We start from the raw sequence: 57671 nt of genomic DNA on the forward strand, positions 1-57671 counted from the left end.
CGATCTGCAGTGATGGCGTCATAGACATCGACGATGCCGCTCATCCGGGTATAGAGGGAGAGCTGCTCCCCCTTCAGTCGCTGCGGGTAGCCGGAGCCATCGAGCCGCTCGTGGTGGTTGGCGGCCACCTCCAGCATGGTGGGGGTAATGCCAGGGGTATTGCTGAGGATCTCGTAACTGTGCACCACATGCTGGCGCATGATGGCGAACTCCTCATCGGTCAGCTTGCCCGGTTTGTGGAGCACCTCGTCCGGAGTCATGATCTTGCCCACGTCGTGCAGCAGGCCACCCAGGGTCAGCTCCTTGAGCACGCTGCGTTCCAGTCCCAGATAGCGGCCGAAGTTGGCCAGCAGAATGGCCACGTTCATGGAGTGCTCCATCAGGTAGGCATCCTTGGCGCGAATACGGGCCAGACAGAGCATGGCATCGCCGTGGGTGAACATGGTGTCCACCATCTCTTCGGCGACTTCCGCCAGCGGAGTGATGTCGATGGGCTCACCCGCTTTGAGGTGGCGAATGAACTTGCCTTGCAGCTCGCGCGCTTCCTGATAGAGGCGTCGGATTTTAAGCTCCCGTCCTTCGCCGTTGGCACTGGCCCGGCGCCCTACCTGGGCGCTGTTGGCATTGAGGTTGGGGGAGGTAACGGCGTCACTCTCGGCACTGCCCAGCTTGCTGCGGGCCAGATCGATGCGTACCGTGAGCACCCCCTGACGCACCAGATTGGCAATTTGCGCCACGTTAGTCACCAAGCCCATCTGGGCGATCTCCATCCCACCTGTCTGGCTGGCGATAGCAATGACATACATGCCGGGTTTCAGCTGGTTGACGGGAATGACGGGATAGGATGCTTGAGACTTCATGAAGGCTTCCTGACTCTTATTATTATGAGTATCGTTCGGATGGGTCACACCGGAGAAGTGTAACATCGGATGACCAGTTCGTCATAATTGGCAACCCCTTAACAGTGGCGTTGTCGCCCCCGCCCGATATAATGACGCCCCTTTACTTGTTGGACTCCGAGGTTGTGAATGCGGCTTGATAAATTTCTGTGCGATTGTTCCGATTTGACCCGCTCGCTGGCAGGCAAACTGATCCGTCAGGGTGAGGTCATGGTGGATGGCATTGTTGTCAAGCAGCCCGCCTTTCATATCAATGAGCAGAGCCAGATCGAGTTTGACGGCGTGCTGCTGACGCTGGAGCAGCGCAACCGCTATTTCATGCTGCACAAGCCGGAAGGTTACGTCTGCTCCAACGAGGATCCGGATCACCCGACCGTCTTCTTCCTGATGGATGAGCCGGCGATGGGCAAGCTGCACGTGGTGGGGCGCCTCGACCTCGATACCACGGGTCTGGTGCTGGTGACCGACGACGGCCAATGGTCCCACCGCATCACCTCGCCGCGCCACGAGTGTGCCAAGACCTATCACGTCTGGTTGGCCGATCCGGTGAGCCCGGATGCGATCGCGCTGTTCGCCGAAGGGGTCTACCTGCGTAACGAGACCGATAAAACCCGTCCGGCCCAGCTGGAAATTCTCGGCGAGTGCGAGGCCCGCCTGACCATCCACGAAGGCAAGTACCATCAGGTCAAGCGGATGTTTGCCTCCATCGGCAACAAGGTCGTTGGCTTGCATCGCGAGCGGGTGGGCGGTCTGACGCTGGATGAAGAGTTGGCACCCGGTGAATATCGTGAGCTGACCGCTGAGGAGATAGCCCTGTTCTGATCTGGGATGGTGCCGGGTGTCACTGAGTGCTGAAACCCAGCACCAGCGCCGTGCCCAGGGTGGCAATCAGTGCCCCCGCCCAGGCGGCAACGGATGGCCGCTCCCCCGAGTGCCACCACAACAGCGGCAGCAGCAGTACCGGCGTGGTGGAGGAGAGAATGGCCACCATGCCCACCTCTCCCTGCCGCAACGCCATCAGGATCAGCGTCATCCCCAGCCCCATCGCCAGAAAACCGTTGGTGGCAATCATGGCGAGGATATGGCGATTGACCGGTTTGAGCGGCATGGCCAGCGGCAAGCGCCCCAGCCGAAGGACGCAATGGGCCAGCAGGGCACTGCCCATCCGGATACCCGATGCACTCACCGCATCCACCTCACCACTCATCATCACCGGTTTGGCGATGATGGCTCCCACGCTCTGACACAGTGCCGCCGTCAGGCCAAGGCCAATTCCCAGCGCCAGATTGCCACGGATCTGCTCCCACTCGTTGCTGCTACTGCGTCTACCAAACAGGATCGCCAGCATCACGCCGGCAAAGACCAGCATGGCCCCCAGCAGTCGCCAGCCGGTCAGCTGTTCATTAAAGAGCCAGAGCCCAAGCAGGGCGGAAAACAGCGCATGGCAGGAAAAAAGCAGGGCACTGCGTCTTGGCCCCAGCCGGTTCATGCAGGCAAACAGCGCCGTGTCGCCGACGAAGATGCCGACCAGCCCCGAGATGGCGAGCAGGGGCAGGGCGCTTGCGGTGAGGGTTTGCCAGCCGCCAGTGAGCAGACTCATGGTGCCGAGCATCAGGCTGACCAGAAACATGCGCCAGCGGCTGTAAGCAAATGCGCCGAGATGACGGGCCGGTTTGACCGAAATTAGCGCTGCAACTGCCCATAAACTGGCCGACGCGAGGGCCAGCCACTCATAGCCCATAAAAACTCCTGAAAAAATTAACCCGAAAGACTCCATCTCCCGGGCAAGCCCGATACAATACGGGGCGTTTTCGGGGATAACAAGAGCGGCATCAGGCATTCATCAGGCGCGCCGTCGGCCTTCCCCTCCTGCAGTGGTGTTATTCGAGGTTTTGTCATGAGGTATGGTTTCTTCCCCAAGCTGGCACAACGCTGGCTCTCCCCGCTATTGCTTGCCGTGCTGGCTGGGCCCCTGGCCCATGCCACCACCGTTGAGCAGCAGCCTCTGCTTGCCGATCGGCAAACCCTGGTCAAGGGCAACGGTGCCGAGCCGGAGTCACTGGATCCGGCGCTGGTGCGATCCGGTTTTCCGGGGGAGGCGGTACTGGTCGATCTGTTTGAAGGGCTGGTCAGCGAAGATGGTCAGGGGCATATCGTCCCTGCTCAGGCACAGCGCTGGGAGGTGAGTGAAGATGGGCTGGAGTGGCGATTCTTCCTGCGCCCTCAACTGAAATGGTCCAATGGCGAGCCGCTGGTGGCCGCTGATTTCGTCTATGCCTGGCGCCGTCTGCTCGATCCGGCCATCAACTCCCCTTCTGCCGGATTGCTGCTGGCCACGGGGATCAACAATGCGCAATCCATCTATGCCGGTGCGCTGGAGCTCGGCAATCTTGGCATTGAAGCGCAAAGCGATCAGATTTTGAAAATCACCCTGGAGCGGCCGGCTCCCTATTTCCTGCAGCTCATCAGTCAGCGCCCCTTTGTGCCGGTCAATCAGAAGGCGATAGCTAAATTTGGCAAACAGTGGACCGAGCCCGGCAAGCTGGTGAGCAATGGTGCTTACCGGCTGACAAGTTGGACGCCAAACGAGCGGATAGAAGCCGAGCGCAATATCCACTACTGGGATGACCTTCACACCCGTATCGGACGGGTCACCTATCTGCCTATCACCTCGCAACATGCCGAACGGCTGCGCTATGAGGCTGGTGAAATACAGCTCACCAACAAGGTCTCCCTCGGCTATTACCAGAAGATGAAGCGCGAATCTCCGGAGCGGCTCTGGGGCTTGCCGCTGTTTGGCACCTATCTCTATGCGTTCAATCTGAAACGCCCCGAACTGCAGGATGTGCGGGTGCGTCAGGCGCTCTCCATGGCGGTTGATCGACAGCAGCTCATTGGATCGGTGAGCGGGCAGGATGAACAGGCGGCATGGTCGCTGTTGCCGGAGATGCCGGGTTACCCCCGGGTGATATTGCCTGTGGCGCTTGAAGATATGCCAACCCGCCAGGCCAAAGCGGCAGCGTTGTTGTCAGCGGCCGGGTATAACAGTGCCAATCCACTCAAGCTGAGCATTACCTACAACAGCGCAGAAACCCACAAGCAGATGGCGATGGCCATTGCCGCCATGTGGCAGAAGCTGGGGGTACAGGTCACCCTCAACAGTCTGGAGTGGGGCGCCTATCAGGTGGCCAAGGATAGCGGTGATTTCCAGGTAGCCAGAAGCTTCCTGTTTGGCGATTACGTGGAGCCGTCTGCCATGTTGGGCAGCTTCCGTTGTCAGGATCTGCGCAACGAGAGCGGCTACTGCAATCCCGACTTTGATCTGTTGCTGGAGCAGGCTGCCAATACGCTGGACAGCGCGAGCCGTGTTGAACTCTACCGGCATGCCGAACAGTTGCTGCTTGAGGAGGCGCCGATCCTCCCCGTGTATCATTACAATCAGATGAGACTGGTTGATCCCACCCTGCGGGGACTGCCCAGCCAGAATTTGAAAGGGACGATTGCCACCAAGGATCTCTATTTCAGCCCGCAGTGAGGAGCATTTCATGAAACTTGCCATCATTTCCGACATCCACGGCAGCATCATTGCGCTGGAGCGAGTGCTGACCCAACTTGAGCCCTGGCAGCCGGATCACTATCTGCTGCTCGGCGATCTGCTTAACCATGGCCCGCGCAATCCTCTGCCGGAGGGGTATAACCCGGCTGCGGTGGCCGATCGGCTCAACGAGTTGGCTCCGCAGATCATCGCGGTGCGGGGCAATTGTGATTCCGAAGTGGATCAGATGCTGTTGCGCTTTCCCATCACCGCCCCCTACAACCAGCTGCTGGTCGATGAGCGGCGCTGGTTTGTCAGCCACGGCCATCTTTATCGCCCGGACGAGGTACAACTGCCGGAGGGCAGTCTGTTCCTGAGCGGCCACACCCATGTGCCTGTGCTGGAGTGGCAGAGGGAGCGGGTATTGATGAACCCGGGGTCGATCTGTTTCCCGCGCGGCGAGTTGCCTGCCAGTTACGGGAGCTATGAGGACGGGGTACTGCGCGTCAATGCGTGTGAGGACGGGCGAGAGCTGTTGCGACTGGTGCTTTAAAACGGACAGCAAAAATGCGAGGCCTGATAAGAGATGTCAGGCCTTGATACCGTAGGAGCGGGTGCCAGAGCGAGTGTTGCCCTTGGCGTCATAGGTCAGGCTGTTGCGATCGCGCAGCTGACTCAGAAAGGTTGCCAGACGACGGTTGGAGACGATGCTCAATTCAAGCAATCGACCGTTGATATCATTTTGTGCCTGGCAGGCATCCAGTTTTGCACGAAGCTGCTCCATCTCGTCGGGATAGGCTGCCAGCTGCAGTGCCAGTTCCGGCATCTCTGCCAGTGTCTTGTCCAGAGTTTCTATCGCAGCAAGCAACTGCTGTTTGCGCTCGGTCAGTGCGGGCAGGGCCAGTGCCTGATGCTGTTCGAGCAAGCTGAACTCCTCTTCCAGAATGCCTTGCATCTGGCTGAGGTAATCATCTTGGGTGTGCAGTAACGAAGGTAAATCCATCATCCCAGAACTTTGTCCAGATTGGCCTCGAAACTGAACATCTTCTTGGCCACAGCGTCGCTGTTAACCTGATATTCGCCACTCGCGACGGCTTTTTTCAGCCGTTCGACCTTGCTCTCATTGCCGGTCGAGGCGGTATTGAGGTTTTGTTGCATCTTTTGCAATTGTTGCGCCTCACTGGTCAAGGAGACGGAGTCCAGCTTGACAGTAGCCGCTTTGTTTTCGGGCGATGAGGTGACTGACTTGCTGCCTGTCCCCTGGCTATTAGCGGTATTTTGCAACCGATTATTCGCCAAGTTGTTGATATTGTTGATGGCCATTTTAGTTACCTTCGTCTGCTTTAAGGTTTGCTTACCTGTTTATCGGTGCGGCAGATCAAAACTTTAGAAAAAAGTTGTCAAGGATCCGGATTTAAAAAGTGACCGATACGGCACCTACCGCACTGACTTTACCCTCAACGGTTTTGCCGGAGCGAATATTGACGAGTTTGATGATCTCTCCAAAGCTGCCATCTTGCAAGGCTCGGGCCATGGTTTTGATCTGGAAGTTGCTGTTTTCTGCCGTCAAGGTGACCTGATCCCCTTTGCACACGACACAAACCTGGCTCAAACGGATGGGTTGCCCCGGTTTTAGCTCCCGCTTGCTGCGTACACCGACAAGAGGGGCAGTGTCAGTCAGGTAGTCGCCACGGATCAGGGTCTGATCCTGATAGGCCAACACCAACTGGCTTTCACTCAGCAGGTCGCCCTTGGCGATGGGGTTGGTCACAGTGACATAGGGCTTTTGAATACTGACCCGCACCGGGAGATAGACGTCCCAGGGTTTGTCTTCCTCACACTTAAGGTAAACTGTTGTATTACGGCGAATTTCCATTTTTGCTGGTAAGCTGATAGTGAGCAGATCTTCGCAGCGGGTCAGTGGGAGCCGTTCATCCAGTGTGGCAGAGGTGACCTTGGCTCTGGCATCCAACGGAATATCCAGCTGGCTGTAAACGAACTCTTGTGCCTTTTCTTGCAGATAAGTAGTGACGTCCGAGGCGTAGCTGGAAGATATGCTGCCAAAAAAGAGGCTGATGAGTAAAAGTCGGTTAATCATTTTCGCTCGTTGGTCGATAAGTTGTTCACGCATATCACCATATTTAACTATGATTGCTTCAGAATCTGTTCGTTGTCACATCGATAGTCTGACGCAATCCATCACGCATGCATGATTAATGCCAAGCGTTTTTAGGGAGTGTTTATGGCCAGTATCCTGGACTCGGTCAACCAACGTACCCAGCTAGTGGGGCAAAACCGGCTGGAGTTGTTGTTGTTTCGTCTCAATGGACGTCAAAGATTTGGCATCAACGTATTCAAAGTGCGTGAAGTGTTGCAGTGTCCCCCCTTGACCGTGATGCCCAAATTGAACTCCTGCATCCGCGGGGTCGCACATATTCGTGGCCAGACTATCTCGGTCATCGACCTCAGCATGGCTGTTGGCAAACGCCCGATTGATGATCTGAGCAAATGCTTCATTATCATCTCCGAGTACAACCGCTCTATTCAGGGCTTTTTGGTGCATTCGGTCGAGCGCATTATCAATATGAACTGGGAATCCATCCTGCCTCCGCCCAAAGGTGCGGGTCGCATCAACTACATGACAGCCGTGACAGAAGTCGATGGCGAGTTGGTCGAAATCCTCGATGTTGAGCGGATATTGAACGAAATTTCGCCGGTTGCAACGGATGTGAGTGAGGAGTTGGTTCAGGCCAGCGTCGACCACCCGACTCTGGGGCGTCCTGTTCTTGTTGCGGATGACTCCTCAGTGGCACGCAAACAGGTACAACGTGCGCTTGAGGCTATCGGTGTCGAGTGCGTGTTGGCAAAAGATGGCCGCGAAGCATTGAACATGCTGCTGGAAATGACCAAAAATGGTCCTATCAAGGATCAGGTTGCGCTGGTTATTTCGGATATCGAAATGCCGGAAATGGATGGCTATACCTTCACTGCCGAGATCCGGAATAATCCCAATCTCAAGGATTTGCATGTTATTCTGCATACCTCGCTCAGTGGAGTATTCAACCAGGCAATGGTGCAGAAAGTTGGTGCGAACAATTTTATCGCCAAGTTCCAGCCTGATGAATTGGCCAAGGCCGTACAAAACGCACTCTAATAAAGAAGAACAGCTGCATGAAGACACTTTCGGACGACTTATACAAACAGTTCAGCAACTTTCTGGCGGTACAGAGCGGAATTGTGCTGGGGGATAACAAACAGTATCTGGTGAAGAGCCGTCTTTCACCTTTGATGGCTCAGTTTGGCATCGAGAGTCTGTCTGATCTGGTTACCCGTGCAATGAGTGTGCGAGAGCGTGACCTGAAAATGGCCGTGGTGGATGCCATGACGACCAACGAGACCCTCTGGTTTCGTGATACCTATCCGTTTCAGCTTCTTACCGACAAGATTTTCCCCGAGTTGGGGAAAAGTGGCCGCCCCATCAAGATCTGGTCAGCCGCATCCTCGTCAGGTCAGGAGCCCTATTCCATTGCCATGACGGCACTGGAGCAGCAGATGAAAAAGCCGGGTACCTTGCCTGGTGGCGTGCAAATTGTCGGGACGGATATTTCGACGACCATGCTCAATCAGTGTAAGGAAGGCGTTTACGATAGCCTTGCTCTGGCACGCGGTTTGTCACCGGAGCGCAAGAAGATGTTTTTTGAGCCTTACGGTGAAAACAAGATGCGGGTTGCCGAGCGAGTCAGAAAATTGACCACCTTCCGGCCACTCAACTTGCTGGAGAGTTATAGTCTGCTCGGCAAGTTTGACATTATCTTTTGCCGTAACGTGCTCATCTATTTTGCGCCGGAAGTGAAGTCGAAGATCCTCAACCAGTTTGCTGCCAGTCTCAATCCCGGTGGATATCTGATGCTGGGAGCGTCGGAGTCACTGGCAGGGTTGACCGACCGGTTCGAGATGATCCGCTGCAATCCGGGGATTGTCTACAAGGTCAAATAGGCCTGACCGCCTTGATATTCGGGGTTTTACCGGATATAGCCAGTTCATACAAAGAGGGAAGCAGCGAGCTTCCCTCTTTCTTTATCTACAGCTCAGTCTTTCTATTTACCTACCATATCTCGCCACTGCAAAAGTGGTTGAAGCCTTAAGGTGGCCAAATGATGCCGTCTGACTCAAGGCACGAGATGCTCCTGCCGTTTTCGGTCTGAAATGTGCTCATACCCAAACCATCGAACTGAGTGATTTGCTTATGGCACACCTCTTGCAAACAAAATATACCAAGCAGGAGGTGTGCTATGGCTCTTTCATTTGACAAGGCATTCGGTGTGCATCAACACACCATAAGCGTTCGCGCCAAGCGTGCTGAGGTGCTTTCCAGCAATATTGCCAACGCAGATACCCCAGGCTTCAAAGCCAGGGATATCAATTTTGCTCAGGCATTGCAGGAGGCTCAGTCGCATCAGGGTTTTGGTTTGGCAACGACCAGCGAAAAGCACTTTGCCTTGAATATGGACGCTCCGGGTACTGTGCAATATCGCAACCCGCTGCAACCGGATACCGGTGACGGCAATACAGTCGATGTGCAGCAGGAGCGCAGCGAATTTCTGCGTAATAGCCTCGAGTATCAAACCTCCCTTGAATTTATGAATAGCAAGATCAGTGGCCTGCTCAAGGCCCTGAAAGGAGAGCAGTGATGAGTTTGTTCAAGGTCTTTGACATAGCAGGCTCGGCTATGAGCGCACAGTCAGTGCGCCTCAACACGGTTGCCAGCAACATGGCCAATGCGGACAGCGTCAGCTCCAGTGTGGAAAATACTTACCACGCCAGGCGGCCAGTCTTTGCCGCCCAGCTCGATCAGGCGATGTCTGACAAGCAGGGCTCGGTCGGGGTTCAGGTGAAGGGGATTGTCGAGAGCAAGGCGCCACTGCTCAAGGAGTACAATCCCAACCACCCGATGGCGGATAAAGACGGTTTTATCTTCAAGCCAAACGTCAACATGGTTGAAGAGATGGCCGACATGATCAACGCCTCGCGCAGCTACCAGACCAACGTACAGGTTGCAGATTCGGCCAAGAAGATGCTGCAGCAGACGCTCCAGCTTGGCAAATCCTGATAGGAGGTATGCAGCATGGTCGATACAACCAATAATGTGAACGGCATCAGCCGTACCACGACCCAGACGACAGGCACCACTACAACGCCGAAGAAAGAGCTGGATCAGGCTTCATTTATGAAGCTGCTAACAATGCAATTGTCGTATCAAGACCCCTTCAAGCCTGTCGACAATGCCCAGATGCTTTCCCAAATGGCGTCCATGTCAACTTCGGAGGGGATCAGTAGTTTGTCTACCCAGATGGGGAAACTCAATGACCAGATGATTTCCAGCCAAGCCCTGCAAGCATCCTCTTTGGTAGGTCAAAATGTGCTACTGCCAAGCAATATAAGCTATTTAGACAAAGACGGGCCACTATCAGCAGTCGTAGCAGTTGGTACTACTAATAAATATGCGAATATCAAAATCACTATCGAAGACGAAAAAGGACAAGTTATCAAAGAGTTTCCTCTGGAAGGAGAGCAAAAAGGTAACGTTGAAGTTGCTTGGGATGGTACAGACAAGGCTGGTAACCGAGTTTCTGCAGGCAAATATGTCGTCAAAGCCAGCGGTACTCTTGATGGCAAGTCGGAAAATATAGCTGCATACGCTTATGCCAAAGTGGATAGCGTTGCCTTGGGTAATGCAACCAACCCTACTCGCCTCAACTTGAGAGGGCTGGGGAGTGAATATTTGAACAATATTCTGCAAATTTCAGGAACCAATTCAAATCCGACGGTTACACCGTCAAAAACCACGTCGACAGCATCGATCTAAGGAGCTGGATATGTCATTTAACAATGCCTTGAGCGGTGTCAACGCGGCACAAAAAGACTTGAACGTCACCGCCAACAACATTGCCAACGTTAATACCATGGGCTTTAAAGAGTCCCGAGCAGAGTTTGCGGATGTTTACGCCAACTCCATCTTTGTCAATGCCAAGACCCAGGTCGGTAATGGTGTAGCGACAGGCGCGGTTGCTCAGCAGTTTCACCAGGGGGCGCTGCAATTTACCAATAACGCACTGGATCTGGCTATTCAGGGTAACGGCTTCTTTGTGACCTCTGACGGTCTGACCAACCTGGATCGCACCTATACCCGTGCCGGCGCCTTCAAGCTCAATGAAAACAGCTATATGGTCAACAATCAGGGCCATTACTTGCAAGGCTATGAAATTAATCCTGATGGTACGCCCAAGGCAGTCAGTATTAATGCGACCAAGCCTATTCAAATACCTGATAGGGCTGGTGAGCCTAAAATGACTTCATTGGTGGAGGCAAGTTTTAACTTGAGTATAGATAGTAAAACAAAGCCTACTTTGCCCGCTAATTTTGACCGCACTAACTCGTCAACATATGCTCATTCAACATCTGTAACTATTTATGATTCGCTTGGTGCCCCCCATACAATCACCAAATATTTTGTCCGCCACGAGGATCCGGCTAATGCGGGGCAGCCTCTGAATCCGGGAACTTGGAGTATGTTCATGTATGAAGGGGACAAGCCTATAAATATTGATGGTGGTACGGCGAGTCCAGGTGCAGGTATTCCCACTGGTCTGCAGATGACATTTACTCCTTCGGGTAAGCTGGATACAACAATACCGGTTGCGCCTATCAAGACTGTTGCGTTGGGCAATGGCGCCGGTGGAGCAGGGATTATCAATAATGGTGCAGATCCGACCCAGACGTTGGAAATTCGTCTTGGGACTGTTACCCAATACAACTCACCTTTTGAAGTCAACAAATTGACTCAGGATGGTGCGACAGTGGGCCGTCTAACAAAGGTTGAAATTACGCCAGACGGTGTTGTTTCTGCCACGTACAGTAATGCTACGACGTTAAAAGTGGCTATGGTTGCGCTGGCCAAGTTTGCGAACTCGCAAGGATTGACTCAGGTTGGTGACACATCTTGGCGGCAGTCCCTGCTCTCAGGGGATGCATTGCCTGGTACTCCTAATTCAGGTACGTTTGGTAGCATAAAATCTTCAGCGCTGGAGCAGTCCAACGTGGATTTGACCTCGGAGCTGGTTGACCTGATCACGGCCCAGCGTAACTTCCAGGCCAACTCCCGTTCTCTGGAGGTCAACAGTTCGCTGCAGCAAACCATCCTGCAGATCCGTTAATCTCGCAATACATGATAATGAGAGGGGGCTTGGCCCCCTCTCTGTTTCTGTCGGATTTTCATCCTCCTTATCCCCCCATATTTCTGCTATTGGCACTCTAATTGCATTTCTCCTGTCAGAGTCATCTGTTTGACGGAGAATTCCATGGATCACCTGCTTTATATCGCCATGTCCGGGGCCAAAGAGACCATGAACAGCCTGGCTGTTCGGGGCAACAACCTCGCCAATGCCAATACCACCGGCTTCAAGTCCGATTTCGAGCAGGCCAGAAGCATGCAGGCGTTCGGAGAGGGCTTGCCAAGCCGGGTGTTTGCCATGGCTGAGCGCCCGGGTCAGAACCTGCAGCATGGCATGCTGATGACCACCGGACGGGATCTGGACGTGGCGGTGGATGGTCCAGGCTGGATTGCCGTGCAGGATCCCAAGGGCGGCGAGGCCTATACCCGCATGGGGAATTTGCAGGTCAATGCGACCGGCAACTTGCAGACCTCGACAGGCCTGAATGTGGTGGATGACGGCGGTCAGCCAATCGTGTTGCCGATGCCGATGGAGAAACTCGAGATCAATCGGGATGGCACCATCAGCGGTCGTCCGGAGGGGGCGGCCGCCAACTTGCCGGAAGATTTTCAGCGGATCAAGCTGGTCAACCCGGCCGCCGATGCGGTGGAGAAGGGGCAAGATGGTCTGTTTCGCCGCAAGGATGGCCAGAATGAACCCGCCTCTGCCAATGTCGGTCTGATTGCCGGCTCCCTTGAGGGGAGCAACGTCAATGTGGTGGATGAGATGACCAACCTGATCCGGCTGCAACGCCAGTTCGAAACTCAGGTCAAAATCATGAAGACGGCCGAAGAGAATGATGAAGCTCAAACCCAACTGCTGCGAATCAGCTAATCAAGGAGTTACCTATGAATCCCGCACTCTGGATCAGCAAGACCGGGTTGGATGCACAGCAGACCAATATTTCGGTTACCTCGAACAACCTGGCGAACGCCAGCACCGTGGGCTTTAAAAAGTCACGGGCCATCTTTGAAGATCTGCTGTATCAAAACATCAACCAGCCCGGTGGCCGCTCCTCTGCCGATACCGAGCTCCCCTCCGGCCTGATGCTGGGGGCGGGTGCCAAGGTGGTGGCGACCCAGAAAAACCACAGCCAGGGCAACGTACAAACCACTGACAACTCGCTCGACTTGATGATCAGTGGTCGTGGCTACTTTGAAATTCAGCTGCCGGATGGTAGTGCGGCCTATACCCGCAACGGTCAGTTCACCCTCAACGATGAAGGGACCATAGTGACCCCGGGTAATGGCTACCCGCTGCAACCGGAAATCCAGATCCCGGAGAACGCCCAGAGCGTTACGGTGGGTGAAGATGGCCAGGTCTCGGTGCAGCTCAAGGGCGATGGCGCTTCTCAGGTTGTCGGTCAGATCAACATCTCCGACTTCGTCAACGCCAGCGGCTTGCAGCCGATGGGGGAGAACATGTTTGTCGAGACCCAATCCAGTGGTGCTGCCGCGCAGGGGACTGCCGGTGCCGATGGCTTGGGGGTGATCAAGCAGGGGATGCTGGAGACTTCCAACGTCAACGTGACCGAAGAGCTGGTGAACCTCATTCAGGCTCAGCGGGTCTACGAGATGAACTCCAAGGTGCTCTCCGCCGTGGACGGCATGATGTCCTTCCTGATCCAGCGTACCTAATTAGGAGGTGCATGATGAAAGCCGTATGGATGCTGGGATTGTTGGTGCTGGGAGGGTGTAGCAGCACTCCCAATACGCCCAAGCCTGATGATCCCGAGTTTTCCCCCGTCTACGGGGAGTCGGAGCCGGTGTCGGTGCGACCGACAGGGGCGATTTTCCAGCCGGATCAGGTCAATGGCATCTATTCGGATATCAAGGCACACAAGGTAGGCGACATCATTACCATCGAGTTGTCGGAGTCGACCTCCGCCTCGAAAAAGGCCAATACCCAGAGTGGCAAGAATAACAAGTTCAATCTGGACCCGGTCAAGTTGGGTGGCGTGCCCGTGACCGCCAGCCCCTATGATCTCTCAGCCTCCATTGCTCAAGACAGCGCGTTCAAGGGCCAGGCCAAGGCGGATCAGAGCAACAGCCTGCAGGGCAATATTTCGGTCAGCGTGGCCAAGGTACTGCCCAACGGCAATCTGGTGGTGCGCGGAGAGAAGTGGATCATGCTCAACAATGGCAATGAATATATCCGGATCACCGGCCTTATTCGCCCGGAGGATGTGACGTCTGATAACAGTGTTTCGTCCCAGAAAGTGGCCAATGCCCGCATTTACTACGGTGGTACCGGCGATCTGGCCAATAGCCAGGAGCAAGGGTGGCTTACCAGCTTTTTCAATGGTCCCTGGTGGCCGCTCTAGGAGATGTTATGAAGTCACTCCGTCTTGTCACTCTGCTCTGCTGTCTGCTGCCCTTGGGTGTGGCCAATGCGGCCCGGATCAAGGACATCAGCTCGGTTGAAGGGGTGCGTAACAACCAGCTGATTGGTTACGGTCTGGTGGTAGGGTTGCCCGGCACTGGCGAGAAGAACAACGCCTTCACCGAGCAGACCTTCCGTACCATGCTTAACAACTTTGGCATCAAGGTGCCGGATAACATCAAGCCCAAGATCAAGGATGTGGCGCCGGTGGCGATCCATGCCGACCTGCCCCCCTTCTCCAAGCCGGGCCAGACCATCGACGTAACGGTGTCGGCCATTGGCGAGGCCAAGAGCCTGCGGGGCGGCACTCTGCTGCAAAGCTTCCTGAAAGGGCTCGATGGGCGGGTCTATGCGGTCGCCCAGGGCAGTCTGGTGGTCGGTGGTCTGGGGGCTGAGGGGGCTGATGGTTCCAAGGTAGTGATCAATACCCCGACCGTCGGGCGGATTGCCAACGGTGCGACCGTGGAGCGGGAGGTGCCCAACTCCTTCAGTCAGGGGGACACCATCACCTTCAACCTTAACCGACCCGACTTTACTACAGCGCGCCGTCTGGCCGATGTGGTCAACGATCTGGTGGGGCCCAATACCGCTCAGGCGCTCGATGCCACCTCGGTCAAGGTCTATGCCCCGCGAGATCCGGGTCAACGTGTCTCCTATCTCGCCACCATCGAGAATCTGGAGGTGGATCTGGCCAACGAGGCGGCCAAGATCATCGTCAACTCCCGCACCGGCACCATAGTGATCGGCAGTCAGGTCAAGCTCAAACCGGCGGCCATCAGCCATGGCGGATTGACGGTGACCATCGCCGAAAACCAGCAGGTCTCCCAGCCCAACCCGTTGGCGGGAGGAGAGACGACGGTGACAAACAACTCGACCATCAATGTCCAGCAGGAGCCGGGGCGGATGTTCAAGTTTGATACCGGTGCGACCCTGGACGATCTGGTCCGGGCGGTCAATCAGGTCGGGGTCGCCCCGGGTGATTTGATGGCCATCCTTGAGGCACTGCAGCAGGCAGGCGCCATCGAGGGGCAACTGGTCATATTGTAACAAGCGGCAAGTGGTTGCCACGGGTGGCAATGAGGTAAGCAAAATGGCGGAGTTTGACAGCAACAGCGGCATGAATCTCGGGATGGTACAGGACATCAAGAACCTGGATCGTCTGCGCCAGATGAGCCAAAGCAAAGAGGGACAGGCCGAAGCGCTCAAGAGTGCGTCACGCCAGTTCGAGTCAATCTTTACCCAGATGCTGTTTCAGAGCATGCGTCAGGCCAACGGGGTGTTGACTCAGGACAACCCGATGAACAGCAGCTATACCCAGTTCTATGAAGGGATGCTTGATGAGCAGCGGGTTGCCGACATGTCCAGCAAGGGGGGACTGGGATTGGCTGACATGGTGGCCAAGCAGCTCTCTCCCGAGACCTTTACCCATCAGGATGGACGGGTGCTCAAGATGCCGCAGCGTACCGAACGGACCTACAAACCCTATCAGCCACCCACGGCCGCTGCCGATGATTTGATCGCGGCATCAAAAGTTGGCAAAGATTTTGCTGAAAGAGAGATGACCGAGGGGGTCAAGGAGAGCCACGCACTCACTATGCCCCGTCGACCGCACCGCAGCATTCCGCCCATGGGACGCATGGCCAGCGAAGAGGGCAGTGCCACCGGTAGTGGGGGCAAAGAGTTCGATACACCGGAAGAGTTTGTTAATCGCCTGATGCCGCTGGCCAAGAAAGCGGCCGACAAGTTGGGGTTAAGCCCGGCGGTACTGGTCGCTCAGGCGGCACTGGAGAGCGGTTGGGGCAAGCGGGTGATCAAGGATGGCGAGGGGCAGGTGACCCATAACCTGTTTGGCATCAAGGCCGATCCGCGCTGGGAAGGGCCAAAGGCGGTGGTCAGCACGCTCGAGTATGAGCAAGGCGTCGCCTCCCGCCAGAAAGCGGCATTTCGCTCCTATGAGTCGTTTGAAGAGAGCTTCAACGACTATGTGGACTTCCTCACTTCCGGCTCTCGCTACAAGGGCGCCCTGGCGAAGGTGGATAGTCCTGATCGCTACTTCGAGGCGCTGCAACAGGCGGGTTATGCCACCGACCCGCACTACGCCAGAAAATTGAAACAGGTATTGCGCAGTGACGCCATTGCCCAATACAACGAGATGGAGCTGTAACGTATGGCAAGCGACCTGCTTGGGATTGGTTCATCGGGCGTGCTGGCACAGCAACGCCTGCTGCAGACCACCAGTAACAACATAGTGAACGTCAATAGCCAGGGCTATGTGCGTGAGCGTACGCTGGTGTATACCAATACCATCGGCCTGGGGACCGGTGACATCAAGACTCAGCGGGTAATCAACGACTATATGCAGGGGGAGGTGCGCCGTGATACCTCCGCCTATCATGCCTCCCTGACCCATTATGAACAGCTGGCTGGCGTTGACAGCTTGCTTGGGGATACCAGCAACAGCGTGGGGGCGGCCATCACCTCCTACTTCAAGTCATTTCACTCTGCCAATGAATCGCCTGCCGAGATCGGTGGGCGCAAGGTGGTGATGACGGAGTTGAGTGGCATGGTCAACCGTTTTCATACCCTCTCGGCGCAGCTCGACAAGCAGAGCGATACCCTCAACACCCGCATTGAAGATGAAACCAAGCAGGTCAACAGCCTGCTCACCAGCATCAATGATCTTAATCAGGCCATCATCCGCACCCAGGGGTCACCCGAAGAGAACCTGATGCTGTTTGATCAGCGGGATGAGGCGATCCGCCAGCTGTCGGAGAAGATGGATATTCGTACCGTAGCCCAACCCAACGGCAGCATGCTGGTCAATATGAGTACCGGCCATTCGCTGATCCTCGATGGGGGCGTCGCCCAGTTCAAGGTGATTGCAGGAGATCCTGACTCCCGGGATCAGGAGCTGCAGCTGACCCTGGGGGCGAACAAGGCAACCATCGACCACGATACGTTTGGTGGCGCCATGGGGGGGCTGTTCAAGGCGCGTACCGACCTTGAGCCGACCAAGCGCGAACTGGGGCAGCTGGCCGTGGCGATGGCGGATGCGATGAATCAGCAGAACCGCCTCGGGATGGATCTGGATAACGAGATCGGCGGCGATATTTTCACCATGCCTGCCAGCAAGGGCTTACCCTACGGCAATAACACGGGGACGGTCGGTGCGAATGTCAGCTTTGTGCCGGGCAAGGGGACATCAGTGACCCCGTTTGATTACGAAGTGCAATTTAGTAGTGCCACCGGTTATGAGGTGTTCTCGCTGGACAAGTCTGGCAATCGTACCTCTGTGAGTACGGGGACCATGCCGCCAGCGACCTTTGAGCTGCCTGGGCATGGGATCTCGATCGATCTCACCGGTACGCCGGCTGCTGGTGACAAACTGTTGCTGCAACCGACCAAAAGTGCGGCCGCCGGTCTGGGTCAGCTGATCACCCGACCGGAAGATTTGGCCCTGGCCTCTCCGCTTAAAGCGGAAAAGACCACCAACAATGGCGGCGGGGCTGATATCAAACTGGGTGGCGTATTCAATACAGGTGCGGGGTCAGGTTTTGGTACCAATAGTCTGAGCCCGACAGCGCCTCAGGTCGTCAAGATTGACGCCAACGGTAACTATCAGGTGTTTCAAGCCGATGGCACTACCTTGATTGGCACGGCCCCTGCGAGCAGCAAGGGGCAGAATTTAATGGCAGCCTTGCAACTGCCACCACCCACTGGTGGACCAGCTTATCCAAATCCGAAACAGGCCCCCGGCTACGAGTTCAGCATCACCGGAACGGTGGATGCCGGTGACAGCTTCAAGCTCAGTTACAACAGCAATGGCTTTGCCGATAACAGCAATGGCCTGGTTCTGGCCGAGCTGCAAAACAAGGATCTGGTGCGCAAGAGCACCAATGGTGGGACGACCAACGACAAGATGACCTTCAATCAGGCCTATTCCGGGTTGGTGATGGAAGTGGGCAACAATACCAGTCAGGCAAAAACGCTGCTCAAGGCCAATGAGTCCAAGCTTATCCAGAGTACCGGCATCTTTGAAAGCGTGTCTGGGGTCAATCTGGAGGAGGAGGCGGCCAATCTGATCCGCTTCCAGCAATCCTATGCGGCATCGGCGCAAATTGTCAGCACGGCCAAAACTATTTTCGATACACTGCTCTCTTCCGTGAGGTAACGTCATGCGCATCACCACCAACATGATCTACGACCGGAATATCTATTCCCTCAACAGTGCCAACGAGCGGTTGAATACTGCCTACCAACAGCTGCAAACCGGTAATAAATTTCAGACTGCCGGCGAAGATCCCGCGGGGATGAGCCAGAAGATGGCACTGACCAAGGAGATTGACCTGTTCAAGCAGTACAGTGTCAATGGCAGCTTGCTGGAAAACAGCCTGGGACATGAGGAGACGGTATTAACGTCGATTAATAATGCGATGCTTAGTGCCCAGACCCTGATCCAGAAGTCAAATAACGGCTCTATCAGTGACGATGATCGCAAGGCCATTGCCAGCGAGCTTGAAGGGTTGCAGCAGCAGATGTTTGACCTGATGAATAGCAAAAATTCCTCGGGTGAATTTATATTTGGCGGCAATCAGAGCAAGACCCAGCCATATATAAAAGACGCTAACGGAAAATATATTTATCAGGGGGACCCAGGTCAGCGAAATATTCAGGTCTCACCCACAGTACAAATCGCTGCCAATGATTCCGGGCAGGATCTGTTTGAAATCGTGGCGACCAGAAGAACCGCCAGTGCAACCACCGCAAATATCAAGGTCGGGATAGGCGATCAGGGTAACTTTGATAATTTCTATAAGTCCAATTATAACTCGGCACTGCCCAGCAACACTTATACCGTATCAACCACCATAGGTCCGCCTGATACCTATGATATCAAGGATGCCGGTGGCAATACGTTGCAAACGGGTAACTACACTGCTGGCACCAAGATCCCCTTTAATGGTCTGGAGTTGACCCTTGATTTGCCTGCAGGTGGTGCGGCTCAGCAGTTTGATCTTAATCCACCGAAGAATGACAACATATTGAATGGTATGTCGGATTTTATTACGGCTCTGCGAGATCCGGCTATTTCTGCCGAGACCTTCGAGCAGAAAATAGCCGATGCCACCGTTCATATGAAAAATGCCCGCCTGAATATCGATCATGGGTTGGGTGAGTTGGGCGGCCGGATGAACAGTCTGGAACAGGCCATGGGCTCCAATGAGGGATTGAGTACCCTCAACGCCGAGGCGAGAGCCAAGGTGTCGGAAGCGGATCTCTATGAAGTGATTTCCGCGCTGTCAAAAGAGGATGCGGCATTGAGTGCCTCGCAACTCTCTTTCAGCAAAATAAGCCGTTTGACACTGTTTGACTATATTCGCTAATTAAAGAAAGGCCCCTTTGGGGCCTTTCTTTAATCACGGTTTTGTAGTTTGGTTCAGTGTCATCTCCTGCCAATTGTAACAAGCTGTTGCCGTTGCCGATTTAATGGTGGTTGCGGGGTTGACCTCCCTGCGGGATTGGATAATCATGCCGCCCGCACAACAGAGGGTTGTGCGAATTATTTGCAGCATCTCGTTAGGCGAGGCTCCTGTATAAACACAGGCCACTGATCTCACGACGTCCAGAGACGCCCAAGATCAGGACAGTTTTCATCGGATTAAGGTGTAAACCCAAGTGGCTTCCGGCATGCCGGATACGTTATGCAGTGCTAAAGCTGGTACGTGGGGATGATGACACGCCGAACGGCGTCATTTCCTGCCTATTACTCGTCAATCAAATTGCTGTTTTCTTGTCGTTGCCTCCGGCTATTTCCGGAAGCATTCAGGTTCGCCTGAAATCACATGAGGATATCTGTGATGAAGAAAACACATACCATTCTTAACCGTCACCAACTGCTCGATCTGGCCGCCCTGCAAGGTTGGCTGGAACATAATCTGGATCCGGTGCAGCGCGCCGATCAACTGCTGACCCTGCGTCCGGAAGAGCTCAACTGCATCTTTGATACCCTGCCAATTCCGCAAGGTGCCGAACTGCTTGGTTCACTCTCTGCCGAGAGTGCCGGGCGCCTGTTGCAGCGGCTCCATGGTAGCATCGTCAGCGTGTTGCAGGAGGCCATTCCCCGTCGCGAGATGGTCGCCATCCTGCGCAAATTGGGTCGTCAGGATCGCACCATGTTGCTGGCTCGCTTCCCGACCCAGGCGCAGGCCATGTATTACTCCCTGCTGGATTGGCCCACCGAGTCGGTGGGGGCCAACATGCGCCACGAATATCTGGCGGTACGGGAGGAGGACACGGTCGGCCACGCCAAACAGCTGATCCACGATGCCTGGGACAATGCCCAGCTGTTTCGCCATATCTATGTGGTCAACGGGGATGGTCGTCTGCAAGGGAGCCTCTCCCTCAAGACCTTGCTGATCGCCGACCCGCTGGCCAGCGTTGCGACCCTGATGGATCGGGAGACGGTGCGGATCAACGCCCGGGCGGATCAGGAGTTGGCAGCGCGCCTGCTCATCGACCGCGACCTGTCGGTATTGCCGGTCGAGGATCAAGGACGACTGGTCGGAATTTTCCACGTCGATGATGCAGCGGATATTCTGGAGCTCGAATCCACCGAGGATGCCGAGATGCAGGGTGGCTCATCACCGCTCGATACCCCTTACTTGCAGGCGACGCCCTGGCAGCTGTGGCGCAAACGGGTGGGCTGGCTGCTTATCCTGTTTGTGGCGGAAGCTTACACCGGCACTGTTCTGCGGGCATTCGAGGAGCAGCTGGAAGCGGCTATCGCGCTGGCCTTCTTCATTCCGCTCCTGATCGGTACTGGCGGTAACAGCGGCACCCAGATCACCACCACCATAGTACGTGCCATGGCGGTCGGGGAGGTGAGCCTGCGCAATCTCGGCACCGTGCTGAAAAAGGAGCTCTCCACCGGTCTGCTCATCTCGGGTGCCATTGCCATGGCGGCCTGGGTACGGGCATGGAGTCTCGGCGTCGGTCCCCAGATTGGCATGGTGGTGACTTTTACCATCATCGCCATCGTGCTCTGGAGTGCCACGGTCGCATCCATTATTCCCATGGTGCTGCGTCGTTTCCGCATCGATCCGGCGGTGGTCTCTGCGCCATTCATCGCGACACTGGTGGATGGCACCGGCCTTATCATCTACTTCGAGATGGCCAAGTGGTTGTTGCCCGAGCTGCAGTAAGCCAGAACCTGAGAATGCAAAAGGCAGCCCACGGGCTGCCTTTTTTACATCTCTCTTTGCGGTTTAGCCGAGCTGGAACAACAGTGGCCAGCCCTGCTCCTGGCAATAACGATGCTCCTTCTCCAGATTCTGCATCAGGAGACGGTTCTCCTCGCACCAGTCGATCGGCAGGGTCACTACCAGCTGCTCCCCTTGCACCGCAACTTTCCACTCAGGCAGCAGGTTGTCCTGGCGCTTGTGGTGCGCGGCGACAGCGAGGCGCAAAATGCGGATGCAGCGAAGCACGGTTTGCATGTCGTGGTTGGGCAGGGGAGGCAGCTCGGCGAGTTTTAGCCCCTTGCGCTGGAAGCGTACCAGCGCGGCCAGCAATGCCTGATCGTCCTGGTTGAAGCCGGGCAGGTCGGTGTGTTGCAGGATATAGGCGGAGTGGCGATGAATGCCGCTGTAGTTGATGGCAAGGCCAATTTCGTGCAGCCGCGCCGCCCAGCCGAGGATGGCTCGATAGGGCTCTACTTCCATCTGCCAGGACTCTTGCAAGGCATCAAACAGCGTCAGCACGCTCTGCTCCACCCGGGCGGCTTGTTTGCGGTCCATCCGGTAGTGGGTGCCTAGCGCTTGTGCCGTGCGTTCGCGAATATCGTGGTGCTGCAAGCGCTCCTCGAATTCATAAAGCAACCCTTCACGCAGGGCACCGTCGGAGTAGTCGAGCCGCTCGATGGGCAGCGAGGTAAACAGCCCGAGCAGGATGGCGACCGCGGCGGCAAACACCTCCTGGCGCTCCTCGGTCAGCCCTGTCAGCTTGAGGTTATCGACTCGCTTGCGCTCAATCATCAGCGCCTTGAGCCGCTCCAGCCCCTCCAGCGTGATGCTGCCGTCAGTCAGCCCTTCCCCTTGCAGTACATCCCGTACCGTACGAATGGAGCCTGAGCTGCCAAGGCAGCTCTGCCAGCCCAGCTTGCGGTACTGGTTGACGATGGGGGCGAGCTGGTGCTGCGCCTCCAGCACGGCATTGGTGAAGTGCTTGTCGCTCAGCTTGCCGCTGGCGAAGAAGCTTTGGGTAAAGCTGACGCAGCCCATCTTGCGACTGGTGAGGGCCTTGTGTTCAAACCCTTCACCGATGATGAGCTCGGTGCTGCCGCCGCCGATATCGATCACCAGTACCTGGCCCTCTATATGCTGGGTATGGGCAACCCCCTGATAGATGAGCCGAGCTTCTTCCTGCCCGCTGATGATCTCGATGGGGTGGTTGAGCACCTTGGCTGCTTCACTCACAAATTCGCGGGCGTTGCTGGCACGGCGCAATGTGTAGGTACCTGCGATGCGGATCTGATCCGGTTTGATGTTGGTGAGCCGCTCGGCAAACAGCGACAGGCAGGCGAGACCGCGTTCCATCGCCTCCGGGCTCATCCGTTTTTGCTCATCCATCCCTTCCGCCAGCCGCACTCGCTCCTTGATGCGATCGACGATGCGAAAACGCCCTTCGCTCAGATGGGCGATCACCATATGAAAACTGTTGGAGCCGAGATCCACGGCGGCATAGAGACTATTGTCCATTGTTTGACTCGATACGTTTGAGATAGTCGTAAATCGCCACCTGAGAGCGGATCTTGCGGCGGTTGCCCCGCTTCACATATTCGTTCTGCTGGTCGGCATCAATGACCCGCGCCTTGCAGGTATCACTCAGTTGTAGTTCGAGAATGTCCATGATGCGCTGCTTGAGGCGCTCATCATAAATGGGGGTGCCCACCTCAATACGGCCGTCGATATTGCGGCTCATCCAGTCGGCGCTGGAGATATAGAGCTGGGGGTTGCCCTTGTTGTGGAACACCATCACCCGCGGGTGCTCGAGGAAGCGGTCGATGATGCTGATCACCTTGATATTGTCACTGAGGCCCGGCACACCCGGACGCAGGGCGCACATGCCACGGATGATCATCTGGATCGGCACCCCGGCCTGCCCGGCGGCATAGAGGCGGTTGATGAGATCCTTGTCCACCAGATTGTTGATCTTGAGGATGATGCCGCTCGGCTGGCCCGCCTTGGCGTTGGAGAGCTCGTTGTCGATGAGGCGATAGAGCTGACGGCGGCTGTTGATGGGGGAGACCAGCAGGTGGTTGAATTTGTAACGCTTATAGGGGTACTCGATGTATTCAAATACCCCTTCCACTTCGGCGGTGATGTCCGGATTGCGGGTCAGCAGCGAGAAGTCGGTGTAGATCTTGGCGGTCTTCTCGTTGAAGTTGCCTGTGCCGATATGGGCATAGCGCACCGCCTCGCCATTTTCGTGGCGGGTGATGAGGCAGAGCTTGGAGTGGATCTTGAGGCTCGGTACCCCGAACACCACCTTGACCCCGGCATCGGTAAGGATGTTGGCCCAGTCGATGTTGGCCGCCTCGTCGAAACGGGCGCGCAGCTCGACCACCACGGTTACCTTCTTGCCGTTGTTGGCGGCATCGATGAGGGAATGGATGATCCGCGACTTCTTGGCCACCCGATAAATGTTGATGCGAATGGCGCTGACCGCCGGATCGAACGCCGCCTGGCGCACCAGCTCGGTGAAGTGGTGGAACTTGTGATACGGGTAGTAGAGCAGAATATCCTGCTTGGTAATCGCATCGAAGGCGTTGACGAAACCGTCAAAATCGCGGCAATCGAGGGCCGGCAGCTTGGGGTTTTCCAGATAGTCACGGCCCACGTTGGGGAAGCCAATGAAATCCTTGAAGTTGTGATAGCGTCCGCCCGGCATGATGGCATCGTAGGAGCTGATCTGCAGCTTGAGCTTGAGGAAGCTTATCATGGCAGCGGGCATCTCCCGCTCGTAGACGAAGCGCACCGGCATGGCGGTGAGGCGCTGCTTCAAGCCATCACTCATCTTGTCCACCAGGCTCAAGTCCAGCTGGTCGGAGAGATCGTATTCTGCATCCCGGGTCAGCTTGACCGCATAGGCGGCAATCTCGTCGTAGTCGAAGAAGCCCTTGAAGATCTCGTCGAGGCAGAAGCGGATGACGTTATCCAGAATGATGATCTGCTTCTTGCGGCGGGTCCCTTCCGGCGGCAGCTGGAAGAAGCGGGGGAGGTCGTCGGTCGGCACTTCTACCAGGGCGTACTGGATCACCTGACCGTTCTTCTTCATCTCGATGGCCAGATAGGTGTACTCATCCTTGAGGAATTTGACCGGATTGACCTCTTTGTTGAGCAGGATCGGGATGATGTGACGCAGCACCTTCTCCTTGAAGAAGACCCGCAGCCACTTCTGAATGGCATCGGAGAGCTGGTTCTCGTTGACCAGAAAGATGTTGTGGCGGGCCAGCGCAATCAACAGCTCTTTATAGGTGTTGTCGAAAGCTTCACCGAGCGCCATCACTTTTTGCTGGATGGCGCGCAGCAGCACTTTTGCTTCATCGTCGCCACCATGTACTTCATTGATGAGGATGCGACGCTTGACGTCCGATACCCGTACCTTGAAGAACTCATCCTGGTTGGAGGAGAAGATCCCCAGAAAACGAACCCGCTCGATGAGGGGCACCGTCTTGTCCATTGCCTCTTGCAACACCCGTTCATTGAATGAGAGCCAGCTCAGCTCTTTCTCTTCATACTGCTTGTCGGTGCTCATCTTGTGCCTCTGTTTCAGGTCGCGTCTGCGCGGCAGTTATGGCGTTAATATATGACAAATAAATGACAGTATTGTTACTGCTCGCTGAACGCTTCGTCGATGTCGACCACCAGATCGTCGGAGAGGGATTCCAGCGCGGTGATAAGCGTATCCATCGCGAGCCCGTCGGGCAGGGCAACCAGCGCATGGGCATAGAAGAGCGGGGCGCCGGAGTGGGGAGCCGGTTCACAGCCGGTGGTGAGATCGGCCACGTTGATCTCGAGCTGGCGCAGGATGCTGGCTACTTCATGGACGATTCCGGGGCGGTCGTTGCCGGTCACTGTCATCATGACTTGATGAGCTGGCTCGGCGGTAGGTGTCCCTTCGGCAAAGCTGATGGTCAGACCCGGTAGCAGGGCCAGTGCTTCGCACAGGCTGCGATAGTGCTCATCGGGGACAGAGACATGGAGGATACCGGCAAACTGGCCCGCCAGTTCGCTCATGGCGCTGCCCAGCCAGTTGCCCTGCTCGCGGCTGATGACTGCTGCCAGACTCTCGACGATCCCGGGTTTGTCTGCACCGATCACGGTGACCACCAATTGCTTTTGCATCCTGCTCTCCTTGAAATGGGATTTCTTGCTCTATCCCTATTGTGCCTGCTGGGGCTGGTCATATGAACCCCCGCCTGCTGACAAATAGATAAAAAGACGGGACTTTTCACTTTCTATACACGGGTCTGCTGCCTTGCTCCGTGGCGGCTGTGGTAAAGTAATTCCCCTTTCGTGTCGTGAACTGGATCGTGCTCTCATGAATACCCTTGTCCTATCGGGATTGTTGTTGCTGGCGCTGCTTGTGCTGGCGATCTTCTGGAGCAGAGGCAGACAGCAAAAGCGCCTGCCCTATGATGTGCAGGAGACTCTGTTCAGTCCCGCTGAGCGCTCCTTCCTCGGGGTGCTGGATCTGGCGGTGGGTGACAAGGCCCGGGTCTTTGCCAAGGTGCGGGTGGCCGATGTGCTGACGCCGCAGGCCGGGCTCGGCAAAAGCAAATGGCAGCAGCACTTCAACAAGATCAGCGCCAAGCATTTCGACTATCTGCTTTGCCACCCCGCGGATCTCTCCTTTATCTGCGCCATCGAACTCGATGACAGCTCCCATCGTCACCAGAAGCGCAAGGCGCGCGACCTTTTTCTGAAAACCGCCTGCGATAGCGCCGGTCTGCCGTTGCTGCAGATCCCGGCAAGTGCCAGCTATCTTGTGGAAGAGCTGCGCGAACAGATCCTGCCGCTTCTGGTCAAAACCAGCGAACCATTGATCGACGATTTGCCGCACGGGGCACGCCGCGAGCCCACCTTCAACCCTCTGTTGCTGGACGGCGTGGATGTCGGTGCCGGGATGCGTGGCCGCACTCCCCATGCCGAGGCCATCTCGCCCTCGTCATTCCACGAGCCCGCCATCCAGCCCAAGGGGGTGATGGAGGCGCCACAGAGTGAGGGTGAGCTGATCGATAGCTTGTTCGCCGATGTGGAAGATGATGAAGAGCACGAGGTACACCACTGCCCTCGTTGTGATGCGCCGCTGGTGGAGCGGGAGGCGAAAAAAGGCCCCCACGCCGGTCGACTCTTTCTGGCTTGCAGCCGTTTCCCCGAGTGTCGTTACGCGGCGCCGCACCACCATAATCGTCACTGAATGCGCTTCACCGTGTCCCATGCTGCCCTCTGACGAGGGCGGTTTTCTTTCCGCTATTGGCGGCGTTTGTTAACGGCGCCAATGCAGAAAATTCCTCGGCAAAATTTATCTAATCTCCCGTTTCTGTCGATACACTTAGCCTGAATACGACAACTTTTGACAATGTGTCGGAATTTTGGCACTTTGTGTGCCTGCAAAAAGACAGTCGGTAGCTGTTTTATCATTAAATAAAACAATAAGTTAGTTCAGGACATCGCGAGGAATGGATATGGTGGAGATGGGCGTGTTGATTGTTGATGCCGATGCGCAGCGGCGCCAACAGTTGGGAACCGTGCTCTCGTTTATGGGGATCCCGTGGCAGGAGGTGGCACAAAGCGATCTGGATGTGGCCATCGAATCCTCCGATCCGCTGCAAGGGGTGCTGGTGGGTGAACTGACCGACCGTCCCTTGTCAGAGCTGCTTGCTGCCTTCCCTCGCACGCCATTCCTCTCGCTGGTTGAGGCCGACCTGCCCAACAGCAACTTTATCGGGGTGGCGCTCTCACCCTTTACCTATGAATCCCTCACCCGTCATCTGCACTTCTGTCAGGCATTCGTCTCCTTGCATCCCCGTCAGCAGACCCATGACAAGGGGCAGGCCCTGCTGCGCTTGCTGGTGGGTAAAGGGAAGGGGATCCAGGAGGTGCGTCGACTCATCAGCCAGGTGGCCGAGACCGATGCCAACGTGCTGATCCTCGGGGAGTCCGGCACTGGTAAAGAGGTGGTGGCTCGCGCCATCCACGAACTCTCTTCCCGCAGCAGTGGCCCCTTCGTGCCCATCAACTGCGGCGCCATTCCGGCCGAATTGCTGGAGAGCGAACTGTTCGGTCACGAGAAGGGGGCGTTTACCGGCGCCATCGCGGCTCGTCGCGGTCGCTTCGAGCTGGCGCAGGGGGGCACCCTGTTTCTCGACGAGATCGGCGATATGCCGATGCCGATGCAGGTCAAACTGTTGCGGGTATTGCAGGAACGGCTGTTCGACAGGGTCGGTGGCGGCAAGCCCATTCAGGCCGATGTGCGCATCATAGCGGCGACCCACCGGGATCTGGAGGCGATGATCCGCACTCAGGGTTTCCGCGAAGATCTCTACTACCGCCTCAACGTCTTCCCCATTGAGACGCCGCCGCTGCGGGATCGCATCGATGACATCCCGCTGCTGCTGCAGGAGCTGCTCAACCGCCATGCCGAGCAGCACCATGGCTTTATCCGGTTGACCCAGCGGGCGCTGGAGTCACTGATGCAGTACCCCTGGCCCGGCAACGTGCGCGAGCTCTCCAACCTGCTGGAGCGGCTGCTGATCCTCTACCCGCACCAGATCGTCGATGTGGCCGATCTGCCGAGCCGTTATCGTCTGCTGCCGAGCGAGCCGCGGGATGAGCGGCTGACCGAGATGGATGAACGGGATGCGCTGGCGGCGGTGTTCCAGGATCCGCCCGAGCTGGATCACGCCCTCGCCTCGGCCCGCACCATGCAGCTGCCGGAGGAGGGGGTCAACCTCAAAGAGATGCTGGCCGACCTCGAAGTGGAGCTGATCCGTCAGGCGCTGGAGTCTCAGGACGGGGTGGTGGCCCGCGCCGCCGATCTGCTCGGCATGCGCCGTACCACCCTGGTGGAGAAGATGAAAAAGTACGGGATGAGCAAGGACGTCTGAGGGTCAAAGCCTTGACGCTAACGCGCAATTCATTGTTTTAATTCATATAATTTAGTGGCATGGAAATTGAATAGCCTGACCCAATAGCCAGTTTGAGGTCAGGTTTATGACAATCCAGCAGCAGGACATGCCACTCCAGTCCCACGAAGTGAGCCAGCTCTATGCCATCTTCAAGGCGCTCCCCACCGGGGTGTTGCTGCTTGACGGGGCAGGGGTGGTCACCCGCGCGAATCCGGCGGCCATCTCCCTGCTGGGGGAGCCACTGGAAGGGGAGCTCTGGCGCCATATCATTGCCCGCTGCTTCGAGCCGCGCGAGGATGATGGCCACGAGATCTCCCTGCGCGACGGGCGCCGGGTGCAGCTCTCGACCCAACCGCTGCCGGATCAGCCCGGCCAGCTGGTCTTTATCAATGACCTGACCGAAACCCGTAAACTGCAAGACCGCATCAACCACATGAAGCGGCTGTCGGCGCTGGGCAATATGGCGGCCTCGCTCGCCCACCAGATCCGCACGCCGCTCTCCGCCGCCATGCTTTATGCCGCCAATCTGGCCAACCGCACCCTCAAGCCGGAATCTCGTACTCAGTTTCAGCAAAAGCTGATGGCCCGTTTGCAGGATCTGGAGAAGCAGATCAACGACATCCTGCTGTTCGCCCGCAATGGCGACAATCAGGTGGTCACCCCCATCTCAGTACAAGGGCTGCTGGCCGAAGTGCAGGCAGGAGCCGAGGCCTTCTGCCAGCAGCAGGGCTGCGAGCTGCACATGGAGGCGCCGGAGCCCGATCTCTGTCTGCTGGCCAACAGCAGTGCGCTGGCGGGTGCCATCAACAACCTGATTGCCAATGCCCAGCAGGCGGGGGCCACGTCACTCTTGGTCAGCGCGGTGCGCAGCGGTGCCCGGGTGGAGATGCGGGTCATCGATAATGGCAAGGGGATCCCTTCCCATCAGCTCGGTCAGGTATTCGAACCCTTCTTTACCACTCGCTCCCAGGGCACAGGTCTCGGGCTGGCGGTGGTGCAATCTGTAGTGCGTGCCCATCAGGGGAAGGTCGGTGTGGCCTCGGTTCCCGGTGAAGGCACCTGCTTTACTCTGTCGTTCCCCCTGCACCAGCAACCGGTGCAGCTTGGAGGTGTAGCATGACACAGGCCAGGATCCTGGTAGTTGAAGATGACAATGGCCTGCGCGAAGCGCTGGTGGATACCTTGTTGCTCGGCGGTTATGAGTGCCGTGAAGCGGACAGCGGCGAACGGGCTCTGCTGACCCTCTCCCGTCAGCCGTTTGACATGGTGATCTCCGATATCCAGATGGGGGGGGTGGACGGCCTCACCCTGCTGGCTACCATCCGCCAGCAATATCCGCAGATACCTGTGCTGCTGATGACCGCCTACGCCAATATCGACGGAGCGGTGCGCGCCATGCGCGAAGGGGCCATCGACTATCTGGCCAAGCCCTTTTCGCCGGAGGTGCTGCTCAATCAGGTCAGCCGTTATGTGCCGGCTCAGAAGGTGGAAAAACGTGCCGTGGTTTACGGGGACCCCAAAACTGCCGAGTTGTTCCAGCTGGCGACCCGGGTGGCCAGAAGCGAAGCGACCGTGATGGTGACCGGCCCGAGCGGGACGGGTAAAGAGGTGCTGGCCCGTTACATTCACGATAACTCCAACCGCGCCGAGCAGCCTTTCGTCGCCATCAACTGCGCCGCCATTCCGGAAAACATGCTGGAGGCGACCCTGTTTGGCTACGAGAAGGGGGCTTTCACCGGTGCGGTGCAGGGGTGCCCCGGCAAGTTCGAGCAGGCGCAGGGGGGCACTTTGTTGCTCGACGAGATCACCGAGATGGATCAGGGGCTGCAAGCCAAGTTGCTGCGGGTGTTGCAGGAGAAAGAGGTGGAGCGGCTCGGCAGTCGCAAGATGATCCCGCTGGATGTGCGAGTCATCGCCACCAGCAACCGGGATTTGAAAAAAGCGGTGCAGGATGGCCTGTTTCGCGAAGATCTTTACTATCGTCTCAACGTCTTTCCGCTGCGCTGGTCTGCCCTGAGTGAGCGGCCCGGGGATATTCTACCACTGGCGGAACATCTGCTGGCGCTTCATGCCAGTCAGCAGGGGTTGCCGACACCTCAGTTGACGGATGCCTCGCGGGAGCGGCTGCTGGCCCACCCCTGGCCCGGCAACGTGCGGGAGCTGGACAACGTGGTACAGCGCGCCCTGATCCTCAGCCCCGACGGCGTCATTGACTGTGATCACCTCATTCTGGAAGAGCTGGACGAGCAGGAGATGGAGTTTGTCAGCGTGGAGCGCAGCTATGGCGGCGATCGCCTCGGCAGCGAGCTCAAGCAGCAGGAGCACCAGATCATTCTCGACACCCTGCAAGATTGTAACGGCAGCCGCAAGGCGGTGGCCGACCGACTCGGCATCAGCCCGCGCACCCTGCGCTACAAGCTGGCCCAGATGCGGGATGCCGGCATAGACTTGCCTGCCTGAATCAGGCTGGTGCCTCAATAGAGGGAAGTATCACTGTGTGGGAACCGTCATGGTCTTGATGGCGGCTCTCGATTATCATAGGGCCCTTGGCGTTTTGAGCCGGGGCCTTGTTTTTATTGGTAAAACAGGGAATCGCGCCGTTATAAAGGGACCCTTATGATCTCTCATCGAAAATTGGAAACCGTACTCAACCACCTGCTTGAGCCCCACGCCATCAAGGATTACTGCCCCAATGGCCTGCAAGTGGAGGGGCGCGAGCGTATTCGCAAGGTGGTGACTGGCGTGACCGCCAGTCAGGCCCTCATAGATGCAGCCGTGGCTGCCGATGCCGATGCCATTCTGGTTCACCACGGCTACTTCTGGAGCGGTGAACCGGCCCAGATCACCGGTATGAAGCAGCGCCGCATCAAGACCCTCCTGGCCCACGATATCAACCTGTTTGCCTACCACCTGCCACTGGATGTCCATCCCGAGGTGGGCAATAACGCCCAGCTCGCCAAGCTGCTCGATATCAAGGTGCGTCGCGGTCTGGAGCCGTGGAACAGCAAGAGCGTCGCCATGGTGGGCAAGCTGGAAGAGCCGATGAGTGGCAGCGATTTTGCCAAGCTGATTGCCGAGCGTCTCGGTCGTGAGCCGCTCCACTGTGGCGACAGCGGCCCCGAGCTGATCCGTTCCGTGGCCTGGTGCACCGGCGGCGGTCAGAGTTACATCAATCTGGCGGCGGAGCAGGGCATCGATGCCTTTATCTCTGGCGAAGCCTCCGAGCAGACTATTCACACCGCCCGCGAGATGGGGATGCACTTCTACGCCGCGGGCCATCATGCCACCGAGCGTTACGGCGTCAAGGCGCTGGGGGAGTGGCTGGCGACTGTGCACGGGCTGGATGTGACCTTTATCGATATCGACAATCCGGTCTAGGGTCGCTTGGCCGCGTAGCGGCGTCATCGGACCTGACCTAAGCCATCGTGTGGTAGGTAGAAATGACAAGGGAGGCTTAAGCCTCCCTTGTTGTATCTGACATGCAGTTGTTGGCGGTTACTCGCAGGCGTAGCCAGCGGGGCCCAGCAGGGAGCCATCCAGTTGCACGGCGCCGTCTACCATTTGCAGCCTGCCTTCGCAGTACCAGCGTACCACCAGCGGGTAGATGCTGTGCTCCTGCGCCTGTACCCGTGCCGCTACCTCGTCCGCCGTGTCCCCTTCGAAGATGGGCACGCGGGCCTGCAGGATCACCGGGCCACCGTCCAGCTCTTCGGTGACGAAGTGGACGCTGGCGCCGTGTTCACTGTCACCGGCATCTATGGCGCGCTGGTGGGTGTGCAGGCCCTGATACTTGGGCAGCAGGGAGGGGTGGATATTGATCATTCTGCCAGCGAAATGGCGCACCAGATCGCCGCTCAATATCCGCATAAACCCGGCCAGCACCACCAGATCCGGCTGATAGTCTGCCATCAGCGCCAGCAGGGCGGCGTCATACTCCTCCCGGCTGGCAAACTGCTGCTGGGCCAGAATGGAGGTCGCCACGCCAGCTTCTTTGGCGCGAACCAGACCATAGGCATCGGCCTTGTTGCTGATGACGCCGACCACCTCACCGGCAATCTTGCCGCTGGCGCAGTGGTCGAGGATCGCCTGCAGGTTGCTGCCGCTGCCGGAGATTAGGACGAGGATCCGCATCATTTGATGACGACCTGCTCCTCACCGTCTGCTGCCTTGGCGATATGACCGATGTGCCATGCGTTCTCGCCTTCTGCCTTGAGCAGGGTCAGCGCTTTCTCCAGCTGGTTGGCGGGCAGGGCGATGATCATGCCGACACCGCAGTTGAAGGTGCGATACATCTCGTGACGGGTGACGTTGCCAGCCTGCTGCAGCCAGCTGAACACCGCCGGCCACTGCCAGCTCTGCTCGTCGATCACCGCTTGAGTGTTGGCAGGCAATACGCGGGGGATGTTCTCCCAGAAGCCACCGCCGGTGATGTGGGAGAGGGCGTGGATCTCACACTCCTTGATGAGCTTGAGCACAGGTTTCACATAGATTCGGGTCGGCTCCAGCAGGGCGTTGGCCAAGGTGGTGTCACCCAGCGGCTGATGCACGTCGGCTTTGGAGACTTCCAGAATTTTACGGATCAGGGAGAAGCCGTTGGAGTGAGGGCCGCTGGCAGCCAGCGCGATCAGGGCATCCCCTTCACCGACCTTGCTGCCGTCGATGATGTCGCTCTTCTCCACCACACCGACGCAGAAACCGGCGATGTCGTAGTCTTCCCCTTCATACATACCCGGCATCTCGGCGGTCTCGCCGCCCACCAGGGCACAGCCTGACTGCTCGCAACCGGCACCGATCCCGGTGACTACCGCGGCTGCGGTGTCCACGTCCAGCTTGCCGGTTGCATAGTAGTCGAGGAAGAACAGCGGCTCGGCGCCCTGTACGATCAGGTCATTGACGCACATGGCCACCAGATCGATGCCCACGGTGTCGTGCTTCTTCAGGTCGATGGCCAGCCGCAGCTTGGTGCCCACACCATCGGTACCGGAGACCAGTACCGGCTCCTTGTAGCCCGCAGGGATTTGACACAAGGCCCCAAAGCCGCCAAGACCACCAAGGACTTCAGGACGACGAGTGCGCTTTGACACGCCCTTGATACGTTCAACCAGTGCATTGCCGGCATCGATATCTACGCCAGCATCCTTGTAGCTCAGTGAGGTTTTGTCAGTCACGAGTATTCCCCGTCATGTAAAGAAGTGGAGGGTAAAATTCGGGGCGTATTCTAACAGTGGCGGTGAAAAACCAGAAAGGAAATCGTTTGCGCGTTTTTGCGCGGAAATGCTCTACAAGCAGTGGCTTTTGTTGTATGATTCCGCGATTTTTTTGCGGCAGGTTAGAGGAGATAATAATGAAAGTCGTTGAAGTCAAACACCCCCTGGTCAAACACAAGATCGGTCTGATGCGCGAAGGCGATATCAGCACCAAGCGTTTCCGTGAACTGGCCAAAGAAGTGGGCAGTTTGTTGACCTATGAAGCGACCTCTGACTTCGAAACCGAGAAGGTTATCATCGATGGCTGGAATGGGCCAGTAGAAGTTGACCAGATCAAAGGCAAGAAGGTAACCGTCGTACCCATCCTGCGTGCCGGCCTTGGCATGATGGATGGCGTGCTGGAGCACATGCCGAGCGCCCGCGTCAGCGTGGTCGGTATCTACCGTGATGAAGAGACCCTGCAACCGGTTCCCTATTTCGAAAAGATCGTCAGCAACATCGAAGAGCGTCTGGCGCTGGTCATCGATCCGATGCTGGCCACCGGAGGCTCCATGATCGCCACTATCGATCTGCTGAAGAAGAAAGGCTGCCAATCCATCAAGGTGCTGGTACTGGTTGCCGCGCCGGAAGGGATCAAGGCGTTGGAAGCCGCTCACCCTGATGTAGAGCTATACTGCGCTTCTGTCGACCAGGGGCTGAACGAGAAAGGCTACATCGTGCCGGGTCTGGGCGATGCAGGCGACAAGATCTTCGGTACCAAATAAGTTTATGCCTTGACCCGCTTCCCATGTGGAAGGGGTGATCGGAGCCGGCGCATCGCCGGCTCTGCTGTTTGTGGCCGCTTGTGCCAGCCTTGCCGCAGGATGCGCCTTGCCGCTACCATAAGCACACTCTCCCATTTCGAGACTCTGTTCATGTTCAAACGTGTTGTGACCGCCCTCTGCTGCGGCTTGTCATTCATGGCCTCGGCCGCTCAGGTGACCGACCTCTATCAGGGCAAGGCCCCGACCAGTGGTGACATGGTGGCCGCTCAAGGGCAGGCTCTCGGTCAGGTGCTGATCAAGGTGACCGGCAAGCGCGACATCCTCACCCAGCCGGTGGTGGTCAAGGCGCTGGCGGCGCCGGGCGACTATGTCAAAAGCTATGGCTATCAGGATCAGGACTCCGTCAAGTATCTGAAAGCCGAGTTCAAGAGTGACAAGGTCAACAGCCTGGTCTCCGAGAGCCAGTTTGCCCTGCTTGGCCCGGCGCGTCCCCAAATGGCCATCTGGCTGGTGGTGGATCAGGGGGAGCGTCGCTTGCTGGCGGATCAATCCAGCGATGGTTGGGCGCAAGCCTTGCGCGAGCAGGCCCAGACGCTGGGGCTGCCCATCAGCATTCCGCTGATGGATCTCGATGACAACATGGCGGTCAGTGCCACCGACGTCTGGGGACGCTTTGCCGACCCGATTTTGCAGGCAAGCCAGCGCTATGGCGCCGAGATGGTTGTGTTGGGCAAGCTGACACCAGAAGGTGACAAGTGGAGCATCGATTGGGGACTCTACGGCCCCAAGGCGGCCGGTGAAGTGGCCGAGCTGACCCGTAGCAATAGCACCGGCACTCAGGCCGAAGTGGCACAAGGGTTTGCTGATACCCTGGCGGCCTGGCTGGTGAAAAACTACGGTGCCCGTATCTCGGGTCCGGCAACCAGCCAGACCCTGGTGGTAGATGGCCTCTCCGAAGTGGACAGCATGATCGCCGTGCAGAAGATGCTGCAGGGGATGGCCAACGTCAGCAAGGTGGCGATCGGCAAGCTGGAGGGGGACCAGGTCACCTTCAACTTCACCCTGCAAGGAGATCAGGCCGAGCTGGTACGGGCGCTGCAACTTGAGAGTCGTTTGCGCAAGGTTGACGATAATGGCAGCGGTTTGCGTTACCAATGGTCGCAGCCCTGATTTTATAAGGCTTTTGTCTACCGCCCGGCTTGTCCGGGCGGTTCTCTATCTGCCATTGCGATGGTACACTTAGCCACAAATGTCACAGTCAAAGCCCAACGAGTGAAGCAACCGGCCCAACTGTCTTTAGCCGTACAACTACCGGATGATGAAACCTTCGTCAGTTTTTATCCCGGCAACAATGCTCATCTGATCACCGCCCTCAAGAATGCGGCCATCGGTCAGGGATCGCCTTTCCTCTATTTCTGGGGAGCCAAGGGCTCCGGGCGCTCCCACCTGCTCCACGCCACCTGTGCCGAGGTCAACGCCCGCGATGCGGCGGCGGCCTATCTTTCCCTCGATCAGTTTGAACAGCTCGATCCCAGCATGCTCGATGCCCTCGAAAGCCTGCCGCTGGTCTGTCTAGACAGCCTTGAGGCGATCGCCGGCAATGCCGTGTGGGAGCGGGCGCTGTTCGATTTCTACAACCGCTGGCAGGAGAAGGGGGAGGGGACGCTGGTGGTCACCGGCTGCAGCGCGCCGCGCAAACTGGGGCTGCAACTGCCGGATCTCGCCTCGCGCCTCGATTGGGGTGTCAGTTTCCACCTTGAAGAGCTGGATGATGAAGGCAAGCTCAGTGCCCTGCAGCTGCGTGCCGAGCTGCGGGGCTTCAAATTGCCCATCGATGTGGGCCGCTTCCTGCTCAACCGACTCTCCCGCGATATGCGAACCCTGCTCACCACTCTCAATCAGCTCGACAACGCCTCATTTCGCGCCAAGCGCAAGCTGACCATCCCCTTTGTCAAAGAGATCCTCGAGCTCTGATCCTCTCTGCGGTGTGCGGTTGTGGCCTGACTTTCGTTTGAATGGCAGATAAAAAGAAACCCCGGCATCAGGCCGGGGTTTTGCTATCTCAAGGGGGCTCTGTCTATCAGTGGAACTGATCTTCTTCGGTAGAGCCGGTCAGTGCGGTGACCGAGGATTGGCCACCCTGAATCACGGTGGTCACCTTGTCGAAGTAACCGGTACCAACCTCCTGCTGGTGTGCCACGAAGGTGTAGCCACGGCTGGCGGCGGCAAATTCCGGCTCCTGCACCATCTCGACGTAGTGCTTCATCCCTTCGCCACGGGCGTACTGGTAGGCCAGTTCGTACATGTGGAACCACATGTTGTGGATACCCGCAAGGGTGATGAACTGATACTTGTAGCCCATGTCGGAGAGCTCTTGCTGGAAGCGGGCGATGGTGGCATCGTCCAGATTTTTCTTCCAGTTGAAGCTCGGTGAGCAGTTGTAGGCCAGGATGCGATCCGGGAACTTGGCCTTGATCGCTTCGGCAAATTTACGCGCTTCGTCCAGATCCGGTTTGGCGGTTTCACACCACACCATGTCGGCGTAGGGGGCGTAAGCCAGACCGCGAGCGATGGCCTGATCGATACCGGCACGCACCTTGTAGAACCCTTCAGCTGTGCGCTCGCCAGTCAGGAAGTCTGCATCGTACGGGTCAGCGTCGGTGGTCAACAGGTCAGCGGCGTTGGCGTCGGTACGGGCGATCACCAGGGTGGTGGTGCCGCACACATCGGCTGCCAGACGGGCGGCAACCAGCTTCTGCACCGCTTCCTGAGTCGGCACCAGTACCTTGCCGCCCATGTGGCCGCACTTCTTGACTGATGCCAGCTGATCTTCAAAGTGCACGCCGGCGGCACCCGCTTCAATCATCCCCTTCATCAGTTCGAAGGCGTTCAATACGCCGCCAAAACCGGCTTCCGCATCCGCCACGATAGGCAGGAAGTAGTCGATAAAGCCCTCATCCTGCGGTCCAACCTTGTTGGCCCACTGGATCTGGTCGGCACGGGCGAAGGAGTTGTTGATGCGCTCCACCACGGACGGTACGGAGTTGGCCGGGTAGAGGGACTGATCCGGATACATGGTGGAGGACAAGTTGTTGTCTGCAGCCACTTGCCAGCCGGAGAGGTAGATCGCCTCGATCCCCGCCTTGGCCTGCTGCACCGCCTGACCGCCGGTCAGGGCGCCGAGGCAGTTGACATAGCCTTTCTTGGCGTCGCCGTGGATCAGACCCCACAGCTTGTCGGCACCACGCTGGGCCAGGGTGTGCACCGGCTGCAAGCTGCCGCGCAGGTTTACCACATCTTCGGCGCTGTAGCCGCGCTTGATCCCTTTCCAGCGGGGGTTTTCCGCCCAGTCTTTCTCGATAGCCTGGATCTGTTGCTCACGGGTCAGTGCCATATCAGTTCCCTCTTTCATTGATTTCACGTTTCCATTGACTTGTTATTGGCGAGCCCCGCTGGGGGCCCGTGATTCAGAGCCGCTCGTAACCGGGCAGCGTCAGAAAATCGATCAGGGTGTCGGCGCAGGTGATCTCTTCCATCAGCTCGCTCGCCTCGGCAAAGCGTCCTGCCTGCCAGCGCGTGGTGCCCACCTCGGCTTTGACCACTTCCAGTTCCTCGGCCAGCATCTGGCGGAACAGCGCCTTGGTCACCACCTTGCCATTCGACAGGCTCTTGCCGTGGCGGATCCACTGCCAGATGGAGGTACGGGAGATCTCGGCGGTGGCGGCATCTTCCATCAGACCGTAGATGGGCACGCAGCCGTTGCCGTTGATCCAGGCCTCCAGATATTGCAGGGCAACCCGGATATTGGTGCGCATCCCTGCCTCGGTGCGCTCGCCCTCACAGGGTGCCAGCAGGTCGGTGGCGGTGATGGGGGCATCCTGCTCGCGCAGCACGCCAATCTGGTTCTTGGCGCCAGCCGCAATGGTGGCGTTGAATACCGCCATGGCGGTATCAGCGAGGCCAGGGTGGGCGACCCAAGTACCGTCGTGGCCGTTGTTGGCTTCGCGCTCCTTGTCGGCCTTGACCTTGGCGAAGACCTGCTCGTTGACGGCAGCGTCCTTGGCCGGAATAAAGGCGGCCATACCGCCCATCGCCAGCGCACCGCGCTTGTGACAGGTCTTGATCAGCAGCCGCGAGTAGGCGGAGAGGAACGGCTTGTCCATGGTCACCACCTGACGATCAGGCAGGACGCGATCCGGATGGTTCTTCAAGGTTTTGATATAGCTGAAGATGTAGTCCCAGCGGCCGCAGTTCAGCGCAACGATGTGATCCTTCATCTGATAGAGCAGCTCATCCATCTCGAATACGGCCGGCAGGGTTTCAATCAGCACGGTGGCCTTGATGGTGCCGCGGGGCAGGCCGAACTTGTCCTCGGTCCAGGCGAATACCTCGCTCCACCAGCGCCCTTCCAGATGGCTCTGCAACTTGGGCACGTAGAAGTAGGGGCCCGAGCCTTTGGCCAGCAGCGCCTGATAGTTGTGCAGGAAGTAGAGAGCAAAATCGAACAGGCCGCCGGGGATGGGCTCGCCATCGAAGGTGACATGTTTTTCCGGCAGGTGCAGACCGCGTACCCGGCAGATGAGTACCGCCGGATTGGGGGTCAGGGTATAAGCCTTTCCTTCCGGACTGGTGTAAGAAATGGTCTCGTTGACTGCATCGCGCAGGTTGATTTGACCCTCGATCACCTTGTTCCAGGCGGGGGCCAGTGAGTCCTCGAAGTCTGCCATGAACACCTTGACGTTGGCGTTGAGGGCGTTGATCACCATCTTGCGCTCGACCGGGCCTGTGATCTCCACACGGCGGTCTTGCAGGTCGGCGGGAATGCCGCGAATGGTCCAGTCACCTTCACGGATGTGGGCGGTTTCCGGCAGGAAGTCCGGCAGCTCGCCGCCATCGATACGGGCCTGGCGTGCCACACGTTGTTTCAGCAATTCCCCTCTTTGGGGAGCAAAACGTTCCACCAGTTCGGAGACCAGAGCCACCGCGTCCGGCGTCAGAATTTGCGCGTATTCGGGCTGCATCTCGCCCTGGATGCGAAGGCGGGCGCTGCAGTGGGTCTGAGCCGGTGCCGACATAAGGTTCACTCCTTTGAGAATTACATTTTGAACTTACTAACTACGACTAAAGTCGAATCCCTGTTCCTGAAACGTTCCCGCAACAACGGGATAACACGATTGATAAGGTGCGAAATATTGTTGATTACGTCAACAGTTTTTTTTAAACACCTGTTTTTTGGATATGGTTAAGTTGATGTTTTTTATTGCTTTATTGGGTTGGTATAAAAACTCTACGCAGATGGTTATGCTCCTGCTTTTTCCCATCTGACAACGGCTAATTTGGGCCGTTACCCTGCGCCTCGTTTTGTAACTTATTACGTAATAAAATTACAAATGCAAAAACAAATCCCGACCTAACTCCAGGCTTTGCCAAAACAGCCGTATAAAGCGCGTTTGAATGTGGCAATGAATGTTTTGCTAATGCTAGACCTGATTGGTGAACGTGCGTTTTAAACTTGGTGTGGTGATGCAGGCTCTGTTGGCACCAGCTGTTGCAGCGATGGAAAGTGAAGTGCAATAACGTAGGTTTGTATCAGTTGTCGGGGGGAATGCCGGGGAGGAAAGGGGGAGATACATCAGTCAATAATACTGCCATCCTTGATAGAATTAGCAGTTTGTCGTTTTTTGCAGATTTCTCGCCAAGGACCTGAAACGGAGATCGTTGAACAGGCTATGTGCCGGTGATTGAGCAGCCATCTGGCCGTGCTCAATAGTCATCATCCGGTTCGGCCAGATCGATCACATCCAGCTGGATGACCTGTTCATTTTCGCTTTCGGTTTGGCAAGGGGTGTCGTGAGGAACGGAATAAAGCGTAATGGCGGGTGCGAAATCGGTGTTCTGGTTCATGCCTGGTCCTGTGTTGCACGCAAGCCGGACAGTGATCCCTTCACTCGTGTTTCCACCTCCCTGTGTTGTCTACCGGCGGAAAGTTGCGCATCTTAATGAGTTCGGCAAAAAGATTCAAGTGGTTCTGAGTGTTTTTTGTTCTTGGTAGGCTGGCGTTGTCAGGAGGATAAATCGGAGGCAAAAAAATAGCCCAGTCGTTTGACTGGGCTATTCTCGGGGAAAATGGTCGGTGTGAGAGGATTCGAACCTCCGACCCTCTACACCCCATGCAGATGCGCTACCTGGCTGCGCTACACACCGACGGAGTCAGACTCGGCTGACGGGGAGGAAGTCTAATAGCATGGCCAAACGGGTGCAACTCCTTTTTTATCATAGAGATGCCGATTGCTTCTTTATTGCTCAGTCGGGATGTGGCTTGGGTCTGACGTGCAGATTTGGCATAATCTGTCGCCCTGTCACCGCGAGGTATCATGCCTGCTATCTATGGATTCATCTGACAGATGTGGATAGCTGGAATGCAAACAGCACAATTGAACAATATAAAGAGGGGATGGGCGTGAAACCATCAGAGATCCCAGAGACACCGTGTCAAACCGAGCAGGACGAACAGTGGATGCGCCATGCCATGGCATTGGCCGCCCGGGCCGAAGGGATTGGCGAGATCCCGGTCGGTGCCGTACTGGTGCTGGATGGTCAGGTGGTGGGCGAGGGGTGGAACCGCTCCATCAGCGAACACGATGCCTGTGCCCATGCCGAGGTGATGGCGATCCGGGCGGCGGGCAAGCAGCTGGCGAACTACCGCCTGCTCGACACCACTCTTTATGTGACGCTGGAGCCCTGCTGTATGTGTGCCGGTGCGCTGATCCATAGCCGGGTCAAGCGGGTGGTTTACGGCGCCCGAGACCTCAAGACCGGTGCCGCGGGGTCGGTGTTCGAGATCTTGCAGGACCCGCGCCACAATCACAGCGTCGAGCTGACCGGCGGTGTGCTGGCCGATGCCTGCTCGGCCCAGTTGTCGACCTTCTTCAAGCGCCGTCGCGCCGAGAAAAAGGCGGCCAAACTGGCGCTGCAACAATCAAACGATACCCTTTCCTGAATCATCCGGGGGCAGCGCAGGCTGTCCTTGCTGATTATCAGCATAAATATCCCTTTATAAACAATATATTACGCTCGCCCATCTTCGAAGGGAACCCCGCCCATTTTTCCGCTAACAACCTCTGTTAAAGCGTCCTCGATGTAACAAAACTGTCATGCAACCGCCATATAATGCCGCGAAGCCTAGCTTACATTGAGGTCTTGCATGTCATCGGAATCGTTAAACCTGGTCATGGCGGGCAGTAGAAAACGCCGGATCAAGGATAAATTGGCCAAATATGGCGTCACCACAGGCGGAGCCCTGGTACTGGTGGCGCTGCTGCTTATCTTCTTTTATCTGCTCTATGTGGTGAAACCCATCTTCAATGGCGCCTCCATGGAGCCGGCCACCTCGTTTACCCTGCCCGTCGCAGGGAAGACAGCCTGGCTCGGCATGGAAGAGCAGAACGAGATCGGCTATCGCTTCAGCGATAAAGGTCAGGTCAACTTCTTCGCGCTACAAGGAGATGACAAGATCAAGGTTGGCCAGTCACTGGGCCAAGCCCAGGTTGCTGGCGACATCAGCACGGCCACAACGCCGGCGCCGGGCCAAAAGCTGATTGCCTACGGCTTTGCCGATGGCAAGGCACTGGTTGTCCAGCCAGCGTTCAAGGTCTCCTATCCCAACGATGTACGGGTGATTGAACCCAGCTTGAAATATCCCTTCGGCGAAGAGCCTGTGGTGATCGACCCGCAAGGGAAGGCGCTGCAACGGATGGTGTTCGAAGCCACCAAGGACAAGATGGCGACCGCTGCCGTAACCGAAGATGGTCGTGGCGTGATGACGGTGATGAGCGGTGAGGAGAACTTCATCTCCGGGGAGATTGAGTGGAGCAGTGAAAACTACACGATTCCCTCCCTGCCGCGTCATGTGGATCAGATGTTGCTGACCCCCAATCTGCGGATCCTCTTTGTACGTCAGGGAAATCGTCTCTCCGTCTATGACATTCATAACCTGAGCGAGATCTCCTTGCGCAACGTGCTGGAGATCAATGCCACCAACGCCAATGTGACTCGGGTCGAGCTGCTGGCAGGCGCTTCTTCGCTGCTGGTAGGTAATGACAACGGCGTCATCTCCCAGTGGTTTGAAGTGGCAAAGGATGGCAAACGTCAGTTCACACAGATCCGTGATTTCAAGGGTGATGGCGCAGTGGATCTGTTGACTCCCGAACACTTTCGCAAAGGCTTCATCAGTGCCGACAAGGACGGCATCATCAGCTTCTTCCACGCCACCGGCGAGACCAAGCTGCTGACCGAAACAGTAGAAGGGGGGGAGCTTTCTGCCCTGGCCATCTCTCCACGCCACAATGCACTGTTGATGCAACAAGGCGACACCTTCAAGTTGTTTACGGTTGAGAATGATCACCCCGAAGTGACCTGGTCTGCCCTCTGGCAAAAGGTATGGTACGAAGGGTATCCGGAGCCCCAGTATGTGTGGCAATCCACCTCCGCTAGCAACGACTTTGAAGCCAAGCTGAGTCTGGTCCCCCTTTCGTTTGGTACTCTCAAAGCCGCTTTTTATGCGCTGTTGTTTGCTGTACCACTCGGGATTGCCGGTGCCATCTATACCGCCTACTTCATGTCTCCGGGGATGCGCAAGTTTGTTAAACCGACCATCGAGATCATGGAGGCATTGCCAACCGTCATCCTCGGTTTCCTGGCTGGTTTGTGGCTTGCTCCCATCGTGGAAGATTACCTGCCGGGCATTTTTATGATGTTGGTGATGTTGCCGATGGGGATGCTGCTTGCAGCTCTGCTATGGCATCTGTTGCCTGACACTCTCAAGCAAAGTGTGCCTGAGGGCAGTCAAGCCGTCTTGCTGATCCCTGTCGTTATTCTGATTGGCTGGATGGCTCTTACTCTCAGTCCTGTCGTCGAAAATGCGTTTTTCGGTGGTGATACCCGTAGCTGGCTCACCAATGTAATGGGGATCAAATTTGACCAGCGCAACTCGCTGGTGGTCGGTATCGCCATGGGCTTTGCTGTCATCCCCACCATCTTCTCCATCGCTGAAGATGCGGTCTTCTCGGTGCCCAAGCATCTGACTCAGGGCTCGCTGGCGCTGGGGGCCACCCCGTGGCAGACCCTGAGCCGGGTGGTGATCCTCACCGCCAGCCCGGGCATCTTCTCTGCGGTGATGATGGGCCTTGGCCGCGCCGTGGGCGAGACCATGATCGTGCTGATGGCTACCGGCAACACCCCCATCATGGACTTCTCCATGTTCCAGGGGCTGCGTACCCTCGCCGCCAACATTGCGGTGGAGATGCCGGAGTCGGAAGTGGGCAGTTCCCACTATCGAGTACTGTTCCTCGCGGCCTTCGTACTGTTTGTGTTCACCTTTTTCTTCAACACCCTGGCCGAGTTTGTCCGCCAGCGGTTGCGTGAAAAATACAGCTCCATGTAACGGGCAAGGAATCGACAATGGGTAAGTGGTTTAAATCAGGGGCCCCCTGGATCTGGATGACCGGCGGAGCCGTCAGCCTGAGCCTGGTGGCGGTACTGGGTCTGTTGTTGCTGATCGGCTGGCGTGGTCTGGTCTACTTCTGGCCCCACCCTATCTATGAGTGGCAGTTGGAAGACGCCAGCGGTAACAAGAGTGTGTTGGTTGGTGAAATCAATGACAGTGAGCTGGTGCCGGTTGAACGTCTGCGCGCCGCAGGATTGCCATTGGCAGGTGAAGAACGTGAGGTGTTGACCCGTTATCTGGTCAAGACCGGCAACCGCGAGTTCGTTGACCTCGATTTTCGCTGGGTGCTGGAGACTGATATCAAGTCTCAGGCCCTTCCTGTCGAGATGGCAATGATCGAGCGTACTACCAACGGCAACTTCTATGGCTATGTGGTAGAGGCCAAGGAAGATGGCGTCGTGCATGAGCAAGATTTGCACACAGTGCTCAAGCGGATGCTGGCTCGAAGCAACGGTTTGTCTGAACAAGCCAACGAGTTGCAAAAAGGCCCCATTGGCGCCATCAACTACCAATTAGAGAAGTTGCGCCTCAAGGAACGTAAAGCAGAACTCGAAAATGAGCTGAACGATCAGCTCAAAGCGGAGCTGGCCAGTGAGCGTCAGGCACTCAACGATCGTTATCAGGTGCTGGAAAAAGAGCTCTTCTCTCTGCGTAGCCAAGCCGATCGCGACGCCATCACCGTCAAGGATATGCGTGGCGAGCTGGTGACCATGCCGATGTCCAAGGTACTGGACGTGGTATGGCCCAACGACATGAGCCTGTTGGCCAAGGTGGGTCACTGGTTCCACCAGATTGGCAAGTTTGTTTCCGGTGAGCCTCGCGAAGCCAACACCGAGGGCGGGGTGTTCCCGGCCATCTTCGGTACCGTCTTCATGGTTATCCTGATGGCGATCATTGTGACCCCGCTGGGGGTGGTTGCAGCGGTTTATCTGCACGAGTATGCGGGCAAGAACAGCCTGACCAAGCTTATCCGCATTGCGGTGATCAACCTGGCGGGCGTGCCCTCCATCGTTTACGGCGTGTTTGGCCTGGGCTTCTTCGTCTACACGCTCGGTGGTTCGCTGGATCAGCTGTTCTACCCGGAAGCGCTGCCGAGCCCGACCTTTGGCTCACCCGGCGTGATCTGGTCGGCGCTGACCCTGGCCATCCTGACCCTGCCGGTGGTGATTGTCTCCACCGAAGAGGGGCTGGCGCGGATCCCGAGCACCATCCGTCAGGGCTCGTTGGCACTGGGCGCGACCCAGGCCGAGACCCTGTGGCGCATCGTGCTGCCGATGGCGAGCCCGGCCATCATGACCGGCCTTATTCTGGCGATTGCCCGTGCAGCCGGTGAAGTGGCGCCGCTGATGCTGGTGGGGGTGGTAAAACTGGCACCGACCCTGCCGATGGATGGCAACTTCCCGTATCTGCATGTGGAGCGCAAGTTCATGCACCTGGGCTTCCACATCTATGACGTCGGTTTCCAGAGCCCCAACGTCGAGGCGGCCCGCCCGCTGGTCTACGCCACCTCCTTCCTGCTGGTGACGGTGATCGTGGGTCTGAACCTGACCGCTATCGGTATTCGTAACCACTTGCGCGAGAAATTCCGGTCGCTGGAGCATTAATCCGGCGCCGCTTGAGTGATACAAGAGTGAGATAACAGAGGGGCGGCCGAGCGCGAGCCGCCATCTCTCTGCACCAATACGTGAGGGGCGCCGGCAGCTGTCCGGCCACTCCAGATAGATTTTGAGGTAACAGATGATCAACGTAACGACCACGTCTACCCAGCACACCGCGCTGGACCTGCTCAACCTGACCCCGGAGCAGACCGCGCTGGAGGTGAAGGATCTCAACCTGTACTACGGCAGCAAGCAGGCGCTGTTCAACGTCAACATGAAGATCCCCAAAGGGCAGGTGACCGCCTTTATCGGCCCGTCAGGCTGTGGTAAATCGACCCTGCTGCGCTGCATCAACCGGATGAACGATCTGGTGGAGATCTGCCGCATCGAGGGGGAAATCCAACTGCACGGCCATAACATCTATGACAAGAGCGTCGATGTTTCCGCCCTGCGCCGTCAGGTGGGCATGGTGTTCCAGCGCCCGAACCCGTTTCCCAAGTCCATCTACGAGAACGTGGTCTATGGTCTGCGCCTGCAGGGGATCAACGATCGTCGCACTCTGGATGAAGCGGCCGAGCGCTCCCTGCGCGGTGCGGCCCTGTGGGATGAGGTGAAGGATCGTCTGCATGACAACGCCTTCGGTCTCTCCGGTGGTCAGCAGCAGCGTCTGGTGATTGCCCGAGCCATCGCCATCGAGCCGGAAGTGTTGCTGCTCGATGAACCGACCTCGGCGCTCGACCCCATCTCCACCCTGACCATCGAGGAGCTGATCAACGAGCTCAAGAGCCAGTTCACCGTGGTGATCGTGACCCACAACATGCAACAGGCTGCGCGTGTATCGGATCAGACCGCCTTTATGTATATGGGCGAGCTTATCGAGTACTCGGATACCAACACCATTTTCACCACTCCGGCCAAGAAAAAGACCGAAGATTACATTACCGGTCGTTACGGCTAAGGAGAGGAGAGGATGAATCTCAGCAAACAGATTGGCAGTCGGTTCAACGGCTAAGGCATAATCGGAGCAATCAAGGATTATTTGTATGGACAATATGAACCTCAATAAACACATCTCCGGTCAGTTCAATGCCGAGCTAGAGAGCGTGCGCAACCAGGTGCTGGTGATGGGCGGTCTGGTAGAGCAGCAACTCACTGACGCCATCGCGGCGATCCACGATCAGGATCTCGATGCGGCGCGTAAAATCGTGGCCAACGACCACAAGGTCAACGCCATGGAAGTGGCGATCGATGAGGAGTGCACTCGCATCATCGCCAAGCGTCAGCCGACTGCCTCCGACCTGCGACTGGTGATGGCCATCATCAAGACCATCACCGATCTGGAGCGCATTGGCGACGTGGCCGACAAGATCGCCCGCATGCTGACCGACAACGCCAACAAGCCGCAGCCGCCGCTGGTGTCGCTGGAGAACATGGGCCGTCGCACCATCAAGATGCTGCACGATGTGCTCGACGCCTTCGCCCGCATGGATCTGGATGCGGCGCTGGCGGTCTACAAGGAAGATGACAAGGTAGACCGCGAGTACGAGTCCATCATCCGCGAGCTGATGACCTACATGATGGAAGATCCCCGCACCATCCCCCAGGTTCTCAACGTCCTGTGGGCGGCGCGAGCCATCGAGCGGGTCGGCGATCGCTGCCAGCACATCTGCGAGTACATCGTCTACTACGTGAAAGGCAAGGATGTGCGCCACACCAAGGCGGACGATCTGGGCACCCTGCTGGGCAAGGGCTAACCAGAAGTGAATAAAAAGGCGCGTGAAGCGCCTTTTTTGTTGCATAACTGGTCGGAGTAAGATAAAGCACCCAACTGGCTGTTTTCTGATAGAATACTCCCCCTGTGTGAGTCCCGGATGGGCTCACGGTCCGGTCTCCCGGGCCCAGTTTGCCGTCTTGTGCTAAGGCGGGTGTAGCAATAGGTTAATCATGAGTTTTGCCGATAGTTTGTTCTTTTTAATGCTGCTGGTTGGCGGCAGTGTGTTCTTCTCCCTCTCCGAGATCTCTCTCGCCGCGTCTCGCAAAATCAAATTGCAGGTGATGGCGGATGAAGGTAATCGCCAGGCCGAAAAGGTGCTGGCCCTGCAGGCCCAGCCGGGCAACTTTTTCACCGTGGTGCAGATTGGCCTCAATACAGTCGCCATTCTGGGCGGTATCCTGGGTGAGTCTGCCCTCAACCCCGCCATCAAGGGGATTGTCTCCCAGTTCTACCAGGGCCCCTGGCTTGGCGAGATCAGCTCCGGTGCCTCCTTCGTGTTTGTCACCGGCATGTTTATCCTCATCGCCGACCTGATGCCCAAGCGTCTGGCCATGACCATGCCCGAGCAGATTGCCGTGGTGGTGGTGCGCCCCATGCTCTTCTTCGTCACCGTTTTGATGCCGCTGGTGTGGGTCTTCAACGGATTGGCGAACTCCCTGTTCCGTCTGATGCGCGTCTCCACCGTGCGTAATGACGAGATCACCTCCGACGATATCTATGCGGTGATGGATGCCGGTGCCGAGGCGGGGGTTATCCAGCGCGAGGAGCATCAGCTCATCGAGAACGTGTTCGAGTTGCAGTCCCTTGGTGTCACCTCTGCCATGACGGCCCGCGAGAGCCTCATCTACTTCACCCTGCAAGAGAGTGAAGAGAGCATCAAGGCGAAGATCGCCGAACATCCCCACAACAAGTTTCTGGTCTGTGACCACAACCTCGACAGCATCAAGGGCTTTGTCGATGCCAAAGAGCTGCTGATCCGCGTTATCGGCGGCCAGAGCATCGACCTTATCGGTGGCAACCTGGTGCAGAACGTCATCATCATCCCCGATACCCTGAACCTCTATGAGGCGATGGAGTACTTCAAGAATCATCGTGGCGACTTTGCCGTGGTGATGAACGAGTACGCGCTGGTGGTGGGGATTGTCACCATGAACGACCTGATGAGTACCGTCATGGGCGAGTGGGCGACCCACGTGGTGGAAGAGCAGATCGTCCAGCGCGACGAGAACTCCTGGCTGGTGGACGGGGTCACCCCCATCTCCGACGTGATGCGCGCCTTCGATATAGAAGAGTTTCCCGAGAACCAGAACTACGAGACCATCGCCGGCTTTATCATGTATATGCTGCGCAAGATCCCCAAGCGCACTGACTCGGTCAAATACGCCGGTTACAAGTTCGAAGTGGTCGATATCGACAGTTACAAGATTGATCAGCTGCTGGTTACCCGGGTCGAACCGGCTGTGGCCGAGAAGCCAGCTCAGGAATCGTAAAAGGAGCGACATAAGAGTCATGAAGATGCAGTCTCATTCCCGTGCGCTGGCCTGTGTCGCGCTCGCCCTGGCACTGGGTGCCTGTAGTCAGAGTGCGCCGCGCAAAGCCACAGTGGCAGCCAAGCCGGTAACCCCCAAGCCTGCCGTGGTCGTGCCGCAGCCGGATCCCGATGCGGTGGTACAAAGTGGCATGGCCGAGCCGAGCCCGGTCTTTGACGAGCAGTACCACGGCCCGGATCAGGGATCGCTGGAGTCGGTGACCGCCCTGTTTGCCCGTGGGTATATCGAGTCCGCCATGCGCGAGACCATGCTGGCGGCGGTGCACAACGACTATCCGCTGCTCGGCATGCGGGATGTGCGGTTGACCGATCCGGTCTCCAAATTCCTCACCTCCGAGCATGCGGCCACCACGGCCCATGACTACCTCTATGCGGGTGTGCAGCGTCGCCTCGGTCGTCCGCTCAGCCCTGCCCAGTGGGAGCAGATCTGGCGCGGTTTGCCGCAGCAGGGTCGGGTCTCCGACTGGGTCAAGCAGATCAAGCGAGTGCTGGCCGGGCGTTAAGCTGTCAGCGGATCAAGATAGTTATGAGGCCACCTTCGGGTGGCCTCTTGCATTTCTGCGTTTGCCTCGCCGTTTGCACGCTGATTTCTGCTGATACTGATTGCCGCCCGTGGCACTTTGTTTTATCTTGTTTTGGCCATCTAAACATCCATATGTTTTTATGGCTGCACGATAAAAGGGCTTCCCAGGATGAAGCAGTACGATCTGCAGCGATTCGATGCGACACCGCAGATCAACAAAACAAACAGATAAATACGCAAATAAACAACGCACATAACTAAGAGACACGACAGATGGAAACCAGGGAATTGTGGGTGCTGGATGGGGGCATGGGGCGCGAGTTGGCTCGGCGGGGGGCACCGTTTCGTCAACCCGAGTGGTCGGCGCTGGCCTTGATGGAGGCGCCAGAGACGGTGCGTGACGTGCATCAGGCCTATGTGGCGAGCGGGGCCAGGGTCATTACTACCAACAGCTATGCGCTGGTGCCGTTTCATATCGGCGATGAGCGTTTCTTTGCCGACGGGGAGGGGCTGGCAGCGCTGGCTGGTCAGCTGGCCCGTGAGGTGGCTGACGCGCAGAAGGGCGCCGTGCAGGTGGCGGGTTCTCTGCCACCGTTGTTTGGTTCCTACCGTGCCGACCTGTTCAAGGCGGACAGGGTGAGCGAGCTGGCGACACCGCTTATCCGGGCGCTATCCCCTTATGTGGATATCTGGTTGGCCGAGACCATGAGCCTGATTGCCGAGCCACTGGCCCTGAAAGCGCTGTTGCCTGACGATGGCAAGCCGTTATGGGTCTCCTTCACGCTGGAAGATGAGGCGCCGGGCAACGAGCCGCGACTGCGCTCCGGCGAGCGGGTGGCCGATGCGGTAACCTCGCTGGTGGCGGCTGGAGTCGATGCCATCCTGTTCAACTGCTGTCAGCCCGAGGTGATCGAGGGGGCCCTCGAGGTTGCTCGCGCCCGATTGCAGGCGCTGGGTCGCAGCGACATTCGGCTCGGTGCCTATGCCAACGCCTTCCCGCCGCAACCCAAGGAGGCCACCGCCAACGACGGGCTGGACGAGATCCGTGCCGATCTGGGGCCGCTGGATTATCTCGGCTGGGCCGAGCGCTGGCGCGCGGCCGGCGCGAGCCTCATCGGCGGCTGCTGCGGCATCGGCCCCGAGCATATTCAGGCGCTGAGCCGCCGGTTGCGCTAAGGAGCTTCCATGAAAGAGAACAAGATTGGGCTCTGGTCTCTCACCGCGCTGGTGTTCAGCTCCATGGTGGGGGCGGGGATCTTCAGCCTGCCCCAGAATATGGCCGAGGTGGCTGGCGCCCGCGCCGTGCTGATCGGCTGGGGCGTGACGGGTGTGGGCATCCTGGCGCTCGCCATGAGTTTTCTCTATCTGTCGCGACTCAGGCCGGATCTCGATGGTGGTATCTACAGCTACGCCCGCGCCGGTTTTGGCGATCTGGTGGGCTTCTTCTCCGCCTGGGGTTATTGGCTCTGTGCCACCATCGGCGTGGTGGGCTATCTGGTGATCGCCTTTGCCGCGCTGGGCAGCTTTGTCGACACCCCCGAGCAGATCTGGTTTGGTGAGGGCAACACCCTGGCGGCGTTTGTCGGCGAGTCTTGCATCCTCTGGGCGGTGCACCTGCTGGTGGCCCGCGGCGTGCAGCAGGCGGCGCTATTCAATCTGGTGGCGACCCTGGCCAAGAGCCTGCCGCTGCTGCTGTTTATTCTGTTTGCCTGCTACTGGTTCGATCCGGTCACCTTCGCGGCGGATCAGCAGGGCAGTAGCCTGGCGGTGCCGGTTTCCGAGCAGGTGCGCAACACCATGCTGATCACCCTCTGGGTCTTCACCGGCATCGAGGGGGCTGCAGTGCTGTCGGCCCGCGCCCGAAACCGGCGGGATGTGGGCACGGCCACCGTGCTTGGGGTGCTATTGGCGCTGCTGCTCTATGTGCTTATCTCGGTGCTGGCGCTGGGGATATTGAGTCGGCCCGAGCTCGCAGCGCTGCCCAACCCCTCCATGGCAGGGCTGATGGCCCAGATGACCGGCTCCTGGGGCAAGCTGCTCATCAGCGTCGGCCTTATCGTCTCGGTGCTTGCCTCCTACGTGAGCTGGACCCTCTTCTCGGCCGAGGTACCGTTCAGCGCAGCCCGCCACGGTGCGTTTCCCGCCATCTTCCGGCGCCAGAACCGTAACGGGACGCCTATCGCATCGCTCTGGCTCACCAGCCTGACGGTGCAGACTTGCCTGCTGCTGGTGTGGCTGCTCGGCAAGGGCTACACCAGACTGCTGCTTATCTCTACCTCGATGATTTTGGTGCCCTACCTGCTGATCGGCCTGTTCTTGCTCAAGCTCTCGTTCAGCAAGAAGGGTGAGGGCGGGCAGGGCCGCGGTCTGATGCGGGCGGTAGCGCTGGTATCGAGTTGTTACGGTTTCTGGCTGCTCTATGCCGCCGGGGTGGAGTATCTGCTGCTCTCCTTGCTGCTCTACGGGCCGGGTCTGCTGCTGTTTCTCTACAGCCGTCGCCAGTTGGGCGCAGATCTTTGCCTGAGTGGTCGCGAGCGGCTGTTGGCCGGAGTGACCTTGCTGAGCCTGATCCCCGCCGTCTGGTCGTTTGCCCATCTCTGATATCGAAGATGTGATTGACCATAAAGAGAGCGCCGCCGTGGCGCTCTCTTGTTATCAGGGACTGGGTATCAGGGGCTTGCTATTCGATGCGAGGGCTCAGCGACTGGCTGGTCCGGCCGGTTTGCCAAACAGCACCGCGAGTTTTTGTCGCCAGGGTAGGCCACGGGCGTCGCGCAGCATGTCGCGCCACTCGTGGAAGGTGAGGGTGAGGGGGTTAAAGCTGTGGATCGGCTTGGTGATGCCAAAGCGACACGGCTCGGCCGGGTCTTCTTCCACAAAGGTGCCGAACAGCCGATCCCAGATGATCAGCACCCCGGCAAAGTTGCGGTCTATGTACTTGGCGTTGCTGGCATGGTGCACCCTGTGGTGGGAGGGGGTGTTGAAGATCCACTCAAGCCAGCCGAGCTTGTCCACCACCTGGGTGTGGACGAAAAACTGGAAGCCCAGGCTGAGCAGCACAGTGGCGACCACCGCTTCGGGCGGGAAGCCGATGACAATCATCGGGATCCAGAACAGCCACATGCCGGAGATCGGATACATCAGGCTCTGGCGAAAGGCGGTGGAGAGGTTGAGCCGCTCTGAGCTGTGGTGCACCACGTGGGAGGCCCACAGCCAGCGAACATGGTGGCTGGTGAAGTGGAACAGCCAGTAACAGAGATCCTGCAACAGGAACAGCAGTAGCACACTCCAGAGATTCAGCTCGATATCGAACAGTCGCCAGCCCCAGAGGGTGTCATACAGATAAGCAATGGCGATGGCCGCCAGGGCATCGCCCCCTTGGTGCATCAGGGCCAGCGTGGCGTTGGCGAACAGATCCCGCCACTGGTAGGTGGCAGTGGGAAAGGCCGCGCCATGTTTGCGCAGGTAGAGCATCTCCCAGCCGATAAAGGCCAGAAAAATCGGGGAGAGGTAGAGCAGAAGCAGTTGCACATCCATATGCGGCCATCCATTCAGAGCAATTGCTCTCCAGCATAAAGGATGGCTTTAATAATTCATTAACATTTTTCTGCCAACGAAGAGATGGCATGAATTATGGCGCGCCAGCAGAGGAAGGCGCGGCAGATGGCTATGCTTGATGCAGGCTTTTTCAGGAGGTGCTGGCTTATGCGCGTCTGGTATTGCTTGTTGCTGGGGTTGTGCATGATGGCGCACGCCAAGACCCGGGTCGAGATCCTGGCGGATGCCGCCTATCCCCCCTACTCCTGGCAGGAGGGGGAGGAGGTCAGGGGGATCTATGCCGACATCATCCGCGAGGTGACCTCTGCCATGCCTGACTATGAGGTGGTGCTCAAGCCTATGCCGTGGCGGCGCGGTCTGAGCATGGTGGAACAGGGGACCGCCTTCGCCATTTTTCCACCCTACTATATGCCCGATACCCGCCCTTATATGTGGCCCTACTCCCAGCCGATGCTGGATGAAGAGCTGGTGGTGATGTGCGGCGCCAGTGTGGCGGCCAATACCCCGCAGGCCAGGTTTCCGCTCGATTATCATGGTTTACGCTTTGGCATGAACGCCGGTTTTGCCGTCGGCGGCGATGCCTTTTGGCAGGCAGTAAAAGAGAAGCAGATCGACGTGGAGGAGGTGAAAAGCAATCGGGAGAACCTGCTCAAGATTGTCCGCGGTCGGGTCGATTGCACCATCAATGATCGCCTCTCCCTGCTCTATGAGTTGCTCAACATGATAAAGGCCGAGCAGCTGGCGGTGGCCGATATGTCCCTGCTCAAACAGGGGCCGGTGCTCAGCAAGGAGCAGGGGTTTCTCGGCTATAGCCGCAAGGGGGAGTACCCCTACAAACAGGCCTTTATCGACCAGTTTGACAAGGAGCTCTATCAGCTCAAAAAACGTGACGGGGTGAAAGTGATCGTGGAGCGCTATCTGGGAAAGTCCCCGCGCTGAGCCGATGAGATGGGCACTCGGGTTCAGCTGGGTTAAGCCTGCTCAGCGTGACACACAAGAAGAGGGACCTTACGGTCCCTCTTCGTTTATCCAGCAGAGCGTGTTGGCTACAGCACCTGACTCAGGAACTGGCGCAGGCGTTGGGAGGGGGGATTGTCGAAGAAGTCGGCCGGTTTTTCATCCACCAGCAGTTCGCCACTCTCCATAAAGAGCACCCGATCCGCTACCTCGCGGGCAAAGCCCATCTCGTGGGTCACCACCACCATGGTCATTCCTTCGCGGGCCAGCCCCTTCATCACATCCAGCACTTCCCCCACCATTTCGGGGTCGAGCGCACTGGTGGGCTCGTCAAACAGCATGATGCGCGGCTGCATGGCGAGCGCTCGGGCAATGGCCACCCGCTGTTGCTGACCGCCGGAGAGCTGGGACGGATAGCTGGCCGCTTTCACCGACAGCCCCACTTTCAGCAGCAGCGCCTTGGCTCTGTCTTCGGCCTCACGGCGTGACAGGCCTCGCACCTTCTGCGGAGCGAGGCAGATATTATCCAGCACCGTCAGGTGGGGGAAGAGGTTGAAGGACTGGAACACCATGCCCACCTCTTCCCGCAGCTTGTTGACATCGCCCGGCTCGGTCAGGCAAATGCCGTCGACTACTATGTTGCCGTCGTTGATGGTCTCCAGCTGGTTGAGGGTGCGCAGGAAAGTCGATTTGCCGGAGCCGCTGGGGCCGACGATCACCACCACTTCCCCTTCGGCCACCTGGGTGCTGACATTTTTCAGGGCGTGCACTTCGCTGCCGTAAAACTTCTCGACACCGGTCGCTTTGATGATGGGATCAGTTGCTTTTCGCATATTTCACCTCGAGACGGCGTACCAGGAAAGAGAGGGTGCCGGTGAGCACCAGATAGAGCAGGGCCACGGTGAACCATACCTCGAACGGGCTGAAGGTGGAGCTCACCACCTCGCGCCCCGCCTTGGTAAGATCGGTGATGGAGATAACCGAGACCAGCGAGGAGTCCTTGATCAGGTTGATGAACTGGCCCGCCAGCGGTGGCAGCACCCGCTTGAACGCCTGCGGCAGGATGACATAGCGCATGGTCTGGGCCGAGGTCATACCCAGGCTGCGGCCCGCCTCCATCTGCCCCTTGTGGATGGAGCTGATACCGGCGCGGACGATCTCCGCCACATAGGCGCCGGTAAAGACCGCCAGCGCGGCAACCCCGGCGGTGAAGCGGTCGAGGTTCAGCACGGTGCCGATAAAGAAGTAGACGATGAAGATCTGCACCAGCAGCGGCGTGCCGCGGATGAGCTCAACGTAGGTGACCGCCAGATTGCGCAGGGCGGGATTGGGGGAGAGGCGCGCCAGCCCGGCCAGGGTGCCGAGCAAAATGGCGAAGATGCCTGCTACCAGCGAGAGCTTGACGGTGACCCAGACGCCCCAGGCGATGGGGCCTGCGGTCCAGCTCAGTTGGGTGTCGAGGGTATCGCCACGAAAAACGGTATCCCCTTCGGCGACTTGTATGCCGGTACTGGCAATGGCTTGACGCAGATTGGGATCGAGATCGTCTTGCAGGAACAGCTTGCCCTTCTCGGCCTCGCTGGTGCCCGCCATCACGGTGCCGTCAAATTCGGCCAGATTCTTCTGCTCCGCCTGATAGGCGATGTATTGGGGAATGCGTTCCCAGCGCCAGGTGTAATCCACTGACTGGACAGCCTTGTAGATGCCGAATACGGCAACCAGCAGCATCAGCAGGAAAACCCCATGCCAGAGTAGCTGATTGGGTTGTTTTTCCATCTGTCTTGTCGGTTTGGGTGTGTGCACAGTCACAACCTCTTCTCGTTATTGTGTGGGGAGCTGCGTGGTGCAGGGGCGGCATGTGCCGCCCCCCGGAGGTTATTTGAGCTGATTCAGCCAGGCGTTGGATTCGAACCACTTCTTGTAGAGACGGTCGTAGCTGCCATCGCCCTTGATCTGGCGCAGGTAGTTGTTGAACCAGTTGAGGGTGTCCTGATCCCCTTTGCGGATGGCCCAGGCCAGCGGCTCGAAGGTGAACGGCTTGTCGAGGTGCACCACGGCGCCCTGATTCTGGGAGGCGAAGATAGCATTGTAGGGCAGGTCATAGACGAACGCATCGACCTTGCCGTTGATCACCTCCAGCTTGGCGTCATCCTGGGTTTCAAACTGCAGCAGGGTAGCTTTGGGGATAAGGCGCTTGACTGCCTGCTCGCCGGTGGTGCCGAGCTTGACCGCGATCTTGTATTTCGGGTCGTTGAGGTCGGTGAAGGATTTGATTTCGCCCGCCTTCTCTTTGCGCAGGACGATGGTCTGGCCGACCACGATGTAAGGATCGGCGAAGTTGACCCGCAGGTTGCGCTGGGGAGTGACGGTCATGCCGCCCATGATGACGTCGAACTTATTGGTCAGCAGCGCCGGAATGATGCCATCCCAGGCGGTGTTGACGAATTCGACCTTCACGCCCATCTCTTTGGCGACCATCTTGGCGAGATCCACATCAAAGCCGATGTATTGGCCCTGCTTGTTGGTCATCTCGAAGGGTTGATAGCCAGCGTCGAAGCCGACTCGCAGCACGCCGCGTTCGAGCACGGCATCCAGGGTGGAGGTAGGGGCTGGGGTTGGGGCCGCCGTGGCGATCCCGCAAAACAGCAGGGTAGAAAGAATCAGTTTTTTGATCATAAGTGACGTCTCTGTCGGTGGTGTGTTCGGCCTTGAACCTGATCCCGTGCGACTCCGTGGCACAAGAGACTGCTGCATCCGGCAACAGGCAAGACAGGATGAATGTCTTGAGCGGGACAAAAGCCCCATATGAGATGCTATGAATAGTGGTTGAGTGAAAAATGTACCAAAAACAGATTGTGTCAGAAGACTCAACAGGTTAGAGACATTTATTGATCATGGCTTCATTCATAAAATCACACGAAAACAACATATCTATCTAATGGGGTGGGTTCAAGCCCAAATTATCCCCAAGACATTTTGTTACATAGAGAGGGGCTCGTATGTGGCTTTATTCTGGTTGGGCTTATCTTTCTTGCATATCTCAAACCTGCTATAGCGGAATGGTGTGAGTTATCTGGTGGTGTGAAAAACAGACGAACAATATGTTTTTATTGTGAAAACAGTCAGGGTCTCTGGGTCTTGGCAAACGGTTCTCATATACTCACTTACCTCCCTCTGCCTGGTTTTGATATGGATGTCTCGTTGTTGCTGAAGCTGGATGTATTTACCCTGATGGTGATGGCATTGGGGGGATATAGCCTCGGGTTTATCACGCTCTCCATTATCTGGTCGACTCACCGGGAGATCCCGGGCATCGGGTTATGGTGGTGGTCCAGTCTCTGTGCGCTGGTGGCCCAGATACTTTTCTCGTTACAGGCATTTTTCCCCAGCCCCTCCGGCATCTGGCTGGCCAATACCCTGATCACGCTCTGCATTGTGTTGATGCCGCCGGCGCTGCAGCGCTTTTTCGGACAGCCCCCGAACTGGCGTGCCGGGGGGCTCTTCATGCTGGTCTATCTGCTGCTTCTGAGCTGGTGCATTGTGGAGGGGGGGATGGCATCCCGGGTGTTGCTGGCTTGCCTGAGTTACATGGTGCTGGGTGCTGTGATCGTCTATCTGGTCTGGCGCCACGGCTACCCCCACTATCTGCCGGCGGTGATGGTCTTTACCCTGGTCAATGTGCTGCTCTACGCCTTCTACCTGATGCGGCTCTGGTTCCTCTGGCAGGACAACGTACAGATGCTGATGGATAAGAGCGGGGTCAATGTGCTGCCCTTTCTCTCCATGCTGATGGGGAGCTATCTTTCCACCTTCGGGGTGCTGCTGCTCTGTACCCAGTACCGTGCGCTGGCGCTGCGCCAGCAGGCTAGCCACGACCCTCTTACCGGTCTGCTCAACCGGCGTGGCTTTATGGAGCAGCTGAAGCAGCAAAAGTGGGGCGACAGTGGCGCGCTGGCGG

53 protein-coding genes, 1 tRNA gene and 1 riboswitch (2 of these 55 only partly in view) are annotated in these 57671 nt (G+C 57.5%); of the genes, 36 read left to right on the top strand and 18 right to left on the bottom strand.

Features of this window, described 5'->3' with window-relative positions:
* A protein-coding gene (locus AACT07_RS08045; protein WP_069527126.1) for an HD-GYP domain-containing protein crosses the window boundary here: on the bottom strand, positions 1–860 show its 5' portion. The gene continues 340 nt to the left of window position 1, outside the view; the window shows 860 of its 1200 coding nt (coding positions 1–860); the start codon lies at positions 858–860; its stop codon lies beyond the left edge, outside the window.
* 168 nt (positions 861–1028) lie between these two features.
* On the opposite strand from AACT07_RS08045, the gene rsuA reads away from it, so the two are divergent.
* Positions 1029–1721, top strand: a complete 693-nt coding sequence (gene rsuA / locus AACT07_RS08050; protein ID WP_021231067.1) for a 16S rRNA pseudouridine(516) synthase RsuA — start codon at positions 1029–1031, stop codon at positions 1719–1721.
* A gap of 19 nt (positions 1722–1740) precedes the next feature.
* On the opposite strand, the gene AACT07_RS08055 is transcribed toward rsuA, so the two are convergent.
* Complete coding sequence (locus AACT07_RS08055; RefSeq protein WP_069527128.1) at positions 1741–2640, bottom strand: DMT family transporter; 900 nt, start codon at positions 2638–2640, stop codon at positions 1741–1743.
* Between the two features lie 156 nt (positions 2641–2796).
* Between AACT07_RS08055 and AACT07_RS08060 the strand changes: the two genes are divergently transcribed.
* Both AACT07_RS08060 and yfcE read left to right on the top strand, forming a co-directional pair.
* On the top strand, positions 2797–4434 hold the full coding sequence (locus AACT07_RS08060) for a peptide ABC transporter substrate-binding protein (protein WP_069527129.1): 1638 nt from the start codon (positions 2797–2799) through the stop codon (positions 4432–4434).
* 10 nt (positions 4435–4444) lie between these two features.
* Positions 4445–4987 carry a phosphodiesterase gene (gene yfcE / locus AACT07_RS08065; protein WP_069527131.1) on the top strand — a complete coding sequence of 181 codons (543 nt, stop codon included), beginning with the start codon at positions 4445–4447 and terminating at the stop codon, positions 4985–4987.
* Between the two features lie 36 nt (positions 4988–5023).
* Here yfcE and AACT07_RS08070 read toward each other — a convergent pair whose 3' ends face one another.
* From AACT07_RS08070 to flgA, 3 genes are all read right to left on the bottom strand, one after another.
* Positions 5024–5440, bottom strand: a complete 417-nt coding sequence (locus AACT07_RS08070) for a flagella synthesis protein FlgN (protein ID WP_069527133.1) — start codon at positions 5438–5440, stop codon at positions 5024–5026.
* On the bottom strand, positions 5437–5757 hold the full coding sequence (gene flgM, locus AACT07_RS08075) for a flagellar biosynthesis anti-sigma factor FlgM (protein ID WP_005334177.1): 321 nt from the start codon (positions 5755–5757) through the stop codon (positions 5437–5439). The genes AACT07_RS08070 and flgM overlap by 4 nt, the downstream gene beginning before the upstream one ends.
* Positions 5758–5848: 91 nt before the next feature.
* Positions 5849–6532, bottom strand: coding sequence for a flagellar basal body P-ring formation chaperone FlgA (gene flgA, locus AACT07_RS08080; RefSeq protein ID WP_083249932.1), 684 nt, complete (start codon positions 6530–6532; stop codon positions 5849–5851).
* Between the two features lie 144 nt (positions 6533–6676).
* Between flgA and AACT07_RS08085 the strand changes: the two genes are divergently transcribed.
* From AACT07_RS08085 to mgtE, 14 genes are all read left to right on the top strand, one after another.
* On the top strand, positions 6677–7588 hold the full coding sequence (locus tag AACT07_RS08085) for a chemotaxis protein CheV (protein ID WP_005334174.1): 912 nt from the start codon (positions 6677–6679) through the stop codon (positions 7586–7588).
* Between the two features lie 17 nt (positions 7589–7605).
* On the top strand, positions 7606–8430 hold the full coding sequence (locus AACT07_RS08090; RefSeq protein WP_069527135.1) for a CheR family methyltransferase: 825 nt from the start codon (positions 7606–7608) through the stop codon (positions 8428–8430).
* A 296-nt stretch (positions 8431–8726) separates the two neighbouring features.
* A complete protein-coding gene (flgB, locus tag AACT07_RS08095; RefSeq protein ID WP_005334169.1) occupies positions 8727–9125 on the top strand; it encodes a flagellar basal body rod protein FlgB in 399 nt (132 codons plus the stop codon).
* The gene (gene flgC / locus AACT07_RS08100; RefSeq protein ID WP_069527136.1) at positions 9125–9544 is read left to right on the top strand and encodes a flagellar basal body rod protein FlgC; all 420 of its coding nucleotides are present in this window, start codon (positions 9125–9127) and stop codon (positions 9542–9544) included. Before flgB ends, flgC begins: the two co-directional genes overlap by 1 nt.
* A 15-nt stretch (positions 9545–9559) precedes the next feature.
* On the top strand, positions 9560–10300 hold the full coding sequence (locus AACT07_RS08105; protein ID WP_069527138.1) for a flagellar hook assembly protein FlgD: 741 nt from the start codon (positions 9560–9562) through the stop codon (positions 10298–10300).
* Positions 10301–10310: 10 nt separating this feature from the next.
* Positions 10311–11648 (top strand): flagellar hook protein FlgE, encoded by a 1338-nt coding sequence (gene flgE, locus AACT07_RS08110; protein WP_069527140.1) that lies wholly within the window; start codon positions 10311–10313, stop codon positions 11646–11648.
* 144 nt (positions 11649–11792) lie between these two features.
* Positions 11793–12539 carry a flagellar basal-body rod protein FlgF gene (flgF, locus tag AACT07_RS08115; RefSeq protein WP_005334159.1) on the top strand — a complete coding sequence of 249 codons (747 nt, stop codon included), beginning with the start codon at positions 11793–11795 and terminating at the stop codon, positions 12537–12539.
* A gap of 14 nt (positions 12540–12553) precedes the next feature.
* Entirely contained in the window at positions 12554–13342 is a 789-nt protein-coding gene (flgG, locus tag AACT07_RS08120; RefSeq protein WP_005334158.1) for a flagellar basal-body rod protein FlgG, read from the top strand.
* Positions 13343–13356: 14 nt separating this feature from the next.
* On the top strand, positions 13357–14028 hold the full coding sequence (gene flgH / locus AACT07_RS08125) for a flagellar basal body L-ring protein FlgH (protein ID WP_005350662.1): 672 nt from the start codon (positions 13357–13359) through the stop codon (positions 14026–14028).
* An 8-nt stretch (positions 14029–14036) separates the two neighbouring features.
* Positions 14037–15134 carry a flagellar basal body P-ring protein FlgI gene (locus tag AACT07_RS08130; RefSeq protein WP_069527141.1) on the top strand — a complete coding sequence of 366 codons (1098 nt, stop codon included), beginning with the start codon at positions 14037–14039 and terminating at the stop codon, positions 15132–15134.
* 43 nt (positions 15135–15177) lie between these two features.
* Positions 15178–16251, top strand: a complete 1074-nt coding sequence (gene flgJ / locus AACT07_RS08135) for a flagellar assembly peptidoglycan hydrolase FlgJ (protein ID WP_069527143.1) — start codon at positions 15178–15180, stop codon at positions 16249–16251.
* A 3-nt stretch (positions 16252–16254) separates the two neighbouring features.
* Complete coding sequence (locus AACT07_RS08140; protein WP_069527145.1) at positions 16255–18258, top strand: FlgK family flagellar hook-associated protein; 2004 nt, start codon at positions 16255–16257, stop codon at positions 18256–18258.
* A gap of 4 nt (positions 18259–18262) precedes the next feature.
* The gene (gene flgL / locus AACT07_RS08145; RefSeq protein WP_069527146.1) at positions 18263–19471 is read left to right on the top strand and encodes a flagellar hook-associated protein FlgL; all 1209 of its coding nucleotides are present in this window, start codon (positions 18263–18265) and stop codon (positions 19469–19471) included.
* Positions 19472–19653: 182 nt separating this feature from the next.
* Positions 19654–19823: riboswitch (M-box (ykoK) riboswitch) on the top strand.
* Positions 19824–19945: 122 nt separating this feature from the next.
* A complete protein-coding gene (gene mgtE, locus AACT07_RS08150; protein WP_019446139.1) occupies positions 19946–21289 on the top strand; it encodes a magnesium transporter in 1344 nt (447 codons plus the stop codon).
* A gap of 63 nt (positions 21290–21352) precedes the next feature.
* Here mgtE and ppx read toward each other — a convergent pair whose 3' ends face one another.
* From ppx to AACT07_RS08165, 3 genes are all read right to left on the bottom strand, one after another.
* The gene (gene ppx / locus AACT07_RS08155; RefSeq protein WP_069527148.1) at positions 21353–22843 is read right to left on the bottom strand and encodes an exopolyphosphatase; all 1491 of its coding nucleotides are present in this window, start codon (positions 22841–22843) and stop codon (positions 21353–21355) included.
* The gene (ppk1, locus tag AACT07_RS08160) at positions 22833–24902 is read right to left on the bottom strand and encodes a polyphosphate kinase 1 (protein WP_005350671.1); all 2070 of its coding nucleotides are present in this window, start codon (positions 24900–24902) and stop codon (positions 22833–22835) included. Before ppk1 ends, ppx begins: the two co-directional genes overlap by 11 nt.
* Positions 24903–24976: 74 nt before the next feature.
* Positions 24977–25492 (bottom strand): glycine cleavage system protein R, encoded by a 516-nt coding sequence (locus AACT07_RS08165; protein WP_047437655.1) that lies wholly within the window; start codon positions 25490–25492, stop codon positions 24977–24979.
* A gap of 196 nt (positions 25493–25688) precedes the next feature.
* Here AACT07_RS08165 and AACT07_RS08170 point away from each other — a divergent pair, with 196 nt between their 5' ends.
* The 5 genes from AACT07_RS08170 (at position 25689) to AACT07_RS08190 (ending at position 31656) form a co-directional block, all read left to right on the top strand.
* Positions 25689–26567 carry a DUF2726 domain-containing protein gene (locus AACT07_RS08170; RefSeq protein WP_069527149.1) on the top strand — a complete coding sequence of 293 codons (879 nt, stop codon included), beginning with the start codon at positions 25689–25691 and terminating at the stop codon, positions 26565–26567.
* Between the two features lie 268 nt (positions 26568–26835).
* Positions 26836–28257, top strand: coding sequence for a sigma-54 dependent transcriptional regulator (locus AACT07_RS08175; RefSeq protein WP_069527199.1), 1422 nt, complete (start codon positions 26836–26838; stop codon positions 28255–28257).
* A 106-nt stretch (positions 28258–28363) separates the two neighbouring features.
* Complete coding sequence (locus AACT07_RS08180) at positions 28364–29398, top strand: sensor histidine kinase (RefSeq protein ID WP_069527151.1); 1035 nt, start codon at positions 28364–28366, stop codon at positions 29396–29398.
* Positions 29395–30738: a sigma-54-dependent transcriptional regulator gene (locus AACT07_RS08185; protein ID WP_069527152.1), complete on the top strand. Its 1344-nt coding sequence runs from the start codon at positions 29395–29397 to the stop codon at positions 30736–30738. Before AACT07_RS08180 ends, AACT07_RS08185 begins: the two co-directional genes overlap by 4 nt.
* Before the next feature lie 156 nt (positions 30739–30894).
* A complete protein-coding gene (locus AACT07_RS08190; protein ID WP_042033345.1) occupies positions 30895–31656 on the top strand; it encodes a Nif3-like dinuclear metal center hexameric protein in 762 nt (253 codons plus the stop codon).
* Between the two features lie 117 nt (positions 31657–31773).
* Here the strand turns inward: AACT07_RS08190 and purN are convergent, their stop codons facing one another.
* Both purN and purM read right to left on the bottom strand, forming a co-directional pair.
* Positions 31774–32412, bottom strand: coding sequence for a phosphoribosylglycinamide formyltransferase (purN, locus tag AACT07_RS08195; RefSeq protein ID WP_069527154.1), 639 nt, complete (start codon positions 32410–32412; stop codon positions 31774–31776).
* A complete protein-coding gene (gene purM, locus AACT07_RS08200) occupies positions 32409–33446 on the bottom strand; it encodes a phosphoribosylformylglycinamidine cyclo-ligase (protein WP_069527156.1) in 1038 nt (345 codons plus the stop codon). Before purM ends, purN begins: the two co-directional genes overlap by 4 nt.
* A gap of 176 nt (positions 33447–33622) precedes the next feature.
* Between purM and upp the strand changes: the two genes are divergently transcribed.
* The 3 genes from upp to hda all read left to right on the top strand — a co-directional run bounded on the left by upp (position 33623) and on the right by hda (position 36223).
* Positions 33623–34249: a uracil phosphoribosyltransferase gene (gene upp / locus AACT07_RS08205; protein ID WP_005334115.1), complete on the top strand. Its 627-nt coding sequence runs from the start codon at positions 33623–33625 to the stop codon at positions 34247–34249.
* Between the two features lie 150 nt (positions 34250–34399).
* On the top strand, positions 34400–35419 hold the full coding sequence (locus tag AACT07_RS08210; protein ID WP_069527158.1) for a DUF2066 domain-containing protein: 1020 nt from the start codon (positions 34400–34402) through the stop codon (positions 35417–35419).
* Positions 35420–35521: 102 nt separating this feature from the next.
* Entirely contained in the window at positions 35522–36223 is a 702-nt protein-coding gene (gene hda / locus AACT07_RS08215) for a DnaA inactivator Hda (RefSeq protein ID WP_013723920.1), read from the top strand.
* A gap of 106 nt (positions 36224–36329) precedes the next feature.
* Here the strand turns inward: hda and aceA are convergent, their stop codons facing one another.
* The 4 genes from aceA to AACT07_RS08235 form a co-directional block, all read right to left on the bottom strand.
* A complete protein-coding gene (aceA, locus tag AACT07_RS08220; protein ID WP_005344572.1) occupies positions 36330–37643 on the bottom strand; it encodes an isocitrate lyase in 1314 nt (437 codons plus the stop codon).
* Between the two features lie 73 nt (positions 37644–37716).
* On the bottom strand, positions 37717–39324 hold the full coding sequence (aceB, locus tag AACT07_RS08225; RefSeq protein WP_069527161.1) for a malate synthase A: 1608 nt from the start codon (positions 39322–39324) through the stop codon (positions 37717–37719).
* A 688-nt stretch (positions 39325–40012) separates the two neighbouring features.
* Entirely contained in the window at positions 40013–40153 is a 141-nt protein-coding gene (locus AACT07_RS08230) for a hypothetical protein (protein WP_171902761.1), read from the bottom strand.
* A gap of 223 nt (positions 40154–40376) precedes the next feature.
* Positions 40377–40453, bottom strand: a tRNA-Pro gene (locus AACT07_RS08235).
* A gap of 256 nt (positions 40454–40709) precedes the next feature.
* On the opposite strand from AACT07_RS08235, the gene tadA reads away from it, so the two are divergent.
* The 9 genes from tadA (at position 40710) to AACT07_RS08280 (ending at position 51799) form a co-directional block, all read left to right on the top strand.
* Complete coding sequence (gene tadA / locus AACT07_RS08240; protein ID WP_083249934.1) at positions 40710–41249, top strand: tRNA adenosine(34) deaminase TadA; 540 nt, start codon at positions 40710–40712, stop codon at positions 41247–41249.
* A 204-nt stretch (positions 41250–41453) separates the two neighbouring features.
* Positions 41454–43691 (top strand): ABC transporter permease subunit, encoded by a 2238-nt coding sequence (locus AACT07_RS08245; RefSeq protein WP_069527165.1) that lies wholly within the window; start codon positions 41454–41456, stop codon positions 43689–43691.
* Between the two features lie 17 nt (positions 43692–43708).
* Positions 43709–45358 (top strand): phosphate ABC transporter permease PstA, encoded by a 1650-nt coding sequence (gene pstA, locus AACT07_RS08250; RefSeq protein ID WP_069527166.1) that lies wholly within the window; start codon positions 43709–43711, stop codon positions 45356–45358.
* Positions 45359–45491: 133 nt separating this feature from the next.
* Positions 45492–46310, top strand: a complete 819-nt coding sequence (gene pstB / locus AACT07_RS08255) for a phosphate ABC transporter ATP-binding protein PstB (protein WP_005334102.1) — start codon at positions 45492–45494, stop codon at positions 46308–46310.
* Positions 46311–46395: 85 nt separating this feature from the next.
* A complete protein-coding gene (phoU, locus tag AACT07_RS08260; protein WP_005334097.1) occupies positions 46396–47106 on the top strand; it encodes a phosphate signaling complex protein PhoU in 711 nt (236 codons plus the stop codon).
* A 190-nt stretch (positions 47107–47296) separates the two neighbouring features.
* Positions 47297–48616, top strand: a complete 1320-nt coding sequence (locus AACT07_RS08265; RefSeq protein WP_005334094.1) for a hemolysin family protein — start codon at positions 47297–47299, stop codon at positions 48614–48616.
* A 19-nt stretch (positions 48617–48635) separates the two neighbouring features.
* The gene (locus AACT07_RS08270; protein ID WP_041202118.1) at positions 48636–49178 is read left to right on the top strand and encodes a hypothetical protein; all 543 of its coding nucleotides are present in this window, start codon (positions 48636–48638) and stop codon (positions 49176–49178) included.
* Between the two features lie 293 nt (positions 49179–49471).
* Positions 49472–50374, top strand: coding sequence for a homocysteine S-methyltransferase family protein (locus AACT07_RS08275; RefSeq protein WP_069527168.1), 903 nt, complete (start codon positions 49472–49474; stop codon positions 50372–50374).
* Between the two features lie 9 nt (positions 50375–50383).
* Entirely contained in the window at positions 50384–51799 is a 1416-nt protein-coding gene (locus tag AACT07_RS08280; RefSeq protein WP_069527170.1) for a basic amino acid/polyamine antiporter, read from the top strand.
* A 96-nt stretch (positions 51800–51895) separates the two neighbouring features.
* On the opposite strand, the gene AACT07_RS08285 is transcribed toward AACT07_RS08280, so the two are convergent.
* A complete protein-coding gene (locus tag AACT07_RS08285; RefSeq protein ID WP_069527172.1) occupies positions 51896–52735 on the bottom strand; it encodes a sterol desaturase family protein in 840 nt (279 codons plus the stop codon).
* A 168-nt stretch (positions 52736–52903) separates the two neighbouring features.
* Here AACT07_RS08285 and AACT07_RS08290 point away from each other — a divergent pair, with 168 nt between their 5' ends.
* Complete coding sequence (locus AACT07_RS08290) at positions 52904–53695, top strand: substrate-binding periplasmic protein (RefSeq protein ID WP_069527174.1); 792 nt, start codon at positions 52904–52906, stop codon at positions 53693–53695.
* A 107-nt stretch (positions 53696–53802) separates the two neighbouring features.
* Here AACT07_RS08290 and AACT07_RS08295 read toward each other — a convergent pair whose 3' ends face one another.
* From AACT07_RS08295 to AACT07_RS08305, 3 genes are all read right to left on the bottom strand, one after another.
* Positions 53803–54546, bottom strand: coding sequence for an amino acid ABC transporter ATP-binding protein (locus tag AACT07_RS08295; protein WP_069527175.1), 744 nt, complete (start codon positions 54544–54546; stop codon positions 53803–53805).
* Complete coding sequence (locus tag AACT07_RS08300) at positions 54530–55489, bottom strand: amino acid ABC transporter permease (RefSeq protein ID WP_069527177.1); 960 nt, start codon at positions 55487–55489, stop codon at positions 54530–54532. The genes AACT07_RS08295 and AACT07_RS08300 overlap by 17 nt, the downstream gene beginning before the upstream one ends.
* Before the next feature lie 99 nt (positions 55490–55588).
* Positions 55589–56389 (bottom strand): transporter substrate-binding domain-containing protein, encoded by an 801-nt coding sequence (locus AACT07_RS08305; RefSeq protein WP_005334079.1) that lies wholly within the window; start codon positions 56387–56389, stop codon positions 55589–55591.
* A gap of 513 nt (positions 56390–56902) precedes the next feature.
* Here AACT07_RS08305 and AACT07_RS08310 point away from each other — a divergent pair.
* A protein-coding gene (locus AACT07_RS08310) for a GGDEF domain-containing protein (protein ID WP_069527179.1) crosses the window boundary here: on the top strand, positions 56903–57671 show its 5' portion. Its footprint extends 368 nt past the window's final position; 769 of the gene's 1137 nt are visible here — the first part of the coding sequence; it begins with the start codon at positions 56903–56905; its stop codon lies beyond the right edge, outside the window.

Origin of the sequence: Aeromonas sp. ANP5 (assembly GCF_963870295.1) — a bacterium.
GTDB lineage: Bacteria > Pseudomonadota > Gammaproteobacteria > Enterobacterales > Aeromonadaceae > Aeromonas > Aeromonas veronii.

Excerpts from the sequence above, each read along its gene's own strand:
- flgG (WP_005334158.1), top strand. The coding sequence starts at position 12,554 with ATGAATCCCGCACTCTGGATCAGCAAGACCGGGTTGGATGCACAGCAG.
- pstB (WP_005334102.1), top strand. The coding sequence starts at position 45,492 with ATGATCAACGTAACGACCACGTCTACCCAGCACACCGCGCTGGACCTG.
- AACT07_RS08085 (WP_005334174.1), top strand. The coding sequence starts at position 6,677 with ATGGCCAGTATCCTGGACTCGGTCAACCAACGTACCCAGCTAGTGGGG.
- purN (WP_069527154.1), bottom strand. The coding sequence starts at position 32,412 with ATGATGCGGATCCTCGTCCTAATCTCCGGCAGCGGCAGCAACCTGCAG.
- AACT07_RS08090 (WP_069527135.1), top strand. The coding sequence starts at position 7,606 with ATGAAGACACTTTCGGACGACTTATACAAACAGTTCAGCAACTTTCTG.
- flgA (WP_083249932.1), bottom strand. The coding sequence starts at position 6,532 with ATGATTAACCGACTTTTACTCATCAGCCTCTTTTTTGGCAGCATATCT.
- AACT07_RS08230 (WP_171902761.1), bottom strand. The coding sequence starts at position 40,153 with ATGAACCAGAACACCGATTTCGCACCCGCCATTACGCTTTATTCCGTT.
- flgH (WP_005350662.1), top strand. The coding sequence starts at position 13,357 with ATGAAAGCCGTATGGATGCTGGGATTGTTGGTGCTGGGAGGGTGTAGC.
- AACT07_RS08175 (WP_069527199.1), top strand. The coding sequence starts at position 26,836 with ATGGTGGAGATGGGCGTGTTGATTGTTGATGCCGATGCGCAGCGGCGC.
- phoU (WP_005334097.1), top strand. The coding sequence starts at position 46,396 with ATGGACAATATGAACCTCAATAAACACATCTCCGGTCAGTTCAATGCC.
- AACT07_RS08190 (WP_042033345.1), top strand. The coding sequence starts at position 30,895 with ATGATCTCTCATCGAAAATTGGAAACCGTACTCAACCACCTGCTTGAG.
- rsuA (WP_021231067.1), top strand. The coding sequence starts at position 1,029 with ATGCGGCTTGATAAATTTCTGTGCGATTGTTCCGATTTGACCCGCTCG.
- AACT07_RS08105 (WP_069527138.1), top strand. The coding sequence starts at position 9,560 with ATGGTCGATACAACCAATAATGTGAACGGCATCAGCCGTACCACGACC.
- aceB (WP_069527161.1), bottom strand. The coding sequence starts at position 39,324 with ATGTCGGCACCGGCTCAGACCCACTGCAGCGCCCGCCTTCGCATCCAG.
- AACT07_RS08265 (WP_005334094.1), top strand. The coding sequence starts at position 47,297 with ATGAGTTTTGCCGATAGTTTGTTCTTTTTAATGCTGCTGGTTGGCGGC.
- AACT07_RS08165 (WP_047437655.1), bottom strand. The coding sequence starts at position 25,492 with ATGCAAAAGCAATTGGTGGTCACCGTGATCGGTGCAGACAAACCCGGG.
- flgF (WP_005334159.1), top strand. The coding sequence starts at position 11,793 with ATGGATCACCTGCTTTATATCGCCATGTCCGGGGCCAAAGAGACCATG.
- AACT07_RS08305 (WP_005334079.1), bottom strand. The coding sequence starts at position 56,389 with ATGATCAAAAAACTGATTCTTTCTACCCTGCTGTTTTGCGGGATCGCC.
- AACT07_RS08070 (WP_069527133.1), bottom strand. The coding sequence starts at position 5,440 with ATGATGGATTTACCTTCGTTACTGCACACCCAAGATGATTACCTCAGC.
- AACT07_RS08210 (WP_069527158.1), top strand. The coding sequence starts at position 34,400 with ATGTTCAAACGTGTTGTGACCGCCCTCTGCTGCGGCTTGTCATTCATG.
- aceA (WP_005344572.1), bottom strand. The coding sequence starts at position 37,643 with ATGGCACTGACCCGTGAGCAACAGATCCAGGCTATCGAGAAAGACTGG.
- AACT07_RS08140 (WP_069527145.1), top strand. The coding sequence starts at position 16,255 with ATGGCAAGCGACCTGCTTGGGATTGGTTCATCGGGCGTGCTGGCACAG.
- AACT07_RS08285 (WP_069527172.1), bottom strand. The coding sequence starts at position 52,735 with ATGGATGTGCAACTGCTTCTGCTCTACCTCTCCCCGATTTTTCTGGCC.
- AACT07_RS08170 (WP_069527149.1), top strand. The coding sequence starts at position 25,689 with ATGAATACCCTTGTCCTATCGGGATTGTTGTTGCTGGCGCTGCTTGTG.
- AACT07_RS08185 (WP_069527152.1), top strand. The coding sequence starts at position 29,395 with ATGACACAGGCCAGGATCCTGGTAGTTGAAGATGACAATGGCCTGCGC.
- flgM (WP_005334177.1), bottom strand. The coding sequence starts at position 5,757 with ATGGCCATCAACAATATCAACAACTTGGCGAATAATCGGTTGCAAAAT.
- upp (WP_005334115.1), top strand. The coding sequence starts at position 33,623 with ATGAAAGTCGTTGAAGTCAAACACCCCCTGGTCAAACACAAGATCGGT.
- AACT07_RS08130 (WP_069527141.1), top strand. The coding sequence starts at position 14,037 with ATGAAGTCACTCCGTCTTGTCACTCTGCTCTGCTGTCTGCTGCCCTTG.
- AACT07_RS08280 (WP_069527170.1), top strand. The coding sequence starts at position 50,384 with ATGAAAGAGAACAAGATTGGGCTCTGGTCTCTCACCGCGCTGGTGTTC.
- AACT07_RS08290 (WP_069527174.1), top strand. The coding sequence starts at position 52,904 with ATGCGCGTCTGGTATTGCTTGTTGCTGGGGTTGTGCATGATGGCGCAC.
- AACT07_RS08300 (WP_069527177.1), bottom strand. The coding sequence starts at position 55,489 with ATGGAAAAACAACCCAATCAGCTACTCTGGCATGGGGTTTTCCTGCTG.
- pstA (WP_069527166.1), top strand. The coding sequence starts at position 43,709 with ATGGGTAAGTGGTTTAAATCAGGGGCCCCCTGGATCTGGATGACCGGC.
- flgJ (WP_069527143.1), top strand. The coding sequence starts at position 15,178 with ATGGCGGAGTTTGACAGCAACAGCGGCATGAATCTCGGGATGGTACAG.
- flgE (WP_069527140.1), top strand. The coding sequence starts at position 10,311 with ATGTCATTTAACAATGCCTTGAGCGGTGTCAACGCGGCACAAAAAGAC.
- AACT07_RS08245 (WP_069527165.1), top strand. The coding sequence starts at position 41,454 with ATGTCATCGGAATCGTTAAACCTGGTCATGGCGGGCAGTAGAAAACGC.
- flgC (WP_069527136.1), top strand. The coding sequence starts at position 9,125 with ATGAGTTTGTTCAAGGTCTTTGACATAGCAGGCTCGGCTATGAGCGCA.
- AACT07_RS08180 (WP_069527151.1), top strand. The coding sequence starts at position 28,364 with ATGACAATCCAGCAGCAGGACATGCCACTCCAGTCCCACGAAGTGAGC.
- AACT07_RS08275 (WP_069527168.1), top strand. The coding sequence starts at position 49,472 with ATGGAAACCAGGGAATTGTGGGTGCTGGATGGGGGCATGGGGCGCGAG.
- AACT07_RS08060 (WP_069527129.1), top strand. The coding sequence starts at position 2,797 with ATGAGGTATGGTTTCTTCCCCAAGCTGGCACAACGCTGGCTCTCCCCG.
- flgL (WP_069527146.1), top strand. The coding sequence starts at position 18,263 with ATGCGCATCACCACCAACATGATCTACGACCGGAATATCTATTCCCTC.
- yfcE (WP_069527131.1), top strand. The coding sequence starts at position 4,445 with ATGAAACTTGCCATCATTTCCGACATCCACGGCAGCATCATTGCGCTG.
- AACT07_RS08270 (WP_041202118.1), top strand. The coding sequence starts at position 48,636 with ATGAAGATGCAGTCTCATTCCCGTGCGCTGGCCTGTGTCGCGCTCGCC.
- AACT07_RS08055 (WP_069527128.1), bottom strand. The coding sequence starts at position 2,640 with ATGGGCTATGAGTGGCTGGCCCTCGCGTCGGCCAGTTTATGGGCAGTT.
- ppk1 (WP_005350671.1), bottom strand. The coding sequence starts at position 24,902 with ATGAGCACCGACAAGCAGTATGAAGAGAAAGAGCTGAGCTGGCTCTCA.
- ppx (WP_069527148.1), bottom strand. The coding sequence starts at position 22,843 with ATGGACAATAGTCTCTATGCCGCCGTGGATCTCGGCTCCAACAGTTTT.
- flgB (WP_005334169.1), top strand. The coding sequence starts at position 8,727 with ATGGCTCTTTCATTTGACAAGGCATTCGGTGTGCATCAACACACCATA.
- mgtE (WP_019446139.1), top strand. The coding sequence starts at position 19,946 with ATGAAGAAAACACATACCATTCTTAACCGTCACCAACTGCTCGATCTG.
- AACT07_RS08295 (WP_069527175.1), bottom strand. The coding sequence starts at position 54,546 with ATGCGAAAAGCAACTGATCCCATCATCAAAGCGACCGGTGTCGAGAAG.